This window comes from Paenibacillus sp. Soil724D2 (genome assembly GCF_001427935.1).
Taxonomy (GTDB): Bacteria; Bacillota; Bacilli; order Paenibacillales; family NBRC-103111; genus Paenibacillus_E.
On record NZ_LMRY01000027.1, the window covers coordinates 1 to 57,671 of the forward strand.

Genomic DNA, 57,671 nt, shown 5'->3' on the forward strand with positions numbered 1-57,671 from the left:
CGTTTTTCTCTCGTTTCTCCCATGCCACACCTCGACCTTATTTATATTTTTAGTATACAGGTCTTCCATTACAGTGTGTCTACTAATTAGTTTAATTCCATTAAGCCTACTCACGAGCCATTTTCGGAAAAAACATTGTATTTACTCCAATGGAATTGCTATGAACACTTCCTGTATGAAATTCCATTGGATATTATCCAACAGAATCTATCCGGACATCTATTCTTCTTATATAAAACAACCTCACAAACCCAAAACAAACGCAATATCGCCCTAATAAACTCACAAACCCAAAACAAACGCAATATCACCCTAATAAACTCATAAACCCAAAAACAAACTTCTTCTGTAGTCGACGGAATTCCTGAGTCAGCCGTAGCGCGACCTTAAACGGATTATTTAGCATTACGTCAGTGTTTAGAAGAACGTGGTGGGCTATTTGCTCCAATTGGTGGGTGTAGCACTTGAAGCAGCATACCTCATTTCATCCTTCGTTAACACTATCAGGTTCCAAAATACCCAGCAGTTCAGGTAATGTGGCTATTTCATAACTTGGGAGATTGTGAATAGGTGCCGTGCGGTTATGATGATTGATCCAAACATTCCGCATGCCAACCCCTAACGCCCCTCTAATATCCGTATCTAAATTATCGCCAACCATGATGGATTCTTCCACAGTGGTACCAAGCAGTTTCAAGGCATGCTCAAAAATAGTCGGATCAGGTTTCCCTTTGCCGAAGGTGCCGGATATAAGAATATGATCAAAGTAAGCCGCTAAACCAGGAATGCTGTCTACTTTTTCCTGCTGCAGGTCTGGAGCGCCGTTCGTCATTAGCAGTAGTTGATACTTGTGATGCAAAGCATTCAAGACCTCGAAAGTTGTCTCATAAACCAAGGGACGCTCTCTTCGCTCACGAGCAAATCGCTCGGCAAGCTTCTCACCTAATAAGAGATCATCGATACCTAATTTGAGTAAGCCCTGTGTCCACGATTCCTTCTGATAAATAGGGGCGAACTGTTCCAGTTCAAGAAAGGATGGATGCTCTTTCGAATCGAAGCGTCCCCAGAGTGCTTCCAAGTGAGTAACCTCAATCATTTTGGCAAATTCATAGCAGGCCATTGTACGAAATAGGTGCTCAGATGACTCTCGTACCGCACTTTCAAGTGCTTTAGGATCAACGTTGGCTGACTCAGAGGCTGCTTGGCAGGTTGCCTGAAAGGCTTCATTTATACTTTGTTCATCCCACAGCAACGTATTGTCTAAATCAAAAATAATCGCTTTGATAGGTCTCATTGTCCACAATCCTCCCCTATGTCCTATACATAATTTGCTTCATAAATAAAAGGAAGTCAACCGTAAAGTAAGGGAAAATCATTTAAAAAATTGTAAACAAATAACTAAACCAAAAGTATTGTGCTGGGTTTTCACTACAGTAATCTTGATTCCATTATTCCGTTAAAATGTTGCCGTAGATCCTGCCTTGCATGATCTCATATCCATTATCCTGTCTATGTCATTAGCTATGACATATAATATGTGTAAAGAGACAAATTTGAGGAGATGATGGGTTTGTCAGTCCTGGTACCAGTGCCGCAATCGAAAACGAATATCGGAAATTTCAAGCATACGATCACGATGTTGATGGGGATGTGGCTTATCATTGGTTTGTTTATTGACGGCTTTGCTCATAACCATGGTGCGGTTGAAACCTTTTTCACACCTTGGCATGCCATCTTGTATTCGGGATATCTGGCTTGCGCAGTGTGGATTTTCTATCTGACTTATCAGAACAAATCTAAGGCTAATCATGCAACTTGGGTGCAGGCGATCCCGACTGGTTACGAGCTTGGCGTAGCAGGAGTAATCATCTTTTTCTTAGGCGGCCTTGGTGATATGTATTGGCATACGGTGTTTGGAATTGAGAAGAATATCGAAGCATTGCTGAGCCCAACACATTTGATCTTATTGACAGGTGCACTTATGATCCTAACCAGTCCGTACCGTGCGATTAGTCACGCTGAAGATAAGGTCTCACCTTCCTTTCGCCAATTGCTGCCTGCTTTGACCTCGATTGCATTAACCTTTGCTGTCATGGCCTTCTTTCTCATGTATGCTTGGTCATTCCGTCAAAATCTATGGATGGCTAGGGAAGAAGATGCGGTCGCAAGAGCCGTTGTGGATTTCCTGATTACAACGATGCTGTTAGTCTTACCTGTTATGCTGGTTATAAGGAGATGGAAGCTCCCATTCGGTACCGCCACTTATTTCTTTGTTTTCCAAGCGGTGTTAATGGCGATACTGGATGGCTTTTCACAATACGGATCTATTGTGATTCTACTGATTAGCGGGATTGCTGCTGATTTGATGTTTAGGTCTATTAAACAGAGGGAAGCGAGCGATTGGCGATATAAGATTGTTTTCTTTCTTATTCCTGTTTTAATCTGGGGCTTATACTTTGCGATTTGAGCATTTATCATACATTGGATTGGGTGCCGGAGCTTTGGGGAGGAACGATGTTCATCTGTGGGCTCTGTTCACTGGGGTTAAGCATTCTCACGGCTCCAATTGTGCATAGAAAAAGCTAATGAAAACAACGTTAATTGTCCTTATGAGTATGACACTCCTTTTAACCGCATGCGGTACGCAGCCCTCAAAACATGACATGATGGGGATGCCGATTACAACTATATCTCCTACAACACATGTCCACCAAAATGACGCGATTGCTCATTTTTCCGTCGCGTCGAAGCAATATTTGCCTAATGAGGATGCATCTGTGACGATTCTCATCCAAAATAAATGGAATAAACCGATTGATCAATTCGACATCATGCATGAAAAGCTGCTGCACTTGATTGTTGTCAGCAAGGATCTCACCTATTTTGACCATCTTCATCCCGAATACGTCGGTGGAGGTCGATTTGAAATCAAGACAAAGTTCCCGGCAGGTGGCCATTATCAGCTGATCGCCGATTTTACGCCGCAAGGCATGGGGGAGACGATTCAAACCCACTGGGTAACGATTAACGGGCAGCAAAAGAAAGAAGAGAAGCTTCTACCTGATACGAATCTTATGAAAATAGTCGGCGACAAAGAAGTAAATCTTTCCTTCGACCATTTGATGGCTGGGATGGATTTAAAAATGACCTTTACCATTAGAAATGCTGCAACGAAAGAACCTGTAACTGATTTGCAGCCTTATCTAGGCAGTCTAGGTCATGTGGTGGCTATAAGTTCAGATGCCAAGGAGTTCGTCCATGTGCATCCGAATGAATCTAAAGCTTCAGGACCTGATGCAGCGTTCACTATCCACTTTCCCAAAAGTGGCATCTACAAAATCTGGGGTCAATTTCAGCAGCATAATGAAGTGTTCGTTGTTCCTTTTATCATAAAAGTATAATTTGTAATCAAAAAGAAATGTGTTATTCATCTGAGCTTAATGAAACAGGCTTATAATAAAACTCGACCCCCTTTAAAATATATTTACCTTAAGACCCACGGCCCGTTGCTGTGGGTCTCTTTTTGCGTTTAGACGTGCATAGTCTAAGAATTTTTTGTATTTGTCGGGAATCCGACATTCTAACACGTTATCATGTGGTAATATAAATATAACACATCGGAATACTCAACATTAAAATATAGCGTCAAAGGAACTTGGCAAAGGGGTTTTCACATATGGACCAATTGAATGAACTTGCTGATCTTCAGGAGAAGGACCCTACCAAGGAAATCATGATTGAGGCATTTCGTAAACATGGAGCAATCCAAACCTACAGGAAAAACGAGTTTGTATTTCAAGAGAATGATCAACCCAGCGGTGCTTATTATGTTGACTCGGGATTAATTAAGATTTCCCAATCCTCTGAAGAGGGGCAAGGGATTACCTTATTTCTACGCTATGAGGGAGAAGTATTCGGTAATGCGGAAATTTTGACGAATATTCCCAGGAAACGTTACGCCAAGTGTTTGGTAGACAGCCAAATCATTACGCTAGACAGGCGTAAATTTCTCGAATTGGCCAAGGAGAATGCCGAGTTTTCTTATTCTGTAGCCGTTCTAGGAGCTCGCCGACTTCTGCAAACACAGAAGATGGTTGAAACGCTCATTTCCCGTCCCGTAGCTTGGAGGCTAGCGTGGTTCCTCATGCAGCTGGGCAAACAAACGGACATTAAGCTTGAAGTTCAGGTGCCGCTCAGTCATGAAGAAATCTCTTATGTCATTGGCTGCAGCAGACAAACGGTCACAGAAACACTTAATAAATGGCGCGATAAAGGGCTCATCGACTACGCCAAAAAGAAGATCGTTATTTTTCACCCGAACCGTTTCTTCACAGACATATGACGGACAGAGGTCTGGAGGGTATTCAAATGATTACGATAAACAATGTGAATAAATTCTTTTCGCAGCGGAAAGGCACTACCTATACGGCGTTGGATCAAGTTTCGCTCACGATTAAGAAAGGGGAATTCGTCTCCGTGGTAGGCCCTTCAGGCTGTGGGAAGTCTACACTTTTGAACCTGATAGCAGGGTTTGAAAAAGTGAGCAGCGGCACCATTACCGTGGGTGGGCAAAAGGTTACGGCCCCGGGGGCTGATCGGATCGTTGTTTTCCAAGAGCACGGCCTATTTCCTTGGCTTACGGTTCTCGATAATGTCGCCTTTGGTTTGAAGCAAAAGGGGTTATCGAAGAAAGAACGCTATGAACTCGCTTTTGAGCAGATTAAAGCTGTTCACTTGAGCAAGTTTGTCGATCGTTATCCACACGAGCTATCCGGGGGAATGAAACAAAGAGTAGCCATTGCCAGGGCGCTCGTTATGGATCCCGACATCCTGTTGATGGATGAACCTTTTGCCGCATTAGATGAACAAACGCGATTTATTTTACTGAAGGATTTGGAAGAGATCTGGCTCAAAACAGGGAAAACAATCCTGTTTATTACACATAACATTCGCGAAGCCGTCATTTTGTCGGATCGGGTTATCGTGATGGCAACGCAGCCAGGCAGGGTCAAGAAGGAATTTGCCGTACAAGCAGCAAGGCCTCATCAAAGCGGCGATCCGCTCATTCATGCCTTGGAAAATAAAATTATGGAAGCTCTGACGGATGAGCTCGAGAAGGTAGTCAGAGAGGAGCTCGGCCATGAATACAACATTAAGAAGAACCCTATTTCTAATTCTTCTGCTGATCATATGGGAGTTGGGATTTAGGGTTTTTCAGTGGGGGTGGAAGTTTCCTTCACCGCTGCAAACCTTTCAAGCCTTCTATGATGGCTTTACGCAGGGGCATCTCCTTAACGCGATTGCAGCTAGTCTACGTCGCTTGCTCATTTCATTCGCTATTTCAATTGGGCTTGGGACGATTTTAGGCTATTTATTTGCCCGTTATCGGTATTTTGACGAAACCTTCGGCTTTGTGGTTGTTGCCCTTCAGACGGTTCCGAGTATAGCGTGGCTTCCTTTTGCGATTATTTGGTTTGGACTTAATGATACTTCCGTCATTTTCATTACAACGATTGGTGCGACTTGGACGATGTCCATGGCGAGTAGGACAGGGATTATGAACATCTCACCGATTCATCTAAGAGCTGCGCAAATGCTTGGAACAGGCAGCGGTTACCGCTTGTTCTTTCAAGTGCAGCTGCCGGCGGCATTTCCCCATTGGATCACAGGAATCCGAGTGGCTTGGGCCTTTGCTTGGCGGGCACTTGTAGCTGGGGAGCTTATTGCCAAGGGAGTGGGTCTCGGGCAAATGCTGCAGGATGGACGCGGACTTGGGGATACGGCATCCATTCTGTGCGTGGTCATTATTATCGCCGTTATAGGTACAATTTCGGATCATTTTTGTTTCAAACAGTTAGAGGATAAAATCGTGCTTCGCTTTCAGCTTAAGAAATAAATAGCGTTTCATAGAACAAATAAGGGGGAATTATTTTGAAAAAATTAGGATGGGTCATGAGTTTGGTATTAACCGGAGCACTGCTATTGTCAGCTTGCGGACAGAGTAAAGAAGCAGTTTCAAGCGCTGCGAGTACGACGGTGAAAATTGGTATTTTGAAAAATGTTACACATGCTCCTGGATTTGTTGCACTGCAAAATAACTACTTCCAACAAGGCTTTGGCCAAAATGCCAAGATTGAAGTCACGGCTTTTGACAACGGAGCGGACTTCGCAACGGCGATTGCGACCGATCAGATTGATCTTGGTTATGTTGGCCCGGGACCGGTCATTAATCAATATTTGAAAAGTAAAAATATCAAGGTGATCTCTGGCGCGAATAATGGTGGAGCGGTATTGGTGGCTCGTAAGGATGCTGGCATCCGATCGGTTAAGGATCTCGTAGGTAAAACCGTGGCTGTTGCCGCCAAAGGAGGCACGCCGGATCTGTCTCTTCGCTTGCTGCTGAAACAGGAAGGATTAAAAGTATCCACAGATACTTCCGGTGTACAAATTGTTACACGTGCTCCAGCTGATACCTTGATAGCGATAAGGCAGAAAGAAGTGGATGCTACATTAATTGCAGAACCTTGGGGGACACAAATCATTCAAGAAGGTTCCGGAACGATTTTAGTCGATTGGAATAAAATCCCGCCAAAAGACGGGAATTATCCGTTAACGATTCTCGTAGCGAGCGATAAATTTCTCAAAGAGCACCGTGATTTGGCCAAAAAAGCCGTGAAAGCCAACAAACAAGGTATCGAATTCATTCAGCAAAACCCGAGTAAAGCCTATGGTCTGATTAGCGATGAATTAAAGCAGTTAACTGGAAAAGGGATGGATCCGGCGCTCATTAAAGCGGCCATCGATCATTTGAGACTAACGGAAGATATCACCTTAGAGGACATTAACGAGCAGGCTAAAGCCTCATTTGATGCTGGATATTTAAAAGTGAAAGCGGAAGAATTGGACTTCAGCAAATTCCTCGATTTAACGCTTTTGAATGAAGTGAAAAAAGAAAAATAATCATTGTTTACTTAGGAGGTCATTCATTTGCACATACAACCACAGGAAAACCTATTGCCGGATTTTCATGAGCATATCAAAGTAGTGATACTAGGCACAGGTACACCGAGGGCCTTTTATGGGAGAGCCAAAGCAGGGGTCGCCATTCTCGCAGGGGATAAAACCTTTCTGTTTGATTGCGGCGGCGCAACCGTTGATCAACTGATTAAGGCGGGAGTCATGCCGCAGCGGATTAAGGATGTCTTTTTTACCCATCATCATAGTGATCATAATTCTGGATTTTTCGATGTATTCATTACTAGCTGGCGAACACATGTAATTGCGGATCGAGTATTTGAAGGGCGTAAAGGCCCAATGAACGTGTATGGACCAACAACGACGAAAGCGATCATAGGTAAAATGAGAGAGTCTTTTGATTTCGACGTGAATCTTCGGGTGAATGTTAATTTCTCAGCCGGGGCAGGGGCGGACATTCAATACTTTGAAAGCAATGAGGGTATTGTTTACGACCAGGGTGGTGTTAAAATTACCGCGTTCGAAGTGGATCATAAGCCTGTTTATCCAGCTATTGCTTATAAATTCGAATACAACGGCAAATCGGTTGTCATTTCGGGGGATACGATTCCTGTTGAAAATATGGTCAAACATAGTCAAGGTGTCGATTTACTTGTGCATGAATCTTACAACAAAACGTGGCTGGACGCGCTTATTGCCAAATTTCCCGAGCAGACGATTGGCTTGTCCAATCCTGCAAAGTATCATTCAACTACGCTGGAGGTCGCTGAAATTGCCCGTGCAGCTAGGGTTGCCCATCTGGTGCTCACCCACCATATCCCTGCGCCTGCGGCTAATGATGAAGCCGAGGCCGATTATACCGAAGGCATGCGGGATATCTACTCGGGTCGAATCACGATGGCTAGAGATTTAATGGCATTTGATCTTTCATAGTTATATTGGAAAGCCGCCTCGATCTAATACTCGGGGCGGCTTTTCCATATAACTATTTGTTTTGGGATTGGGGTAAAGCGACTAAGCTTAAACTTATTTAGGATAGTAGCTATGGATTTGCTAGGCTAAGTGAGATAGTGGATATGCATAATAGGTTATACACAATTTTAGCCATTTTTATAGGCTGCAGAGCTACCTAAGACTAGAATTATTGTATGTTTAAGATCTTCTATTCACTCATCCAACCTAGTTATACATTAGAAGTGGCTTATATCGGTATACATCGTCATACTTGCTCTCTTGAGGTTGCAGGATGAATGAATCTATATTCTGGGTTGAAGTAAGTTGTAGAATGTGCAACAATTGCTGCCAATTTCCCGCCATTCCCCCTTCGATGTTGCATATTGTACAACAATTGGGCCCGATAAAGGCGATTTTGCAATCAATAGGCTCGAAATGTTGTACGGACTGCAACATAAAGTTGCAAAATTGCCTTTTGGCATATGAATTGTTGTAGAAATTACAACATTGGTAGCTTCGGCACGCATAGCTCTCGCTGTAAGCGTGGTTATCGCACTTATTTGTTCGGGCGCTCCAGGTTATGCGCGGTTTTTGCACTTATTTGCTCCGCGAGAAATCTATTCCTTGCGCTTATAAAACAATCTAGAAATACCAACGCCAATGGCTCCAAGTCCAATGAATAGGATAGCGCGAACGGCCGTTGATACATCAGGTAAATCGATGAAAATAATTTTGAGTAAGGTAACGAATAAGAAGATGATACCCACAAGCCTGGCTTTAGGCTTTTGGACAATGAGTCCAAAGACAATGAGTAGAATGGCGTAAACAACCCACACTGCTGAAAGAATCAAATGCTGGTAATCGTATGTGATCGTTCGCGTCAGGGAATTGGTCAGTTGTGTGAGATAGACAAGTAAGAGAATTAACTCCATCCACAGCAGGAAGAGACTAATTTCTGTTCGAGCGCGGCCTTCTTCAAGTATGGCACGGTAGAAAACATACAAGCCGCCAATAGTTGCCACGAGTATAAGCCACGCAAAGGATTCGGATGATAATAGATCACGTATCGGATGCGTTAGGACGAATAACATCCCAATGAAATATGTGATAGCCCCGCTGATTTGCTGCAGTTTGCTTTTGAATTTAGCACCTAAACATAGCGCAATTGCACCCTCTACAAGAATGGCGGAGCCGGCTTGATCCGCGTGCAATACGTAGATGAGCCAAAGGAATATGCTGAACGTTGCAATGGATAGCTGAACGGAAAAAGCTCTCTTTTGACGATACAGCCAGTAAGAAGTACCGCTATAGAGAAGCGACCATATCGCTAGCATCCATTCATAGAAGATACGATCTTTGGAACCGCCATATAGGCCGCACGTCCACGCTGCGAGCAGGCCAAAGCTTAGGAATAATGTGATTCGCTGCCCAATCAGGCTGTCTTTGGAACGGAGAATTGAAATCGCAAAGAGGAGCAAATGCTGCAAAATAACGACGGTAAGGATCGCGGGTCGGCTGCCGATGTCACCTGCGAACAAAGTTGAAAAGAGTAATGGCAGATGAAGGACTCCAAACGCAGTAAAATAAGCGCCACGAAAGGAATAACGTAACGATAAAACGATCATGGCCATTGAAAATAACCCTTCATAGCCTGCAAATACCCAAATATTTGGTTTGGCTGAGTCGACTAGAAAAGGCACTAGATAACCGGCGAGCAGGGTAATGATCATGAGTGCTTGTGAGCGATGACGGACTGCAGTAAGTACGCTTGCAGCAATAGAAACGACATATAGAACGAACGCAAGTGTTGGCGAAATCAATGTGAATAGCATATGCGCTGCGAAAAGAGATAAAATAAGGACCCCGCTGGATCCGCCGAGCAGCACTTGCCCCAAAGCCATGCGTTTGCGGCGAATTTGGACTTCTCCTTGCCAATACATGAAGCCAGCGACGATGACGCCCAGTATGCAGCGAACTGGTTCGGTGATAATCCCCGCATTAACGGCAGCTGTAAAACCCCATAGGACACCTAACAGAAAGACGACAATGAAAATCCGCGGCAGCCAGACGCGAGCGATCAAATGCTCCCAATCCCTTGGTGGCGGCGCCGGTTGCTTGATGGGTATTGTCACCTCATGCTGACGGTGCTGCTGCGTGGATTGCGATTTTTGATCAAATGTCGGTTGCGTCGTATGTATTTGCTGATCTTGTGACTTGGTGGTTTTTTTAAGCAGGATGCTCAGTTGTTCTTCGAGTTCTTTGACCTTCATTTCCAGTGCTTCAACGCGTAAATCCAAATTCATACAAGCCCCCCCTTTTATTTATACTTTAATGCTAATCACGATGTGAAACAATTAGAAAATCCATATCTTGCTAATGATTTCTGGGAATATGGGAATAGTATCAATAAATGGAATCGCTAGGTGAGGGAATTATATGTTGAAAGACGTTAAAATATCCGTACGCCAATTTGCTGTGCTTGTGATGATTTACACGATTGGGACTACAATTTTAGTTATTCCATCGGGGCTTGCTGCTGATGCTAAACAAGATGCCTGGCTCGCAGCAATTATTGGGGTTAGCTTAAGTTTGTTAATCGTATGCTTATACAACAAGGTCGGTAGTTATTTTCCCAACATGACCTTAACTGAATATAATGAAAAACTGTTTGGAAAATGGTTAGGGAAGTTACTGTCCCTATTCTTTGTTATCTTTTCTTTTATCGGAGCTGCCACGGTCTTGTTTTATATGGGGAATTTTGTGAACACACAAGTCATGCCTGAGACACCCATTCAATACATCAATATTATTTTCGCCATGGTGGTTGTAATGGGTATACGACTTGGACTCGAAACTTTAATACGAGCGGCAGAGATTTTTTTCCCATGGATCATATTACTTTTTATTATTCTGGTCGTAACGCTATTGCCAGAGATTCAATTTGAAAAATTGCAGCCTATATTTTCAGTGGGAAGTAAACCTTTGATCAAGGCAGCCCTATCCTTTATTGGGACTTCTGCGCTTCCCTTCATCGTGCTTCTCATGGTATTTCCGGCACATGTCAATAACTTTCAAAAAGGAAAAAAAGCGTTCCTAATTGCTACATTATTAGGTGGAGCTTGTATAGTAATTATTACCTTTTTGTGTATATCGGTATTGGGAACTAAAACGACCTTAAGACAAATGTTTCCAAGCTATGCGTTAGCCAAACAGATAAGCATTGGTGATTTTTTTGAAAGAATTGAAATTCTTATCGCGGGAATATGGTTTCTAACGGTTTATTTCAAGACAACCTTCTATTTTTATGGTTTCGTTATGGGAGTAGCTCAAATTTTGAATGTAAAAGATTATCGCCCGCTTGTTCTCCCTTCAGGAATGCTTCTGGTTGTTTATTCGCTCGTTGTATATCCGAATGTTGCTTATATGGCAGAATTTGATAGTAAATCTTATATCCCCTACGCTCTAACGATTGGACTTCTGTACCCTCTCCTCATCTTAGGGGTTTCAGCAATTCGAAAGTCAATGACAAAAACGAAGATCACTTGAATAGGTTGGGATACCGTGGAGTTCATCAAGAAAATTTTTCGGAGTAACGATAACCGATCAACGGACACAAGGCTCTATCAAAGTGGCTCAACGATCTCAAAGGAATCACTTGAGGAGTCGATAGAACTTAACTTTGACAAGATCAAGAAAGATTTTGGAAATAGTAACGATATTGTTATGCAGACTATGCTTCTGAATGGAGCAGATCCGATTCATATTGGCGTCATTTACATCAATGGACTGATTAGTCCAACTTCCATTCAAACACTGCTCACCGAAAATCTAAAAGTTGATTCAAGTGAGTTCCCGCTTAATGCTTTAAGAAATGCCATGAGCACACTCGGTCAAGTTCACGAAATTCCCAATTTTGAATCCTTATATCAGTCTATTTTATCGGGGTCAACGGTTATTTTGCTGGATGGCAGTGTACAGGGGTTGGCAGCGAATACACAAGGCGGGGAGCATCGATCCGTCGAAGAACCAACCACCCAATCGGTTGTGAGGGGGCCGCGGGAAGGGTTTACCGAGCTAATAAGCACCAACACCGCACTTATCAGACGTAAAATAAAAGACCCTAACTTATGGATGGAATCCATGACAATCGGACGTGTGAGCAAGACGGAGGTCGCCATCATGTATATGAATGGCATTGTGAATGACAAGCTAGTGGAGGAAGCAAGAATTCGACTCGGACGCATCGATATTGATGCGATTTTTGAAAGCAACAATATCGAAGAGTTGATCCAGGACGAAACATACACCCCTTTTCCTACTTTGTACAATACGGAACGTCCCGATGTTATCGCCGCCGGCTTAATGGAAGGGCGTATTGCTATTCTTGTCGATGGCACTCCCTTTGTGCTTATGGCACCTGCGTTATTCACTCAATTTTATCAATCTGCAGAGGATTATTACCAACGAGCGGATTTTGCAACACTTCTTCGGTTTCTACGTTACATATGTTTTTTTATATCTTTGTTGGCTCCCTCCTTATACATAGCCATAACCACCTTTCACCAAGAACTGCTGCCATCCACTCTTCTGATCAGTTTAGCCGCTCAAAGAGAAGGGATCCCTTTCCCAGCTTTTATCGAAGCGGTCGTCATGGAAATAACGTTCGAAATTCTTCGAGAAGCGGGTGTGAGGTTACCGAAGACGGTCGGACAAGCTGTTTCAATTGTAGGAGCGCTAGTCATCGGTCAAGCGGCAGTAGAAGCTGGTTTGGTGTCTCCTGCGATGGTGATTATAGTTGCCATCACGGCCATTGCTAATTTTGTCATTCCCTCATTTAATATGGGGATTACGATTCGGATTTTAAGATTTCTTTTAATGCTTATTGCTGCTTCCTTTGGTTTGTATGGCGTTACTGTGGGGGTTATCGCAATCGTTCTTCATCTGTGCAGTTTAAGGTCCTTCGGTGTTCCATATATGTCTCCAGTGGCACCGTTTATTTCTGCGGATCAGAAAGATACGATATTTCGCTTGCCGCAATGGGCGTTATCTACTAGGCCTCGACTCATCAGTCAGAAAAATAACATTCGAGAAAACAATGCTTCTTCGAATAAGCCTGAAACCAGGCCCTAGATAAAGGAGTCATCTATAATGCGGAGATGTGTCATACCGTTTGTTGTTTTGCTCCTCATGATTGTATTACTCACGGGATGCTGGAGTCGGAGTGAACTTAATGATCTTGCCATATCGGTTGGTATGGGTTTTGACAAAAAAGATGATCAAGTGCAGGTGACGATTCAAATAGTTAACCCTGGTGCAGTCGCTTCAAAAAGGGGCGGAACGGGAGTGACTATACCTGTAAGCACCTTTAAAGCTACCTCCCAGACCATCTTTGAAGCTTTAAGAAAAATAGCCACACAAAGTCCGAGAAAGGTATATTCATCTCATCTTCGGATTCTTGTGATCAGCGAAGAATTGGCAAGGGAAGGCATTACGCCTATTCTGGATGGGATTTCTAGAAATCATGAAATGCGAACTGATTTCTATATTGTCGTAGCCAAAGGAACAACGGCTGAGCATATATTAAAAACGCTTACCCCCCTCGAGAAAATTCCCTCAAATAATTTGTTCACTACATTAGAGGTGTCAGAAAAGACTTGGGCGCCTACGGTAAAAGTAAGATTAGATAATTTAATTTCTGATCTGCAGACAGAGGGAAAAGATCCTGTGTTAACAGGCATACAAATCAAGGGTGATCCCAGAAAAGGTCATACATTAAGTCATGTGAACCGAACAGACCCTACTACTTACCTTCAATATTCAGGTGTAGCAATTTTTAAAAATGATAAGCTTGTCGGCTGGCTTAATGAACAAGAAAGTAAAGGATACAATTACATTTTAAACAACGTTAAAAGCACAATCGGACATATTACTTGCCCAAAAGGCGGTATTTTAGCAGTAGAAGCGGTGCGAACTAAGTCGAAAATGAAAGGGAAAGTGGAGAATGGCAAACCGCAAATTGATATTGATATTTCCCTTGAAGAGAATGTGGGCGAAGTCCAATGCAAAATCGATCTTATGGATCCAAAAATCATGAAGGAACTGGAGAAAATAGAGGGAAAAGAGGTGGAAAAGATTGTTGATTCCGCTATTCAAAAAGCCAAAAAATATGATGTGGATATTTTCGGCTTTGGTGAAGCGATGTATCGCGCGGATCCTAAATATTGGGACAAAAACAAAGGCAACTGGAAGGAGACATTTCTTGATTTACCCGTACATGTGAATACAAAAGTGAAGATTCGTCGTGTGGGCACCGTAAATGATTCACTGGTACAAAAAACAAAGGAATGATCTAAATGTGGAATATTGCTGCGATACTTTCGATAACTACAGTTATCGCGATACTGGAAATTCCATCGCTTCTGAAGAAAAGGAAGTATAAAGAGTTCGTAATTGTTTGTTGTTTATTATTATTAGGTACTGTACTAAGTATTGCCCAAAGTTTACATATGAAGGTGCCTAACCCCTTAGATTTCATTACTTTTGTTTTTCAACCTTTTAGCAAGTTAATACTCAGGCTTCTGCAATAAGGTTTTGTGCTACAATAGTTATAAACAACCATTAGGAGATGACATCATATGACGGAGCAATTAAATGAACAAGAGCTATTACAATTCATCGTAGATAAAACGAAGGCTGATCCTAAGCAAATTCAATTGGTATTGAAGTATGAGAAGGATTTTATTGTCAAAGCAGAAGAAAATGCCAAAGGGGAAGTTGATATTGATAGCGATGAACTGATCGATCATATTCTGGGCAGACCCGATGTGAAATTGACAGAACTAGCGGTAGATACCATTTTGGAAGCTGAAATGGACTATTTAATGAAAAAGGGATTTGCCGGATACATCGATTGATATGTGAAAAAGGAACGGGACACCTCTGAGATGAGGTGTTCTTTTTTTCGTAACTTAAAAGTTAATTGAATAACGCATATTGACAATGAGAGAGCTTGATATGATAATAATCTAAGAGTTATTCATGTTATTTAGTTAACTTTTAAATTAATTATATGGAGGCAATGATTACCGATGACGAACCAACCACGAGCTGAGTACCCTAGACCTCAATTTGTTAGAGATAGCTGGATCAATCTGAATGGCGAATGGGAATTTGAATTTGATGATGATCGTGTGGGCAGTAAAGAGAAGTGGCATTTGGGGAATAGAAAGTTATCTAAGACCATTCAAGTGCCATTCGCTTTTCAAAGTAAATTGAGCGGCATTGGGAGTAATGAGTTTCACGATGTTGTATGGTACCGCCGAGATCTAACTCTGCCCGAAGCATTCCAGAATAAACGGATTCTGCTTCACTTTGGAGCGGTGGATTACGAAGCTTCAGTTTGGGTAAATGGGGTGCTGGTTGCTAAGCACGAGGGCGGGCATACCCCTTTCCATGCGGACATCACGGATGCGCTTCAGGCTGGAACGAACAAGCTGGTTGTCAAAGCAGTTGATTATAGCAAAGATGTTACACTGCCGAGAGGGAAGCAATATTGGCATACGGATTCGGCAAGTATTTTCTATACAAGAACGACAGGTATCTGGCAAACGGTATGGATGGAAGCGGTATCTGTCGACGGCTACTTGGATAAAGTGAAAATTACCCCGGATATCGATGAGAAACAAGTGGAATTCCAATTCTTTATCCAGGGTTCTGACGCAAATGCCAAGCAACAGCTGAAAGTAGAGATTTCATTTAATGGAGAACTCGTTTCTGAAGATACGTATGGGATGAGAAGCAGCTCTGGGGCGAGAAAAATTCGTCTGAATGATTTCAACGATCATGGACTTGGTGCCTGGTGGACACCGGAGCATCCAAATTTATATGACGTCACGTTCACGCTGCTGGTTGATAATAAAGCTGTAGATGTGGTAACGAGTTATTTCGGCATGCGTAAAGTATCCATCGAAGACGGTAAATTATGCTTGAACAACCGCCCTTATTTTTTGAAAATGGTTCTGGATCAGGGTTATTTCCCAGATGGCAATTTGACGCCGCCTAGCGATGAAGCGATCAAGCAAGATGTCGAGTTAACGAAGGCAATGGGCTTTAACGGTGCGCGGAAACATCAAAAGCTGGAGGATCCTAGATTTCTCTACTGGTGCGATAAGCTCGGACTTGTCGTTTGGAGTGAGGCGGCTAATGCGTACGAATATACAGAGAAGTATGTGAGTCGATTTACGAATGAGTGGATAGCTTCTATGGATCGCGATTACAACCATCCTTCCATTATTGCTTGGGTTCCCTTGAATGAGAGCTGGGGAGTGCCTAATATTCAAATCGATAAATTGCAGCAGCAGCATGCCCTGACCATGTATCATTTGACCAAATCGCTTGATCCGATGCGTCCAGTTGTGTCGAACGATGGGTGGGAGCTAGTGAAAACGGATCTGTTTACCATTCATGACTATGAGTGGCGTGAAGATGTGTTGGAAGAGCGCTATAGTTCTAGCGGTAAAGCCGTTCATGCGATGCCGGCGAATCGCCGCTTATTTGTAGAAGGCTTCCCTTATCAAAATCAGCCGATTCTTGTTACCGAATTTGGCGGTATTGCTTACAAGAAAAGCGAATGGGAAGGTTGGGGATATTCCGGGGCGGATAATGACGAGGATTATGAGAAAAAGCTGCGCGCTGTCATACGTCCTCTGCTAAACTCCGGTGTTGTACAGGGATACTGTTACACGCAGTTAACTGACGTAGAGCAGGAAATTAATGGCCTTCTAACCTATGATAGAAAGCCGAAAATTCCTGTAGAAATCATTAAAGCTATTAATGATCGTAAGTAATCTGGGTTAAATGATTAGATACAAGGGAATCCATCGGGGGTTCCCTTGTTTGCTTGTGTGATGGTGTAGGGTTTAAAAGTGTAACTTTGTTGACAGAAGCAAAAAAAGGGAATAATATCTATTTCATATATGTCTAGTAGACATATCCGGTAGAAATAAAAAGGAGGTGTCCATCATGCAGGACAAAATCATTCTGGGTTTGCTGCTGGACGGGGATAAGTCGTCCTATGATCTTAAGAAAAGCATGGAGGCAAGCACCGGATTTTTCTATAATTCCAGCCAAGGGAGCATACAGCCAGCATTAAAGAAACTCGTTCAGAATGGGCATGTTCATCTTACGGAGGTGCGTCAGGGGGGGAGGAACAAGAAGGTTTACTCGATCACAGAAGAAGGAGGAAAGGAATTCCTAAGTTGGGCTGGTGAGCCGATTGCCTTAGACAAACCAAGGGATCCGGCACTTGTCAAAATGTTCTTCTTCAACTACGTCGAAGATTCCAGAAAACTAGAACTCATCGAAGCGTACTTGAAAGAGATCGAAACGGTTCGGTCCACATTGAATATGTTTCAGCAAATGAATCGGGAACAACTCGGCAAAAACCAAGAGCTTCTCAACAACCCGAAGGTGAAAAGCAGGCTGGATACTTTGGAGTTCGGAAGTGATTATTATGAATTCTTGAAGGCGTGGTACGAGAGGTATGCGCAGAAAATAAAAGAGGAGCTGGGATCTTGAAAATGAAGGATAACAGGACGCTGAGGAACGTGATTATTTTCTCGCTTGTTGCGTTATGCTGCGGCTGGATCGGCCGACTGGTTGATTTGCAGGCTGGAACGGATGCGAATGGGAGTCTGGGGCAATTGATTTGGATTGTGTCTCCCCTCCTGATAATGGTCGTTTTGCGCAGTTGGATGGGAGATGGGTGGAAAGATTTCGGCATCAAACCTCGAGTCAAAGGAAACGTATTTCTCTATGTATTCAGCCTGTTATTCTTTCCTTTAATGACGATGGTGATTGTCGGAATCAGTTCAAGCTTGGGGTGGACGGATGTGTCCCCGATGTCTTCTCACTATTTGACGGCAGTCGGTGTAGCTCTTATACCAAGTCTCATCAAAAACATTTTTGAGGAATTAGCATGGAGGGGCTATTTGGCTCCAAAGCTATATACGCTTGGTTATCATCGTTTTATCGTTCATATTGCCGTGGGGTTAATTTGGGGCGTATGGCATTTTCCTTATTTATTTCTATTCGTGGATACCACGGAAAGCATGATCACCTATATCCCTCGCATGATGCTTGGCGTAATCGTCATGGCGGTTCTATACGGTGAGATTCTGTTGATGACTCGAAGCGTTTGGCCTGCTGTCTTCATGCACATGGCTGGAAATGCCTTCATTGATACGTTGATTCTGAAAAAGTTCGTACTCGTGCAAGCAGAATTTAGTTATTTGGCTATGCCTAGTCCGGAAGGAATTATCGCCATTGTCTTAACGGCACTTGCCGGTCTATGGATGTATAAAAGAAGAAAAAGAACAACGCTTCGGCAAGGACCTCATGGCTTCCCAACACAGCCGGAGCTACCGGTCTAGAATAAAAGTAATCGCCGTCACCTCATTTAAGAGGCGAACGGCGTTTTGTTTTTACCCTTTGACAGCGCCAATCATGACGCCTTTGACGAAATACTTTTGCACGAAGGGATACAAGATTAGAATAGGCACCGAGGCTATCATGATAGTTGCATATTTGATCGTTTCCCCTATTTGAAATTGCTCGGCTGCATTAGCCCCTGATGACATGGAATCGGTATTATTCGCTATTAATATTTCTCGCAAAGTGAGCTGAAGCGGGTAGAGGTCACGATCCTTCAAGAAGATAGAGGCATAGAACCACCCGTTCCACTTCTCAACGGCATAGTACAAGATCATCACGGCAATGACAGGCATGGAGAGTGGGATGATGATACGAAAAAGAATCACGAAATGATTGGCCCCATCCATTTTAGCAGATTCCTCCAAGCTTTCTGGGACCGCCATGAAGGCTGTACGCATGATGATCAGATTAAATGTGTTGACGGCAAAGGGCAAAATGGTCGCCCAAAGCGAGTCAATTAAACCAACACCTTTTACAACCAGATAGAGCGGTATAAGTCCACCGCTGAAAAACATCGTTAATACGACAACGAAGATGAAGACACGATTCCACATCACATTTTTACGAGAGAGCACATAAGCGCCTAATGCAGTAACAATAAGGTTCGTAATGACGCCGAAGAAAAGGATAAACAACGTATTTTGGTAGCCTTTTAGAATAGCAGGGTTATGAAAAACACTTTTGTAAGCTTCTAAACTGAAGCCTAGAGGCTTAATCAGGAACCCTTTATGCGTGATCAATTGGCCAGCGTCGCTAAACGAAGCAAAGGTGACATAAAGAAGAGGATACAGGGTAACAACAACAAGCATAAGCAACAAGATGTGGATTAACGTGACGAATAATCTGTCCGAATAGCTCGTTTTCATCTCAACACCACCTCCATCACCATAAGCTGTTTTCACTTATCTTTTTACTTATTTTGTTTGCTGCAATGAGTAAGGCTAGATTAATCAAAGAATTGAACAAACCAACCGCTGAGCTGTAGCTCCAACCAAATTCTACGAGCCCTTTACGATAAACGAAAGAAGAGATGACGTCCGCCGTATCGTAGGTGCTGGGGTTATAGAGCAAAATGATTTTCTCGAAACCAACGTTCAATAAATTCCCCATGCGTAGAATGAACATGATCGCAATAGTTGGTAGAATGCCCGGTAAGGTAATATGCCAAATTTGCTTGATTCTGTTGGCTCCGTCCATTTTCGCCGCTTCGTACTGCTCCTGGTCAATGCCCATGAGTGCGGCTAGATAAATAATGGATTCCCATCCGATTTTTTGCCATATTTCAGATAAAATATAGATCGTTCGGAACAATTCCGGTTTCTGCAGCATTGCCGTATCATTGAAGCCAAAGTAAGTCAGAAAGTTATTAATTAAACCGCCGTTATTCGTAAAGTCTTTGATCATCCCGACAATAACGATGAGTGAAATAAAATACGGCATGTAGGTGACCGTCTGAACGAAGCGTTGAAACTTTTTATTCGTAAGCTCATTAATAAGAATCGCCAAAATAATCGGCGCCGGGAATTCAAAACATAGCGAGTAAAGGGAAATAATGACGGTATTCTTGAGAATTCGCCAGAAATAATAGCTGCTGAAGAAATCATTAAAGTGCTGGAAGCCAACCCAGCTACTACCCAGAATGCCTTTATTAGGGGTATACTCTTTAAACGCAATCAAGGCTCCATACATCGGCGCATAATGGAAGATAATATAGTAAGCCAGAACGGGAACCATCATCAGGTATAAATATTTATTCAGCAGAAAATCGCGCTTGAAGCGTATTTGGAAGGTTGCTTCCCCTGCTTTACGCATGATATCTCTCCTTTCGCCGTGAGATTCTAGTAAAGTGGGGAGAGCCGCTGCCCTCCCCCTGGCCTGTCATCTACCTTTTGTTGTAACGATCTAAGGATGCCTTTTTAATTTCGAGAGCACGGCTTAGCTTAACAGATTTGAATTTTTCCATGTATTTATCAAAGCTATCCACTGGTTCTGTTCCTAAAATAATTTTGAGCGTCATTTCATCGACTAGTGTATTGAGATCAGTCATGATTTTGGCAAGCTCTGTGCTTTCTTCCGGTGTAGCTGTAATAGGAGGCAATTTGTGTTTATCAACATCCGTTTTTTGCCAAGTGGTAACAGCATCGCGTTGTGTTTGCAAAGCCAGATATTGCTCGATATAGCGTTTATCCTGAACGAAAGGACCATTATAGTTACCACGGATGTACAGTGACAGAGCTTGTGCCGGAGCCAATTTATCCGGATTTTTCATGAGAAGGTCCGTATATTTCGGGTAGCCGTTTTCCATTTTATACGAAACGCCTTCGGTTCCAAAGTTGAAATAATTATGGCCATCTTCAGAGTAACCATAGTCAAGAAGCTTTGCTGCGGTCTCAATATTCTTGGAAGAAGCTGTAATAGCAACCATACCTCCAGGCGAATTCGCTGGATCCTTCTGACCATACATCGCGATGTCGCCTTTTTTGAGAACCGGATATGGAGCCCCGATGAGAACGCCTTTAGCATCTTTAGCTGTAATTAGCGGCTGCCATTTACCAATACCGCCACCCGCATTTTGTACGGTAACACCTGTTGCGCCGGAGGCCATGTTTGCATCTAAGGCTTTGCCATCCGCCGTTGCGAAGTTTTTATCGATAAGTCCTTCTTCATACCATTTGTGGAAGGTAGCCAGGAAGTCTTTGTAGCCTTTCTCAGCTGGACCAAATTTAATTGTTCCATTATCGATGTAGAAATCACGTGTCACACCGAAGGCACCGGCGAAAGCGCCGTTTCCTAGCTCGTTAAAAGGTCTGGGAACACTTACGACAGAGAAAGCGGCTGTAGCGCCTTTTTTCTCCTTGAAGGCTTTAAGTGTTGTGTACCATTCATCAATGGTTTGAGGGACAGGCAGACCTAGATCATCAAGCCAATCTTTCCGAATGATAGGACCTTGGTACACACGCAGATAATCATCGCCGCGGATAAAAGGGAAGGAATAATAGCTACCATTATCGGTTTTTACTTGTTTATCAACATCCGGATGCTCTTTGAGGAATTTTTTTAAATTTGGAGCAAATTTATCAATCGTATCGTTTAGTTTCAAAATGTAACCGTCTTTGATCGCTTTTTCAGGTCCGCCAGGGAATGCTCCCTGCCAATCAAACTCAATCATATCGGGCAGATCACCTGATGCTAACATAACATTAAGAGCCTGAGCGCCCTGGTTCGTAGGCGGAGCTAGGAATTTCAATGGAACGCCCGTTTTCTTCTGCCAATCTTGGAAGAAGGGAACATCTGCATGCGCTGCTTTTACACCTGTTAGGTTACCGGGAAGCTCGCCCCAGTAGGTCAATGTTTTGTCCACTTTTAGCGGATAAGTGACAGGGCCAGCACTGGGAGCGGTCGTTCCACCGGCAGTTGCTTTGGGACTAGCGCTGTTGACTGTACTCGGGGTGTTGGATGAGCATGCGACGACTAAGCTCCCCATCAATGATGTTGTAACCAGCATGGTGAACATTTTTTTTCTGTTCTTTTTCATAGGTTGACCTCCTAAGCGTTTTTCGCCAGAAAAACTGGCCGTGTAAGCATTGCCGAATTTAGAAAACTGGTATCGAAGCAATACGGAGTTTCCCTGGAAAACTGTTATTAAGATTGTGTGAGGTGAAGAGCTGTATGTCTAACCTAACTATATGATAGCGTTTCCAATATAACTATCTGCAAAATATCCAATTGGTTCTCGAATTCTGTGCGTAGACTCTTCAAAATATCCAATTGCTTCATCAATTTAGCCAATATTACTTGTTAGACAGCAGAAAGTTGGAAAAGTCTAACGTTGTATTCGGGGAAGCCCGGTGATTGTACCGGATGGATGAATCCTACTCTCTCGAACTACAACATTTGCAGTTTTGTAAAAACAAACCAGCGAAATTGGTTGTAAGCTGTACAACTTTCACTATGTTAAAGAAGGGACAGCCCCGCGGCTATCCCAATCAAATGTGTGCTTTATTGGCTTATCTCTTTTATTTTTCAATCAGCTCTTTGTATTTCCCCGGAGTGATGCCCTCAACCTTTTTGAAAACACGAATAAAAGCATTAATATCATTGAAGCCCACCCCGTATGCCGCATCACCGACCGACTGTTCTTGCTGCCCCAGCAGCTGCTTGGATTTCTCAATTCTGACCTTATTAATGCGATCAAGCAGCCCCTCTCCCACATAATCCTTGAATAGCTTCGAGAGGTAGGTGGCTTTGCGGTTAAAATGACTGCCAATCATCGTGACATTCAGATTGGCATCTGTGTAATTATGTTCGATGTAGGTCGTCACTTCATTTACCAATTGCTCCAGTGCTTTCTGTCGTGTAAGTGAAATCGTATGCTGCCGTTTGGCTGATGTGTAGGCACATACTTGCTCGAGCATATCACTGAGCTGGACCTGCATGTCTTGAACGGTTTTGCTGCATAGAAGGCGGTCGAGCAGTTTGGGGTTGCGTATAAAGAAGCTTTCCTGGATATCTCCGGTTTCGCTAAGGCTTTTCATCATGGTGGTTACCAGGTTGAGCATGAGGCACTTCATTAAGGAGACTGAAATGCCAGGATTATCAAAGTTTTTATTCATAATCTCGGTAAGAATCATCTGTGCTTCTTCAAGCTCCCCCAGCTTAACGGCATACATGAATTGCTGCTCAATCTGCGTTGGATAATAATAGCCGGTATTAGAGTCGCAAGTGGTATTTGATTGCAAATCGTCATACGATAGAATCTCTGGTCCACCCATAACAAGCTTGAAGGCCATGGAATCTAGAGCTTCTAAGAAAGCTTGCGGTACATTAGTGATACGATCATGGATACTGCTTATTGAAATTGTTAAGTTAATGTCGTAGGTGGAAGAGAGGAAAGTTTGCGCTTTGTCTGCAATTCTAAGTAACTCCAGCTTGGAGCTATTGCCATCTTCCGTAGTTAAATTGACTAAACAGGCGAGGGTATCATCAATCTCAGATGCATATCCGCGGTGCCGTTCCGATATTAGTTCCTCCACGACATTCATAATAATAAATTGAAGAAGCTTCCATTTATCCCCTTCAGGCGTATGGTTAATCCGCTCAAAGAAGGGTGTACTCTTATCGACAACAAATAGCATAACGGCAAAATCCTGCCGGTCCAGCTTCATTTCAAAGGTCGTTAAGGCCTCATCAATCGGAAGCTGGCTGTCCAGTTTTCCTTTAAACAGCTTTTCGATAAAGTGAGAGCGGACAATGTGCCGCTGCTGCTCCATTTTACTTTTGAAATTGGCAATTTCGATCAACGTACTGTCCACGGCTTCTTGGAGGAAATGAAATTCATTGTACCGTTTACTAGATTGTAAGGTTTGTTTTTTGGAAAACGCATGAACCAAGCGACGTACTGGGTTGTAATTTCTTCTTAGAAATACGTAGGTTAGAATACCCCCGCCAAGCAAACTGATTGCCATGCTTGTATAAGTCAGGTTACGGATGTGAGCCGCTTTTTTCCAATACATGGTGCTGGGCATCATAGACACATATTTTAGTTTGGAACGTGGTGACTGAATGTTGAAAACTTCATATTTCTCGCCACTAGAGTCGGAGTAATAGAAATTGGACGAGCTCTCTAATTGATCAAAAGGAAAATCAGTTGGAAGTGAATCTGTGGAGTTGGATGCCAGAATTTGATTTTCATTATTAAGGATGAGTACGTGACCTTTGTTGAAAATTTCCATATTTTGAATGGCGCCAATAATACGAGATTGATCGACCATAATGACATTGGTAGCTAGCGGTTTATTATGCTCTTCGGGGTATGTGCTGATGTAGGCTACCGTTTTTCGCAGCTTATTGTCGTCGCCAATTCGGTACATGGGAATAAAGCCTTTGAAATTGCTTCGAGTCACGATAGCTTGCCAAGCAGAGAACGAGAATTCATCGCTCATATGTAAAGTTTCATAGGCAAAGCTATTTGTTCTAACGGTGGTAGGAAGAATAGTAGATTGATCTTTATTCAAATAAATATAGAAAGAATCAATCAGCGGGTAGGAGGTTTTGTACATGGAAAGAATACGTGAGATTTGATAAGCATCATATCGATATTCTTTGGGAAATGCCTCATACTTATTCGAATAAAGCAGCTCCTGGACGCTTACATTCCACGTAATCTCGAAGTTCAGCTGCTCCATGGTTTTAAACTGATTGTCCATAATTTCCCGAACTTGTTTTAAAAGAGAATCATTAGCTTGCTGAATTTCTTCCTTCAGTGTTTTGCTGGATTCCATATACAATAATAAGCCGATTGCCACGGGTAAAAGTAGAATGACGATATAGGAAATCATCCAGGTTAAGACAATACTTTGTCCATTAAAGAAGATTTTATTCCGCATAAGCAAATTCATCCCCTCACAATCGATCATCGATAAGGAGCACTAGGATATTGAAATGAATGCGCTCTCATGTATTGTATTTCCTTTCCATCGTTCAAGTCAACGATAGAAAGAACCCATTTTTTACCAAATGGGAATTTATAAGTTTCCAATTTAAATCGGAGAACGAAATTCTTATTGGCGAATAAACGTAATATAGGGATCTTTGGTCGTAGATCAAAGTCTCTCCTAATATAGGGATCTTTGGTCGTAGATCAAAGTCTCTCCTCGCTAAGCGCGGTCGCTCATCTTCGAAAGACCTTGATAGAGGTTTATCTCATGCAGATTCCTCAACGGGTTTAAACCGATTTTTTCCGAAAAAGAAGTAGAATAAATAGGAGATTACTGTATAGACTACAGCTGTGATGCAGAAAGCATACGCGTAGCCGTAGTAAGAGCCATAGCGGAAAACAAGGCCCGTACTTACTGGTGAAGCAAGGAACCAACCTAGATGAAAAACGGCTTCCCCTGAACTGGATGCTAACCCCCGAAGCGATCGGTTGACGTAACTCATTTTGATCGAATTATAAAAAGGATTAGCAGCGTTCATTAAGGCTTGCCGGAACAAGTACCCACCCGATGATAAGTAAAAGTTAGCAGAAAAAGCGGTCAGGAGGAGAAATGGGATTGAACATAACTGCAGGTAGACGACAGATTTAACTTCTCCGAATCTCTTTACAATCATGGGTCCAATGAGAAAAGCAACCGCCGTTGCGGCTTGACCTAAAGCTACAACGATACCAATTGCGGATTTCGAAGCGTCAAAGCGATCTTCAAAATACACATTTAAATAGGGGACAATCATGCCCCCGCCCATGGATGATAACAAGCCTAATAAACAAAAAATACCAATAACCTGTAAGGATGGTTTATGTACACTCCACACTTGTTTCCAATTTAATGATTCGCCACGCGGCTGTATTTCTTGCTCACTTTTCTCAAATAAAGCCATAGGTATAAAACCGAGTGCTGCGATACCAACTCCAATTAATAAAGTAAATCTTAAGCTTCGAATTTCGTCTAAGCCTATAATGAATTGAAAAAAGTCACAAAGAACGCCCCCCAGTGCAATACCAACTACATTCGCTAGCATGACAAGAGCCATATTAAAGCTAAATAGGTGAACGCGCTGCTGTGGGGTAGAGTTGTTGGCCATAAACGGTAGAATGGTTGCAGAAACAACAGCAAGAGCCATACCGCCCAAGAATGACGAGATGAGCATCCCCTCCTTGACTTCAATAAGAGAGCGAGCCGTCAAAGTTACGATGGTAAAAATGAGACCAAATGTAATGACTCGCTTAGGTCCGAAACGATCATTCATTAGGCCCGCGGGAATGAGAATGATGGCCGCTGCCAGTGATGCCATTCCAACCATGCTGCCTACAGTCGTTTGGTCATAGCCGAGACTTCTGACATAAAGGTTATAGACGAGACCAAACATACCTAAACCTAAGTTCCATACAAAATTAAACCAAAAGAAGAGCATAATATTTCGGCTGTACCCCTGAAATTGTGACTTCCATTCACGTAGTAAGTTTGTCATTTATATTCCTGCCTTTGTATTCTGTGTCTAAATTGTAACCGCCTTATCCATTCTACCACTGGTAAATAATTTTGAACACGGGAAAGACTTGATATTCGATCTGATCTGTATAATAATAAGTAGTCTAATCTACGAAGCAGGGAGCACATAACTGAATGTCTACACCAACGAGTACCGTGACCGAAGATCAAAAGCCAGAAGTCGAACAGATAGAAATTTGGAAATGTAAAGAGACAGATTGTAAAGCATGGGTTCGCAAAGAATTCGTTACGGAAGCTTTACCAACTTGTCCATTATGTAAAAATCCGATGGTTCGCAGTTATAAGCATGTGCCTGTGACAGCTAAAAAAGGAAATAAAAAGTTTTTAGTTGGGAAAAAACGATTCTAGTAAAATTCAAAAGACCAGTAGCATCTTCGCCCTAGCGTGAAGAGAGATGCTCTTGGTCTTTTTTTTTTGGAAAGAATGGCAGTGTCCAAGCATAAGATGGTAGAGAGGGGGAGTGTGCCTAATGCAATGGCCTGAACTTAATCTAAGTGACGATGCGACCAAGATACTTTACAAACTTCGGGATAGGAAGCAGGAATGGGACAAACTCAAAGATACGCAACCTTTATTCGCCATTCTGACAGGTGGCCTGATTCTCTATTTCATTATCTCTTTCTATCGAAAGATCATATTGGTTTCAGGCGGCAATGCATTAGCCATCCTCGATTTGCTTATTTCTAATAAGCTTCTATCTGGTTCGCTTCTGGCTTGTATATCATTGTTCCTATTTACACAGAATCGTGTGTCTAGGATTGAAAAAGCAAAGACAAAATACGAGAATTTAAGAATAGAAGTCATCGAGAAGTTTGACGCTTCCTGGTTAAAGGACGTGAAGTCAGAATCTCGGGATCAAATTTCTAGCTTTCTAGATAGCGAATATGATATTAATATTGTGTATAAAAGTAAGTAGGGAGCGAGGATGACAGAACGGATGAGATATGAATGTCGCTATGTAGATGCAGAAAACGGAAAATTGAAGTGGGAAGATATTGAGGTTGAGACCCCTTATTTAAGGGAAGTTGTAACGGGAGAGAAGCCGCGGCTTAAGACTCGCTTTCGCGCATGTTGGACAGCTGATGCATTGCACATACGATTCGAATGTGAGGATGATCACGTCGTGGCAACGATGGAGCGGCGAGATGATCCTATTTATTTGGAAGATGTGGTTGAGGTGTTTATTGATAAAAGCGGAACCGGAGCGGTATATTACGAGTTCGAAGTGAGTCCGCGAAACGTCGTATTCGATGCTTTGATCCATTATAACGGTGGAGATAAAGAGATTGATGTTGCATGGGATGCGAAGGGAATGCATACTCAAGTTTTGGATGGGGCCGATGGGTGGAGGACTTACGATCTGCGGATTCCTTTTGCAGATTTGGATTGGGAGCGGGGGGAAAACTTTACACCTCATCATGGTGCTGAGTGGCGTTGGAATTTATATAGAATTGATGATGATCTTGAAGGGAATCGACATTATTGGGCTTGGTCCCCAACAGGGAAAGTCGATTTCCATATGCCTCACCGATTTGGGACACTTGTTTTTGTGAAAGAATAGAAAGAGTAGAATAGTAGGGGGGCTGTAACGTTGTTTTACATCGCTAATGTGGGGAAGACGTGCGAAAGTGGCTCTGTAGTGATGAAAAACATTCTTAGAGTAGATAGAAAAGAGCGAATCCCCCTTAAAGCAAAAGCAAAGCCCTCCAGCTTTATTAAAAGCTAGAGGGCTTATTACATTTGAGCGCTAAGCTTCATTTAACACGTCATTTACCTGCTGCCAAGCCCAATCGAGCTCTTCTTTCGTAATCGTAAGAGGCGGAGCCAAACGAATAATGTGCTCATGTGTCTCCTTGCATAGCAGACCCTTCGCTTTCAGCTCTTCACAGAATGGACGCGCTGAAACCTTAAGGTCAATGCCAATGAACAGCCCCCGACCGCGAATCTCCGTAATCTGCGGAGATTGAATTTCCTGAAGTCGCTTCAGGAAATAAGCGCCAAGCTCATCCGAGCGCTCTGCGAGCCGCTCGTTAAGGGTGACCTCAAGCGCCGCGATCGCGACGGCGCAGCCGAGCGGATTACCCCCGAATGTCGAGCCGTGGGAGCCCGGCTCGAAAACATCAAGAACCTCCCGATCACCGGCGACCGCCGAGATCGGGAACACGCCGCCGCCGAGGGCTTTGCCCATGATGTACAGGTTCGGCGTTACGCCTTCCCAGTCGCAGGCGAAGCGGCGACCCGTACGGCCGAATCCCGTCTGGATTTCGTCCGCGACGAACAACACCTTATTCGCCTGACATAGCTCATAGCATTCCCGCAGGTAACCGGCCTGCGGAATCACAATGCCAGCTTCGCCTTGAATAGGCTCAAACAGGAACCCCGCCGTGTTCGGCCCGATGGCCTCACGCAGTGCCGCCGCATCCCCGTAGGGAATAATGCGGAACCCTGGCGTAAAAGGCCCGAAGCCGCGTTGATATTCCGGCGAAGATGAGAAGGAAGTGATTGTCACCGTCCGACCGTGGAAATTTCCTTCACAAACGATAATTTCCGCTTGATCGGCGGGGATTCCTTTCACTTCGTAGCCCCAACGACGAATAGCCTTTAGAGCGGTTTCGACCGCTTCGGCCCCAGTATTCATCGGTAAAATCATCGGCTTACCAGTGTAATTCGCTAATTTTTCATAAAACGAACCTAACGTTTCGCTATGGAAAGCCCTAGATGTCAGTGTAACCTTCTCGGCTTGCTCATGAAGCGCTCTCAGAATGTGCGGATGACGATGTCCTTGATTTAAGGCGGAGTAAGCACTAAGCATATCCATGTAGCGGTTGCCTTCTGGATCCTCGACCCATACGCCTTCCGCTTTCGATATCACGATAGGCAGCGGATGGTAATTGCGTGCCCCGTATTTTTCCGTTTTATTAATAATCATCGCACTCTTCGTATCCATAAGTATTCCTCCCTGACGTGCAGCTTGTAAGCCAAACTCGCCGGTATTCACTGTATCCTTCTAATTGTCTCACATAGCGAGCTTGTTTAATCCATTGTATTCGTCAACTCATGAACGTTGCAATATAAATCCTAGGAGGTAAATCCCCTATGCTTTTGTGCTTCTCCTAGCATATATAAATACATAGCTGTAGACAGTGATACAAGTCTTCACGAAATTGGCCAAGTTCAATCATTATGTGCAAATCCTATTGTATGTTTGAGATTAGGAGAAGACTTGAATTGTTAAAATAGGAAATATTATTAGAAGTGGGCAAATTGATCAGTGGTCAAAAATTTATTACAGAACGTGTCAGATATTGCAGGATTCTTGAAAGCGGTCGCGAATTCTTCAGATGAGCGCTTATGAATGCCATGCATGGCGTTCAATTGTTCTAGCGGCAGAGAGTTAGAAGGAATTTCGGAACACCTACTTCGCAACGTCGAGCAATATACTTTGTAGAAAAAAGGAATGGTGTCTACGATGACTCATCGCATTGAAAAAGACTTTATTGGTGAAAAACAAGTTCCATCCCAAGCTTATTACGGCATTCAAACGATGCGTGCATTAGAGAATTTCCCGATTACGGGTGTTAAAATTCATGCAGAGCTCATTACAGCCTTAGCAGAAGTAAAAAGAGCAGCTGCAATAGCGAATATGGAAACACATATGCTCCCTAAAAAAATCGGCGAACAATTAGTCAAAGCAGCCGAAGAAGTGCGACAAGGTCAGCTCCTTGAGGAGTTTATTGTTGATTCTATTCAAGGCGGAGCGGGAACCTCCATTAATATGAACATGAACGAAGTGCTTGCTAACCGGACGTTGGAGCTGCTAGGCGAGGAAAAGGGCAATTATTTCCATTGTAATCCGAACAACCATGTCAATATGTCGCAATCCACAAACGACGTTATCCCTACCGCCATCAAAATTGCCGCTTACCGTTTATCTGAGCAGTTGACAGAGACTATGACTTCACTCCAGCGTGCTTTTGCCCGTAAGGAAACGGAATTTGATGATGTCATCAAAATGGGGCGAACGCATCTCCAGGATGCAGTTCCTATTCGTATGGGCCAAGAATTCGGCGCTTATGCACGTGTCATCCAGCGCGATATCAACCGTATTCGCCATGCTTCTAAGGGGCTTTTGACCGTTAATATGGGGGCTACTGCTGTAGGAACAGGGCTTAATGCAAAGCCTGAGTATGTGGAACGCGTTATGTTTCATCTAAAGGGACAGGTGGGAATCCCCATTGAACTAGCCGAGCATTTGGTTGATGGTACCCAAAATATGGATGCTTACACGGAGCTATCCGCTTCCTTGAAAGTATGCGCCGTTAACCTTTCGAAAATATGCAATGATATCCGATTAATGGCTTCAGGTCCTCGCGTAGGCTTAGGGGAGCTGAAACTGCCGCCTAGACAACCGGGGTCTTCCATAATGCCAGGTAAAGTAAACCCTGTTATGCCAGAAGTTGTGAATCAGGTGGCGTTTCAAGTCATTGGCAACGATCACACCATCTGCTTGGCCTGCGAAGCAGGTCAATTCGAACTTAACGTAATGGGCCCCGTACTTGCGTTTAACCTTCTACAATCGCTGAAAATACTGCGGAACGCGGCCGACGTGTTCGAGCGTTTTGCGATTGAGGGCTTGGAAGCCGACCGCGAGCGCTGCAAGACATACGTTGAGCAAAGCTTTGGCATTGTCACAGCTTTGAACCCGCATCTCGGCTACGAAGTCGCCGCGCAATTAGTGAAAGAAGCTGTGCGCACTGGCATGACGCTCAAAGAGCTCATCCTAGAGCGTGGGCTGCTTACAACTGAGGAGATTGAAGAAATCCTCAATCCAATTCAGATGACTACGCCGGGCATCGCTGGTGAAAGATTGCTGCAGCCTGCCGACTAAAGCTGGGTGAGTGAAGCTATGAAGTCTACGACTGTTGACTAATGCCTGCTCATAAAACGAACGCCCCCGACCCATCGGTTGATGAGTTGGGGGCGTTATTTTTGGATTTACAAGAATCGACTAGGCAACGCCTGCGAGGCCAGATGTACCAAGAGGAATGACGATGCCTTATTTATTTTAAATTGCATCTTTTTGAACATTAAAGGGAAGCTGGATACGTTATTTAGCCATTTTTGGACTAAATTGGACTCTTAAAGTGGAATAAGGCATTGACGTTCCGCCGCGCTAGCTTTTATAGCTAATTTCAAGCAAATAAGGCATCGACGTTCCCTTTCGAAAGTAAAAGACCCGAGATTTGACCATTCCACAGGATTAACTGTGTTATAGAAGTGAGGAATCAAACATTTAACGATTCATAAAAGGTCAGCTTATTCCCGAACGGATCCGTGATGCAGACTTCTTTGGTCTGCCAGGGGCTCATTTCTATGCCGGGGCGAGAATAGGTATATTTTTTATTTGTCAAGCTAGTATGAAAGGCTACGATGTCCACGATTTCTATCCGAACCGCTGCACCCGGGCTGCAATCCCCATAATGCTCAGATAAGTGCAATTTACATTCGCCTAAACTGACCTCCATGTAAAGCGGCATATCACTCTCAAAGCGATGCTCCCACTCTAACGAAAAACCCAAATAATCTATGTAGAATTTCTTTGCCTTCTTCTCGTCGAACATTCTAAAAATGGGCGTGACACCTTTAATGGTTGTTATAGCAATCATCTCCTTGTTTTTTCGTTTGTGTAAGGACTTGAATGTTTTGAGCCGCCTATAGCATTTACGAGTACATAAAAGGTTACGTAAACCGTCATGATAACAAATCCGACTAATAAGCAGAAAACGAAGGCTTCTTGATGCAAAGTTTCTCGCAGGATTTCAAGTATTCTGTTCGTGTGTAAAGCGTCCCAGCTGTTTAAGCGATATTCTCTTCCCAAAAGTATGCCGTACCCGCATAGAAATGCGGTCAATGCGATGATCAGCCAAGAAACAAAGTGATTGAATCGCTCTTTCCATATCTTTTGAATGATGTACATGGAGCTGCATCCTAGCAATAGACCGTTCCATGCAAATAAGAAGATGATGAAAAAGTCATACCAATAGGCAAAGGAGAGCGTCCCCTTTTGTACATAAGAGTCTTTCAAAATCGTTAAATGAATGAAATCTGTAAGGACATATGGAGAGTTGGGCAGGAATAAAAACCAGGCTAAACCTACTATGATTAAAATGAACTTTTGCAAGATCGTAGATTTTCGAGTGTGTATAAAATAGGCTGCGGCAGCAAGGATATACGGAATCCAAGCAAGGAATAAGTTCCAAATTAGAAATTCAAAGTAGGTTTGGTTTTTGAACAAAAAGTAGACCCCAATTGTGGAAAGCGAGAGCAAGATCAGAAAGAGATGCAGGTACCAGTGATTCAAGGTTTTCATTGTAGCTCCACGCTTGGTCTATGTATTTGGCAGTGAGTGATGCCGCCTTACCCAAGATTATGTCTATATCTTACATTTATTTCCTACCTGTAACAAGCAAATAACCCGTTATCCTCGCAGCTTGGCGGAGAGTAACGGGTTTTGTACATTCGATATGTGGTGAGCCTCGCGAAAATGACTATTAATGGTTTCAACCTATAGAATCTGCTTGCCCAATAAAGAGCTGATTAAGCCGACGGCTAATTGGGATGTTTTGTTATTGTCGTCGAGAAGAGGATTCACCTCAACGAATTCGGCTGATGTCACAATCCCTGCTTCATGCAGCATCTCAACAGCTAAGTGAGCTTCGCGGTAATGAAGTCCACCTTTTACAATCGTGCCTGTTCCAGGTGCTTCAATCGGATCCAGAGAATCGACGTCAAAACTAACATGCACGCCGTCTGTTTTACTGCTTATATAGTCAATGGCATCTTGCATAATGTAAGCCATTCCTTTGCGATCTATATCGTACATGGTATAGCATTTGATTCCCAAAGAGCGAATGAGTTTCTTCTCGCCCTCATCGAGAGATCTTGCTGCAATAAGGACGATATTCTCCGCTTTCACCTTATCATGGCTGCCCATAATGTTGGTTAATAAAGGATGACCCATCCCTAGACTGACGGCCAATGACATCCCATGAATATTACCGGATGGACTTGTATCCGCTGAATTTAGGTCGGAATGAGCATCGATCCAAATGACGCCCAAGTTTTGATAATGGCCGGATAATCCAGCTAAAGTCCCGATAGCTATGCTATGATCGCCGCCAATGACGAGAGGAAAACGTCCTTGTTCCACGACCTGAGAGACTTGTTTAGCCAGAAGTGTGTTTACTAGGGTAACCTCCGCCAAATACTTGAGGTTCGTTTGATCAATTTCAGCTGCCAAGGGAGTCGCCTTATCGTCCGGCAGACGGATATCAGCAATATGATCGACTGTGATATCCATTTGCTGTAGACCTCGAATTAAACCTGCTTGCAAAATGGCTTTCGGTCCTTTGCTGGCTCCGCGTCGACCTGCTCCAAGATCAAATGGCACAGTAATCGCAGCAATTGTCGGCTTGTTACTCATGCGATCAGCTCCTCTTGTTCGGGCTTCAGATAAAGCTTCGTTTGTAATTAGATTATCATAACCCAGCTCATAATTGGAGATTTTTAATTTGGTTCCTGTGGCAATTGCTGCCGTAAACAACAGGTTAACTCATTTACCAACATCGTTATATGTTAGGCAATATAACACAATGTGAATAATAAATATAAAATGCAAGTTCAAACAGTCTTTATTTATCATTATAAACAAAATGAAAGTGATATATTGTTCTGAATCCTAAAAGATAGTGTTTTATGTGTTATGTATATTGACATGATATCTCATTTTCATTACGATCATGGTGAATTAAACAATTCATCATGGGATTGGAGAACAGGTCCTTATGTTACAGGCAAATGAATTAGACATGTATACCGCGATTAAGGATGCCATTATCGAACAAAAGCTTCGTCCCAATATGCAGTTAGTCGAAGAGGTGCTGGCAGAGTCTTTTGGAGTGAGCCGCACTCCTGTGCGCAATGTACTCCGCCGACTGGCGAGTGAGAAGTTGGTAACTGTCATTCCTTACAAAGGAACTTTTGTTGCTTGCCCATCCACACACGAGGCTAAAGAAGTGTTTGAAATGCGCAGAGTGATTGAAGCGGCGGCGATCCGCAAAGTGTGCGATACGTTGACAGACGATCAGTTTCAACAATTGAAAATAATGCTGGATGATGAGCATGAAGCGCATCAGCAGGGTGATCTACTAGGAGCCCTACGAATTACGGGTGATTTCCATCTCCGCATTGCTGAGTTAGCGAGCAATTATTACTACTATCGTTATTTAGAAGAATTGATTGCTCTCACTTACGTGATTATCGCCTTTTATGGGATGAAGAAAAATAGGTATTGTCATGATCATGAGCAAATTTTAGCAGCTATTAAGCTTGGGGATGCGGATTTAGCTGAGCGATTGATGGTTGAACATTTAAGCGAGATTGAAGCATCTTTGGATTTCGAAGAACATAGTACGAAGCCGCATTCACTTACAGATATTTTCAAGTCCAGTAGTTATGCAGTTGTTAAAAGATAAATGAGTGGAGTCCATTTTTTTACGGTAGATTGTATACAATCTTGTGTGTGATGTGGAGTGCTAATTGCATACAACATGTGAAAGCTTCGAACAAAGTTGAGAACTACGGAAGGGGCGAGGGAATGAAATTAACGGCAAAGCAAGTGGGGAAGAGCTTTGGAGATCGAGTCGTGCTTAAACAAGTTGACTTGACGGTGTATTCTCATGAATTTATTTGCATCTTAGGGCATAGCGGCTGCGGTAAATCAACACTTTTGAATATGGTGGCCGGATATTTACTCCCTGATGAAGGTGAAATAAAGGTCGATGGCGAGATGATTAAAGGCCCATCGAAATCGAGGGGAATGGTCTTTCAGGATCATGCTTTGTTCCCTTGGTACAATGTTCTCGAAAATATTTCATTTGGGCCTGAAGTACAAGGCGCGTCCAAGGCAAAAGCCAAAGAAATCGGCAAGGAATTCCTGAGTCTGGTTGGACTTGAGGCTTATGCGAATCATTATCCAGCTGAATTGTCTGGGGGTATGAAGCAGAGAGTGGGAATTGCTAGAGCACTTGCGAGCTCACCGGAAATATTGTTGATGGATGAGCCGTTCGGTGCTCTCGATATTTTGACCAGGGATATGATGCGTAGAGAACTTAGGCGCATATGTGCGAAGCTAAGGCCGACTATCCTATTCGTTACACACAGTATTAGCGAAGCGGTCTATTTAGCTGATCGGGTTGTTGTGATGAAGGATGGCGAAATAGCAGAAACGTTTTCCATCCAAATTGAGCATCCCAGAACGTTTGAATCCCCTGGATTTAGTGAAGCGATGAGCAGCATTGAGCGAATTCTGATGGAAGATGAAACAGAGGAGGCAATCTGATGAGTAAAACATCGGTAACGGTCATTGCTGACAGTGATTTGCTTCCAACTGAGACTAAGTATGTCGAGCAGCCGAAGAAGCGCAAAAGGTTCAAAGAAAGTGTTATGCAGAGATGGAACATCATGCCGTTCGTTACCTTCTTCGTCATCTGGGAACTATTTGCTCAACTGAATGAGAGATTTGCTTGGTTTAATCCAATATTCCTGCCTCCACCATCCCTGATTGTGTCGGATGCCTGGGTATTGGCTAAGACGGGGATTGTGTTAGAAAGTTTAGTTTCCAGTTCTATTCGTATAGCTTTAGGATTCGTCATTGGCTGCTTATTCGCCGTATTGTTCGGAGTGTTAATGAGTAAATTTCGAACGTTTGAACGTTGGATGTCGCCAATCCTCAATCTCGTAAGCCCGATTCCAGCCTTGGCTTTGCTGCCGCTATTCATTATCTGGTTCGGTATCGGAGAGTTTCCCAAGGTACTCCTCATAGCTTGGACAACATTCGTTCCTGTACTTGTTTATACAGTTGACGGTTTTAAATCCGTGCCGTCTACACTCATTCGATCAGCCCTTAGTTTAGGCGCTTCAGAGAGGCAAATCTTTACCCGGGTTATGATTCCGTCTGCGATTCCGAATTTTATAGTAGGTGCGCGGGTCAGTCTGGGTCTGTCTTTCTCGGCTTTAATTGTCTCGGAAATGATGGGTGCGAAATCAGGGCTTGGTTATATCATCGTGGATGCCAGAAATTATTTCAAAATTTCCAACATGTTTGTCGCCATTATTTTAATTGGCTTGTCATACAGTTTGTTTTCAGGTTTAGTGAAAATTTTGGAGAGGAGGGTCTTGGCGTGGCGTAAGGGAGGCATGAGAGATGCTGTTGAGAAATAGAAGCAAATGATGACCAAAAAAAGAGAAGAAAAGTGGAGGGAAACACATGAAAAACAAAAGAATATGGGCTCAATCTTTCCTGGTATTCGTAACGGCAGCTATGGTAGTGACAGCATGTAGTTCCAAACAAACGACGACAAGTACAACGGCACCTGTGGCAACAACATCAGTTGCGGCAACGACAGCACCAGCAGCTGCAACTGCGGCTGCTACGGCGTCCGCTACAGTTCCGGAAGTGAAAGATATTACATTAGTCGGCGTACGCGATGCACAGATTTCCTCACAACAAATTATTGCAGATAAGCTTGGCTATTTCAAAGAAACGGGACTGAATGTGACCAGTCAATTGATTGAAAGCGGCCCGGATATCGGACCGATGGTTGCCGGCGGCAGCGCGCCACTATCGATTCAAACGAATTTTATGGACATTATTCTAAAATCATCGAATGTTCCTGTGAAAATTGTTACACCTCTGGCGCAAATTGCGGGTACGCAAGCTGTAGTCGGTTCCAAGAAATTAGAACTGAAGTCATCCAAAGACTTAGAAGGAAAGACAATTGGGATTCCTAACGGAGCAGATGTGAAGATCGCCATTGATAATATGGGCAAAGAACTTGGTGTAGATGTGAGCAAAATAAAATACGTCAACATAGCACCAAGCGATGCGGTAGTTGCTTTGCAAAAAGGGGATATCGATGCCCTAGCTTGTTGGGAACCGTTCATTACCAAGGCGATTCAAGGTGGAGGCAAATTCTTGTTTAGCGGTACGAAGAGTGAGCTGCCTGACAAAAAAGGCGATGTGAAATGGATGAGTGTACATACAACCATGCAGGTTTCTGACGATTTTATTAAGAAAAATCCGAATACGATTAAAGCCGTGCTCGCAGGCCTCAAAAAAGCAACAGATTATATTAACAAGAACCGCGATGAAGCGATCAAGATTCTTGCTCCTGAGCTTCACTTAAGCGTTGAAGAACTGACGCAAATTATGAGCCGAAATGTATATTCGATGGAAGTAGATGATACTTACGTGAATGGCAGCAACGGAGCGGCAGTAGGTGAATATCTAAAAGCTGTTGGTAATATTAAAATCATTCCGAAACCAGATACTTACCATGATTTGAGCTTGTTGAAAGCCGTAGATTCTACACTAGTTAAAGTTGAATTTAAATAAGTGAGTTCATTTTCAGGGCCGAGACAGCAGTACTTGTTTCGGTCCTGATGATTATGAATGTGAGTACAATTGAGGTGAACAGGGTGAGCGAACGATTAGATATGATCATTCGAAACGGATCCGTTGTTTTGCGAGATGAAGTCCGTTTATTGGATATAGGTATTAAGAATGGCAAGATTTCGCAATTGGATGAGCGGATAACGCTGGAAGCAGAGCAAGTTGTTGATGCTTCTGGCATGGTTATCATGGCTGGTATGGTAGATGTCCATGTCCATTTGAATGAACCGGGATTGGGAGAATGGGAAGGATTCGCCACGGGTTCTGCCGCATTAGCAGCGGGAGGATGTACCACATACATCGACATGCCGCTTAACGGCGTTCCGCCAACCGTTACCGTCTCCGCGATGGAGATGAAACTGGAAGCCGCCCGCGAACAATCATCGGTTGATTACGCCATATGGGGTGGACTGGTGCCAGGGCATCTGGATGATTTGGAGCCCATGAGCGAAGCTGGTGTCATTGGCTTCAAAGCTTTCATGTCTTCGCCGGGTGACCCGGACGAGGATGCATTTCGCGAGGTGGATGACCTCACCTTGTGGGAAGGGATGAAGCGAATTGCGCGAATGAACCGGGTGCTGGCGCTTCATGCTGAAAGCGAGTCGCTTGTTTCGCGCTTAGGGCGGGTGAAGCAAGCAGAAGGCAAAGTCACGGCCAAAGACTATACGTCCACACGCCCGATTCTTGCTGAGCTCGAAGCGGTGAATCGAGCACTGTTTTATGCAGAACAGACAGGGTGTCCGCTGCATTTCGTTCATATCAGCAGCGAGGCCGCAGTGATGATCATTATGGAGGCGAAAAGGCGCGGCGTTAACGTGACATTGGAGACTTGCCCGCACTATCTGATCCTAACGGAAGATGACTTAGAACGTATAGGGCCTACGGCCAAATGTGCGCCTCCGCTGCGTAGTGAAGCGGAGAAGGAGCGGTTGTGGGAAGTTTTGCGACTTGGTTATATTGATATGATTTCATCGGATCATTCCCCTTGTCCAAGCGTATTGAAGGAATCCCGCAATTACTTTGAAACCTGGGGCGGCATATCGGGAGCCCAAAGCTCGCTAGAGCTTATGATTGATGAAGGACACTTGAAGCGGGGAATCGGGCTTAGTCAGTTAAGTCATATGCTGTCCTACGCGCCGGCTGAGCGATTCGGTCTTCTTCCTAACAAAGGAGAGATCCGTCTAGGCGCTGATGCCGATCTAGTCATGATTTCACTGAATACCCCATATGTGCTGCAAATGGAGCATTTATTATATCGACATAAGCATAGTCCTTATGTAGGGAAAGAATTGGGGTGCAAAGTGCGGGCTACCTGGAGCAGAGGGAATCTTGTATATGAAGAAGCGAAGGGGATCGGTGATGTGAAGGCTGGGAAATGGTGTCAAAGGAAGATATAGTAGGTACATCAAATAAGCAGGCGCCGCGGCGACCTGCTTTATTCATTTAGGTATTATATCATTGGCTTAATCCGAGAACGCAATTGCATTGAAACTTTCCATTCCAATTCGGGTGGCTTCTATTGTACAGAATAGAAACAAGGTATATACGAGTTCATTTGTTGGAGGGTATTGCGGCCGATCCCGAAAAAATCATATTTTAGTAAACTTGACATTCCATGAAGTTGATGTAAAAATGAATTAACGTATTGTTCTTAATTAATTTAAATTCATTGACGAGTACGAGTAAGCTAATCGCCTTGATTTCCAGAGAGTTGGCCTAGAGCTGAAAGCCAACATTCGAGACTTAGCCGAAAATCCACTCTGAGAAGGAAAGCTGAAGGTATTCTAGTAAGCTGACCCGGGATCCCGCCGTTACAAGGGCCGCGTATGATAGTACGTAGTACGAGAGCTATGATGATCATATGTTTATGATCATTATGGAACTAGGGTGGTATCGCGAGATGTAATCTCGTCCCTTGCGGGACGGGATTTTTTTGTTTTTCATTAACAACGTTTCCGGATTTACCCCCATCATTTTAATAGAGGAGTGTGTGGTACACATGAGAAAAATTGATGTGAAAGAAAAAGCGAGAACCCGCGAACTGCGCGTTTTAGAGCAATGGAGATTGAATGGTACATTCCGCAAGTCGATCGAAAACCGCAAAGGTAAAGCGAACTTCGTCTTTTACGAAGGACCGCCGACGGCAAACGGATCACCCCATATCGGACACGTGCTTGGTCGTGTTGTGAAAGATTTCATCTGCCGCTATAAAACTATGTCAGGGTACCAAGTCATCCGCAAAGCGGGTTGGGACACGCATGGCTTGCCCGTCGAGCTTGGTGTTCAGAAGCAGCTTGGTATCTCGGGGAAACAAGAAATTGAAAAATACGGAGTAGCCGAATTTGTTGAGAAATGCAAAAGCAGCGTATTTGAATATGAAAAGCAGTGGCGTGAACTAACCGAAGCAATCGCTTACTGGACGGATATGGATAACCCTTATGTTACGTTGGATAACGACTATATCGAGAGCGTTTGGCATATTTTATCCGAAATCCATAACAAAGGACTGTTATACAAGGGGCACCGTGTGAGCCCTTATTGTCCGGACTGCCAAACAACGCTCAGTTCTCACGAAGTGGCGCAAGGCTATGAAGATGTGAAAGATTTAAGTGCCACTGTGAAATTCAGGAGTAAAAACGGACCGGAAATCTTTCTGGCTTGGACGACGACCCCGTGGACACTACCTGCGAACATAGCGTTAGCCGTAAATAAAGACATGGATTATGTCAAAGTGAAACAAAATAGCGAAGTGTACATCGTTGCAAAAAATCTTGTAGAAAAAGTATTCAAACAAGACTACGAAATCTTATCTGTGCATAAAGGCTTGGAATTCGTCGGCACTGCCTACGAGCCGCCTTTCGGCTATATTAGTCCAACCAAAGGACATATCGTCGTAGATGCTGACTATGTCATGGATACGAGTGGTACGGGTATCGTCCATATTGCTCCGGCGCATGGTGAAGATGATTACCGAACAGCCCGTCGACACGAGCTAGATTTTGTGAATGTAGTGAACTTGGCAGGTCGTTACAATGAACAGATCACTGACTTCGCCGGACGCTTCGTCAAAGATTGCGACGTCGATATCGTGAAAAACTTGTCTGAACGCAGCTTGTTATTTTCCAAAGAGCGCTATGAACATAGTTACCCTTTCTGCTGGCGCTGTAAATCCCCGCTGCTCTATTATGCGATGGAGAGCTGGTTTATCAAAACAACCGCAATTAAAGAGCAATTGATCGAAAACAACAGTAAAATCGACTGGTATCCTTCCCACATCCGCGAAGGGCGTTTCGGCAAGTTCCTTGAAGAGCTTGTCGATTGGAACATCAGCCGTAATCGTTATTGGGGTACCCCGCTTAATGTTTGGTTATGTGGGGATTGCGGAGCGGAATATGCACCGGGAAGCCACAAAGATTTGCGGGAGAAATCAGTAGAGCCAATTGACGAAAGCTTGGAGCTACATAAGCCCTACATCGATGAGGTGAAACTGCGCTGCACTTGTGGAGGCACTATGGAAAGAACCCCTGAGGTGATCGACGTCTGGTTCGATAGCGGTTCTATGCCTTTTGCACAGTATCATCATCCATTCGGAGATGAGACGTTGTTTAATGAGCAGTACCCAGCAGATATGATCTGCGAAGGGATTGACCAAACAAGGGGCTGGTTCTTCAGTCTGCTTGCTGTTTCAACGTTGTATAATGGCAAATCGCCTTACAAGGCCGTTCTTTCTACCGGACATGTACTCGACGAGAACGGACAGAAAATGTCGAAAAGCAAAGGTAACGGCATCGATCCATGGGAAATCATAGATGAATTTGGAACGGATGCGTTTCGATGGGCCCTGCTGTCAGACAGCGCACCTTGGAACAGCAAACGGTTCTCTAAGCAAATTGTTGCCGAAGCGAAATCCAAATTGGTTGATACGATCAATAACACACATGCTTTTTATGCGTTATATGCAACGATTGACCAATATAAGCACGAAGACCATCCGGCTCAAAAGCACACGAACGAATTGGATCGCTGGATACTATCAAGACTGAACAGCACATTGCAAAATGTATGTAAGGGCTTGGAAATTAACGACTTCCTAAACCCCGCGAAGCAAATCGAGATGTTTGTCGACGAGCTGAGCAACTGGTACATCCGTCGCTCTCGCGATCGTTTCTGGGGAAGTGAAATGACCGTTGATAAAGTGTCAGCGTATCAAACACTGCGTGAAGTGCTGCTGACGCTCTCGCGGATGATAGCACCATATGCGCCGCTCATTGCCGAGGACATTTACGGAAACCTTGGAGGAGAAGGCAGCGTTCATCTGGCTGATTATCCAAAAGTGATCCATTCAGCCATCGACATAACGCTCGAGAATGACATGGAAACCGCACGGCAGATCGTTGAGTTGGCTCGAACTATTCGGAATGATACAGGTATCAAGACACGTCAGCCTCTCTCCGAGTTGATCGTTTCGCTCGATAGCCATTTCGATCTAAGTCGTTTTGAGGCAATTATTAAAGATGAAATAAACATTAAAGGAATCCGAGTAGAACAAAGTGACAGCGGCTTTGTTGACTTCAACTTGAAGCTGAATCTTAAGGTGGCTGGGAAAAAATATGGCAAATTCGTTAGCCCTCTGCAAAACCACTTGAAGCAATTGTCTACTTCAGAAACCAAACAAGCGGTCGATAACGGTTTTCTTGAAGTAACGATCGATGGAGAGGAATTCCATATCCTACTTGATGAGATGCTTGTGGAAAAACAAGCCAAAGAAGGATTTGCTTCAGCTTCCAGTAACCAGATCACGGTAGCCTTAAACACATTAATAACGGAAGAATTGGAGCAAGAAGGTCTTGTACGGGAAATCATACGTGCCGTTCAGGATTATCGTAAAAAGCTGGAACTGCCTATTGATAAACGAGTTGATCTTGTTCTCGATGTCAATTTGACATTAAAAGACGCGTTGGAGCGTTTTGATCATGTTCTGCAAGAGAATGTACTGCTTTCCAGTGTAAGGTATGCTAAGGAAGAAAAAATGGAATCCATTTTGATTGGGGACAACAATTTCCGCTTGCTTATAGAGTAACTGAAAAAAGGGTAGCACCTAGAGACATGGTTATCATGACTCTCGGTACTACCCTTTTTTAATTTCTAGAATGCCCAATTCCCCTTACGGAAAATGGGTTCAATCGTGCCGTCTGCGTGTTCGCCATCAATATCCATCTCGGCAGAGCCGATCATGAAGTCAACGTGAATCAGACTGTTATTAAGGCCAGCTTTCTCTTGCTCTTCCTTGGACATCGAAGTACCGCCTTCGATGCATGTAGGAAAGGCTCTGCCAAGGGCCAAATGATTAGACGCGTTCTCATCATACAACGTATTAAAGAAGATCAAGTTGGAGTTCGAAATTGGCGATACATGCGGCACGAGTGCGATTTCACCCAGATAATGTGCTCCTTCATCCATTTCGATCATCGCTTGAAGCGACTCGAGTCCTTGTTCAGCTGTGTAGTCGACAACACGTCCGTTATCGAAGGTGATCGTGAAATTGTTGATCAAATTTCCTTGATAGCTTAATGGTTTCGTGCTGCGCACTGTACCCTGGGTACCCATTCGATGAGGAGAAATAAAGACTTCCTCCGTCGGGATATTCGGGTTGAAATCGAAGCCTCCCGTTCCGTTGGTGGCGGAACCGCCTCGCCATATATGATTAGCAGGCAGCTCAACCGTTAGTTCTGTGCCTGGTGCGCGGTAATGGATCTTACGAAATTGCTTCTCGTTCAGCTGCTCTCTTTTGCTCCGAAGCGTCGCGTTGTGATCGATCCAAGTCTGGATTGGATTTTCTTGATCTACGCGTGTGGCTTGGAAAATGGCATCCCATAGCGCGCTGATCGCTGCTTTCTCTTCCAATTGAGGAAACACTTTCTTCGCCCAAGCAGTAGAAGGCGCGGCGATGATCGACCATGTCATCTGATAGGAGGACATGCTTTCTCTCCATTTAACTAATTTAGCGCCTGCGGCTTTGGAATTCGCAGAGATGCGACCTGGATCGATATCCTTCAGCAATTCGGGATCATCGGCATCGATCCATAAATACGCGCCGTTATTATCGGCTAACTCTTCCAGTGCTTGCGCTCTCCATGATGGATATTCATGAAACGCTTCAACAGGTGCGTAGGTATATTTGATTTGTGTGCAGATTTCATCTTGCCATTCAATATGTACGTGTTTGGCTCCAGCTTGATAAGCTTTACGGGCAATGAGTCGAACGAATTCGGGATGATGAATAGGGGCGTTAATCCAAAGCGTTTGGCCGGATTGAATGTTCAGAGCGACGCGGACGGTTAGCTCCGCATATTTATCAAGATTACTTTCGAAAGACATAGGAATCCTCCTCTTTTTTCTAATCTTGCTTGCAGTTTATCCTGCCAAGAGTCAACTGTCAAATAAATTTTACCGTCGTTCTTTCATGAATGTACTTGGGTTCATGCCATACCATTTGCGGAACTGATTCGTGAAGTGATTATAGTTTTGAAAACCCACATCATAACAAACCTCCGAAGCGCTCCGCCCGGTATGTTCTAGCATTAGTACGGCTTGTTGTATCCGCATCCGATTGAGCGTATCGATAATGGAATACCCTGTGCTGGCTTTGAAAAGATGGGACAATCTCGAGGGGGAGAGCCCGACGGTCTGAGCCAAATCCTCAATCCGAATAGGATGACGCATCTGTTGGGACAGCAGGTGAAGAACCTCCTCGATTCGCGCATCGATTTTTTTGCTAGTTTTCTGAGCCATGATAAGGAGGATTTCCCGTAAAGAGCTGCTGCACAGTTCGAACCAATATTCACCGCGCTCACGGGAATCCTCCATGATGCGAATAAAAGCTTGATAAATGCGCTTGCGAATCGACTCACTTTCGATAGTAAGGATGAGCTGCTCTGTATCCGGCAATAAATTGGTTTCTGTGAAAAGCGAAGGGAAATGTACCCAGACAAACTGCCAGGTTTGATCTTTCCTTGTACCGTAGTGATGCGGTGTTCCTGGCTTCAGCAGGGTGAGATCACCAGGCTTGCAGCTTTGTTCATTTCCTGAGTTGTTAAAGAAACCTTCACCTTCAAGTGTGAAAGTAAGGAGCCAATCGTCGCGTCCCTGCGGACGCTTGGTTACATACGTATCTTGCTCTATAAAATGTCCGGCTAAGAAGGTAAAGTCATCGAATATCATGGCCCTGTGGTTCCTTTCATCTTCTGCAGCAATTTACTACAAGTATATCAGGAAATAGCAGGATTGTATGAGTAATTAGCATCATTCTTACTTCAATGTCTGTGGAGCTTTCGATATGATTATGTCATAAGGAATACAATCCTAACTTACTCGTGGAGGGGACCAACATGTCACGGACAATGCTTAAGCTTTCAAATGAACAAAAACAGCAATTCGAATCGGAAGGTTATTTAATCGTAAAAGGATTATTTTCTGAGCAAAATTTGGCCGAAATCGATCATACTTTTGAGGAGATTAGTCACCATACGGTACCCGGCTTATTTGAACCGGATTTACAAGCGGATGGATCTGATCCGTTAAAAAGATTTCCGCGAGTCATGCATCCACATCGCTTTAATGAGACAGCAAAGAAATATATGCTGCACCAGCCGGTTATGGATGTATTAGCAGATTTGTATGATGAAGAGGCGCTAGCCGCGCAAAGTATGTTTTATTACAAGCCGCCGGGCTCCCGCGGCCAGGCGCTTCATCAGGATAATTTCTATCTGCAGGTCGAACCGGGTAATTGCATAGCGGCGTGGACGGCCATTGATGCTGCAGATGAAGAGAATGGCGGCTTACTCGTTGTACCCAAAACGAATGCATTAAAAATCACTTGTCCGGATATCGCGGATGCCAAAGAATCATTTACGACTCACTACGTGAAGCCGCCGAAAGATGAAAAAGCCATGCCAGTCATCATGCAGCGTGGCGACGTTCTTTTTTTTAACGGGAATCTCATTCATGGCTCTTATCGAAATAAAACGAAGGACCGATTCCGTCGAGCGTTCATTTGTCATTATGCGAACCAATCGGCAACCCATATCAGCGATCATTATCGCCCTTTGTATCGGCAGAATGGAGAGAATGTTGATTTAGAGGTTAACCCTAAAGGTGGGCCTTGCGGCGAAGAATTCCAAGTGGTTTATCCTCACTAATCTAATATGTAGCGATAAGGGATCGGTCTGACATCTGTGGATGTTGGCTGGTCCCATTTTACATAGTATGGAATCATTTCAATTGTTTACACTAGAGGAGGGGGTGATAGCATTCATGAGCTATAATTGGATACTGGGTTTGTTGCTTCTTGCGCAGCAGAATGAAGTGCCATTTCGAATAACGAATGACAATATGGGTCATAGCTTAGCGAATGTACAGAGGGAATCGTATACAATCAATCTTCTGGATATGCCAATCATTGATGATGGACGATTAGATCAGCTTACGAACGAACTTGATAAGAACATGTATCGTAAACCGATCAATGCAACCATTAATGCTGAGGGGACAATCGTGAAGGAGATTGCAGGTTCAAGGTTGAACCGTCAAGCTTTTGTTGAGCAATTTTATGAGCATTATTATCGTGAGGGTCCGATGCAATTTGAAGTGCCTCAGTTATCTGTATATCCCAAAGTAGACAGTGAGCTGCTAGCGAATATTCGTGTGCGACCTATTGGTTATTATGTAACCTATTTTAACTCGAATAATAAATATCGTTATACGAACATCAAGCTTGCAGCTCAAGCGATTAATAATTATGTTGTTCAACCAAATGAAACGTTCTCTTTCAACCGTGTTGTTGGCGTTCGGACGCGAGGAAAGGGGTATATGCCGGCGAAGATCATTGTAAGGGGAGAATTCTCTGAAGGGATTGGCGGAGGCATTTGCCAAATTTCTTCTACGCTGTATAACGCAGTGGATCGCGCGGGTCTCAAAATCGTAGAAAGATATTCGCACAGCAGGTCTGTCCCCTATGTACCGCCGGGCAGGGATGCTACTGTAAATTGGGGAGGTCCTGACTTCACCTTTAAGAACAACTACAATCAACCTATCTTGATAAGGGCTCAGGCATTACCTGGTCGGGTTTTCGTTACTATTTCGTCCTCCGATGTCATTAACTATAAGCCGCGGCATGTTCCGAGTGCATCTGATAATCTGCCTGAGGAAATACAAGCGGGGACAAATGTAGGTCAGCCTGTTCCCTAAATGATAAGCTCCGTTCCAACGTGATTGTTGGTGTATGGGGCTTTTTGTTTGTTTGAGACTGAGATATGGCTGATATGAGGTCAATATATGCATATTTTACAAAATGAAAGCAAAAAATCACAAGATTTTCAGGTCACCTTTCGCTAGAATAGAGGGCAGATCATTCAGCTTGAGAAGGGTGGAATTTAGCTTTATGAAAACATTTTTAGATGAGAATTTTATGCTTACCAACGATACCGCGGTTCATCTATTCCACGAATTTGCCAAAGATCTGCCGATCATTGATTATCACTGCCATCTAAGTCCTAAGGAAATTTATGAAAATAAACAATTCAATAACATAACGGAAGCTTGGCTGTACGGCGACCATTATAAATGGAGAATGATGCGTGCCAACGGTGTGGAGGAAGCAAAAATCACTGGTGAAGCTAGCGATTACGATCGTTTCTTGGCATGGGCTGGAACAGTTCCAATGGCCATAGGCAACCCGCTGTACCACTGGTCTCATATGGAGCTTCGAACCTATTTCGGTGTTTATGACATTATTAACGAGCAGAACGCGCCTGCCATCTGGGAGAAAGCGAATGCGAAGCTGGCAGAGGGCGGTTCACGCGCCAGAGATCTCATTACGAATTCCAAAGTAACCGTTATTTGTACAACGGACGATCCGGTCGATTCACTGGAATATCACATTAAAATTAAAGAGATCAAAGATTTTAATACGCAAGTCCTGCCTTCGTATCGTCCTGACAAAGCGCTTGAAATCAATCGCGCCACTTTCCTTCCATGGATCGGTCAATTGGAGCAATCCGCTGGCATCACGATCAGCTCGTACGATGACCTGCTGGCAGGTTTAGAGAGCAGAGCACAGTTTTTTGATTCGGTTGGTTGTAAGGTGTCTGACCATGCTTTGGATTATGTCCCATATGCGGCTGCAACAAAAGAAGAAGTGGATCAGATTTTTAAAACGGCTTTGGCTGGCAACACGGTTAGTTTGGAAGACGAGAAGAAATATAAAGCGTACACCTTGCTGTTCTTAGGAGCCGTGTACAAGAAGCTGGATTGGGCGATGCAGTACCATATTAATGCTTCCCGCAACAACAACGGACGAGCTTTCGCGAAGCTGGGCCCGGACACCGGATTCGACTCTGTTAATGATAGCCCGGTAGCAAGCGCCTTAACAGGTTTGTTATCCTCACTTGCTGTTGCTGATTCGCTGCCTAGAACGATTCTGTATTCCTTAAATGCACGCGACAATGAAATTCTCGCTTCCCTCATGGGCAGCTTCCAAGGCGATGGTATTCCCGGCAAAATTCAATTAGGATCCGCTTGGTGGTTCAATGATACCAAAGATGGTATGGTTTCGCAGATGAAGTCGCTAGCGAATTTTGGACTGCTTGGTCGATTCGTAGGGATGTTGACTGATTCCAGAAGCTTCTTGTCCTACACAAGACATGACTACTTCCGCAGAATCCTCTGTAACATGTTAGGCGAATGGGTCGAAGCGGGAGAATTCCCGAACGACGAACAGCTGCTGAAACAGCTGGTTCAAGGGATTTCCTATAATAATGCTAAGCAATATTTCGGCTTTTAAAATAGAAACCTTCGTGCGGGTTGTTGCCTGCTCGAAGGTTTTTTAATATGTAAAGCTTACGGCAGTGGTGAGTAGCGGTGGAAGGTATCTCCGCACTTTTTACATACTATGTCGCATCAATTTGCGGCATTCCAGTGGCGTCTGTTTGGTCACTTGTTTGAACACGCGGCCAAAATGAGCCACACTATCGAAGCCGGATTGCTCGGCGATGTGGATGACTTTCAACTTCGTTTCCCGCAGCAGCCGCTGAGCCTCGCGGATGCGAACGTTGTTCAAGTATTCGATGAACGAAAAGCCAGTCGTTTCTTTGAAAGAACGGCAAAAGTAGCTTGGACTGATATAAAAGCTTTCGGAAATCGAAGCTAACGTCAAACGGTTTCTATACTGTTCGTTAATATAAGCGACGATCTCGAATATTTTAGGATTGTGTGCTTGCTGGTGTTCCTGGGTGGAGCTTATCTTATCTGTAAGACGCGAGCAGAAGATGAGTAGCTGCGTGAGTAGGGCTTTGCTGTTCAGTTGCCAGCCGCCAAGGGCCTGTTGCTGTTCGCGCAATAAGCTGAATAGAAGGTTCTCAACAAAAGTGCGATTCGCACCTGTTAGGGAAAAGATATGCTGTTTCTGCCCAAAAGGAACGAGTAAATGTGCCGATGCATCCTCATCGATAGAACGTATCCAACTATCATCAAAGCTAAGTAGAATCCGCTCGTGATGAAGGACATCCGCATTTCGTGTTTTATGAAGCTCATTTTTATCGATAAAGACGAGGTCGCCTTCTTGAATTAAATAGGAACGGTCCTGTATAAAATAATAGCGTTTCCCGCTGAGTAAATAATAGATTTCATAGTGATCATGAAAATGATTCACTGTCATAGAGTAGGGGCGATCTCTGCGCAGTCTTTCAATTTCGTAGAGTACCAAAAGTGGACACCTCTTCGTTCGGTCTTTTATGACTATTATATAGCAAGATATGCAAGGAATGAAAGTCATTAAGCAAGATTTGATTAGAAACACAACAAATATTGTATTAATCTTGAGGTAGGACATTGAACTTGAAGACATATCCATACTCGAGAGGGGTTCACTTTTATGAAAAAGCGTTATGCACTAGTCGGTACCGGAGGAAGGGCAGAATTTTTCTATGGCGCTATCGTGAAGGATTTTCAAGAAACGTCAGAACTAGTTGCGATTTGCGATATAAATCAAACGAGAATGAATTTTACGAATGGCTTACTCGTCAATAAATATGAATATAACGCTGTCCCCACTTATAAAGCGGATCAGTTCGAGGAAATGATTCGTAAAGAAAAGCCCGATTATGTCATTGTCACCTCTGTTGATCGTACACATCATACTTACATAATTAAAGCAATGGAGCTTGGTTGCGATGTCATTTCGGAGAAACCGATGACTGTGGATGAAGAGAAATGTCAAGAAATTCTCGATACCATTAAACGCACAGGGCGGCAGCTTCGTGTGACATTCAATTACCGTTATGCACCGCATAATACGAAAATTCGTGAGTTAATCATGGATGGGACGATAGGTGATGTTCATTCTGTCCATTTCGAGTGGCTGCTGAATACCGAGCATGGGGCAGATTATTTCCGCAGATGGCATCGCGATAAACGCAATGGCGGAGGTTTGCTTGTACATAAATCAACGCATCATTTTGATCTCGTGAACTTCTGGTTAGGAACACGTCCGGAGACAGTATTTGCGATGGGCGGCTTGATGTTCTATGGCAGAGAAAATGCCGAAAAGCGCGGCGTGACCAACTTTTATCAACGTGCTACAGGGAATGAGAACGCGAAGGGCGATCCTTTTGCGCTTCATTTAGATAAAAATAAAAACCTCAAGGGTCTATATTTAGATGCGGAACACGAAGATGGCTACCAACGCGATCAGAGCGTATTCGGCGATGGAATTAGTATTGAAGATACAATGGGCGTTATGGTTCGATATAAAAACAAAGCCATTCTCACCTACTCGCTTAATGCTTATATGCCTTGGGAAGGCTTTAGTGTACAAATCAATGGCAGCAAGGGTCGTATTGAAATGAAAGTTGTTGAGAAATCCTACGTAAATTCCGGTGGTCTTAAAGAGGATGAAGGTGCATTGAAGGAAAAGACGATCAGGGTATTTCCGATGTTCGCGGCTCCTTATAAAGTAGAAATTGAAGAAGGTGTCGGCGGCCATGGCGGCGGTGATCCTGTGCTCTTGAAAGATATTTTTGATAAGCCATCCGATGATCGCTTCGAGCGAGCTGCTTCACATGTTGACGGGGCGATGTCGATTTTGACGGGGATTGCCGGGAATATTTCCATGCGTACGGGGCAACCGGTTGCGGTGGATAAATTGGTTACTTTTTAAAAAAGGTAGACGGAGGTGGGGCTGCTTGTGGAATCCAGATTCAATCATGGAAAATCTCTATCACTCCTACGAGAATAAACGTCTGTTGCAAAAGCAAGCCGAGAATGCGGAACATACCAGGGTTAGGTTGAAGCAGGGCCTAATCAAATCTCTAAGTCCAGGTATAGAAGAACAAGATGAGCTTCGTCCTGTTCTCATAGAGCGCACTGAGCTCGAAGATCATTTTCGAGAGCGTATCGAATTCGGTACGGTCTGGGGATTTCGAGTTCCGGCCTATGTGTTGTTACCTAAAGTGTTGACCGAACGAACAGCAGCTGTGCTGGCTCTGCACGGACATGGTTACGGTAGTCGGCAGATTGTTGGACTCCATCCGGATGGAACTGCAAACACAGGTAAGCCGGATCTTCACGGCAATTATGCCTTGGAATTAGTGAGACGCGGCTTCATCGTAGTCGTACCTGAGATCGTCGGATTCGGAGATCGGAGATTGGCTGCGGATCAGAAGGATGGGCAAGTTGGAAATTCATCGTGTCAGACACTTGCATCACATCTGCTTTTATATGGCATCTCGCTGGCAGGATTGCGTGTGCAAGAGGCGAGGCGGGCGCTCGATTATGTGTTATCACGCGAGGATGTGGATCCTGCAAGAGTGGGATGCTTCGGTTTCTCGGGAGGAGGACTTATCGCTGCATATACCGCGGCGATAGATGAACGAATCAAAGCCACGGTACTGTGCGCCTTTGTGAATACATTCAAAGGAAGCATTATGCAGATCCGTCACTGCATCGACAATTATTTGCCAGGTGTCTTGGAGTATTCGGAGCTCCCCGAATTACTCGGGTTACTTGCTCCTCGTCCGCTATTCATTGAATCTGGCCAGCAGGATCCGATTTTCCCGATAGAAACAGTGGAAGTGGCGATTCAGTATTTGCGGCAGGTGTACGCTGAAGCGGATGCGGATGAAAAACTGGGGGTTCATCTCTTTGAAGGTGTTCATGAAGTGAATGGGAGTCAGGCCTACCCTTGGCTGGTTGAGGCTTTAGAAACTTAATCGTATAGAAAAAGAAGAGCTGCGGCTCTTCTTTTTGTTGTATTTGTCTAACAATGCGCGATGGTTTAATTTCGTATTCCGTCCCGTTCATTCTCAAAGTATCATATTTACAGATCTCTTCACGCCAAGGGAGAAATCCGCTCTCCATGGCCTTACCTTTATATCGAGGCATAACTATGTTAACCTGATAGGTAGAGTCAACAAGGTGGTGTACCTTTTTTGAAACGAGTCTTAATAACGGGTTATAAAGCATCTGAACTTGGCATTTTTTCATTAAAGCACCCAGGCATTCCGATTATCAAAAAAGCGATCAAAAAGAGACTCATCGCACTTATGGATGAAGGCTTAGAATGGGTCGTTGTGAGTGGACAATGGGGAGTTGAATTGTGGGCGGCAGAGGCTGTGATTGAGCTTCGAGGAGGCGCCTACCCAGAGCTGAAATTAGCTGTCGTCACCCCTTTTCTTGAGCAAGAAGAAAAATGGAGCGACGATAAGAAAAATAGCTATAATAACGTCATGGAACGCGCGAATTACGTGAACAGCGTGACAAAAACCAAATATGAAGGACCTTGGCAGTTCAAGGAACGAGACAAGTTTCTGCTCCGTAATTCGGACGGCATCATTCTTGTTTATGATGAAGATACTGAGGGGTCACCCAAGTTTATGAAACAGCAGGCTGCGCAGATTGCTGCGAATCATACCTACCCGATAATCACGATTAATGCCTATGATTTGCAGAATATCGCCGAAGATGAACAGGGTGACCAGTCGGGAGATCTGGCTGGAGACTTCGATTTCGCCGATGTCGGCAGCAATACGGATTTTGATGAGATATAAACAATAAATAGCCGTCTCAAAAGGTTATAGACCTTGAGAGACGGCTATTTTTTCATAATGGCATATAGCTTACTTTTTAAAAGAAGTCAGCAGCAGTTCGATATTCTTCCTGGCGTAGCCGACATGCTTGTTGTCTCGAGTCAAGCGGCTTGCCATGATGCCGCCTTCAATGGATGAGAAGAGGAAGGAAGCGACAGATTCAGTGTCAATGTCTGATCGGAATTCACCGTCTTCGGCTCCCTTTTGCAAAATCCCCTGGATGAAGGCCATCATTTGCTCGTAAGCGCCCAACGCACGATCTCGCAGAATGGGATAGGAATGATCGCTTTCTACCGCTGTATTAAGAAAAGGGCATCCACCTTTAATAGGGGGATTATGCACGGTATCGCTGTACACGTCACACATCGCTAGGACTTTATCCGTTGCTGTAGACGCACCTTCAATCGCCTCAGCGAAATGTTCCCAGAGCACTTGTCCGGCGTAGGCGAAAGCTTCAAGCGCAATCTCATCCTTATTCGCGAAGCTGCGATAAATCCCGCCTTTGGTTAGGCCGGTTACCGTCATAATATCCTGTATGGTTGAACCCGCGTAGCCCTTTTCGTTGAATAGTTCAGCGGATTTCATAATAATATGCAATCTTGTTTTTTCACCTTTACGCATGTGCAAAATCCTTTCACAGAGACAATGTCATTCTCGTAATATTGTAACATTTTATTAGTGAATCATAGCATAGAACGTTGTATAATTTTAAAAAAAGACCGTACGGTTCGGTCTCAAAACATCTAATCAGCAAACATATTAACGAAAAGGATGAGGTTTCTATGTCTAAAATGGCAAAACGGACTAAGAGCTACGCGTATCCGCTACTCCTGGCAGCAATAATTATTTACATGGTATACATTTTGTTGACTAATTTATTTTTTGATCCGCAAGCAACGGCTTTTCTGACTCATAAAATGAATCTCAAACGTCCTATGAATCTCCCAATTTGGTTAAACGTTATGCATATTCATGTAGGTGCTGCTTGTTTGGCTATGCTGACAGGGGCGCTTAATTTCTCAAGCACGATCTTACGCAAAGCTCGCATATTCCATAGAGTCAATGGTTATCTCTACGTTATCTTTGTCTTTGTCGTTGTTCTGACCTCGGGTTACATGGCTCCGTATTCAACAGGCGGAAAAATCAATAGCATGGCTTTCAATCTGGTGAGTATCGTCTGGCTCGCCATGACTATTACAGCGATTGTCCAAATTAAACGCAAGCAAGTCAGCAAACATCGGAAGTGGATGGTTCGCAGTTATGCTTTCTGTTTCACAAATATGTTCATTCATCTTATTAGTTTTATTCTCCATGAAGGAGTTGGTTTGAGGTATGAGTCGAGTTATACGTTTGGTATTTATGGAGCAATCCTGCTTAATTTCATACTAGCAGAACTTGTAATTCGTTATGTGTACGTCAAAGCTCCGAATGTAACAGTTAAATAAATAATGAAGGAAATATTAATTATGTAGGATAAAAGAGGTGGGGTGTTTGTACATTTATCATGTACAAAGCAACCCCACCCTTTTTTCTGCAACGAAAACGATGATCTTTAACTCAGCCATTCTCATGATGTAATTTCTAATCTTCAGATAATGATGATAAAATATACATATCTAAGCAAGGTTGTCGGGAGAACTTTAGATTTGTTCGTTCAGTCATCAAGCATCAGGGGGTAAACACATGGAATTTTCCTGGAAACGTAATCTCATCACTTTATGGATCGGTGTATTTTTCTGCGGCATGGCGTATACGATTTCGGTTCCTTTCTTACCTATCTTTCTGCACACGGAGCTCGGTATTGATAAAGGACTGGAAGCATGGTCAGGTATTACGTTTGGCATCACCTTTTTGGCTAGCGCTTTAATCGCACCTTATTGGGGCTCTTTGGCGGACAAGTATGGCCGCAAACCGATGCTGATTCGCTCAGGCTTCAGCCTAAGCGTTCTTTATTTTGCGACCTTTTTTGTCCATGATCCTTACGTATTTCTTGTCGTTCGGATTCTTCAGGGGTTGCTTGCCGGTTTTGTTCCTGCTTCCATTGCCTTAGTGGCCACGAACACGCCTGAAAAAGAAGTGGGTTATGCGCTGGGGGTGATGTCAACGGCAGGAGCCGCCGGAAGTGTCATCGGTCCGCTGGTTGGCGGATTCGTCAGCCACTGGGTGGGAAACCGAGAATCGTTCCTAGTCTCGGGGTGTGTTGTCTTAGTCGCAGCCTTTATCGGGCTGTTTGGGGCTAAGGAAACGAACTTTAACCGCTCGGCTGCGAGATCGGGTGTTATGGATGATTTGAAGTCGGCTGCTCATAATCGCCCTTTCATGATGATTCTAGGTGTCACCATGTTGGTAGCAACCTCAGTCATGATTGTCGAGCCGCTCCTTACCATCTATGTGCTGCAAATGGGCGGCAGCCAAAGCTCGGCTTCGCTGAGTTCAGGCATTATTTTCTCTGCGGTAGGCATTGCAACCGTCATTGCAGCACCGAGATGGGGGAAACTCGGACAGAAAATCACCTACTCCAAAACATTATTCATCGGCTTAATTGGCGGTGGAATAGGGAATCTGCTTCAGTTGGGCACTCACCACCTGCTGGCCTTTGGCATTCTGAGGTTTAGCTATGGGTTGTTTTTTGCTGCCGTCTATCCGGCGTTAAACGCGCTCATCGTTAAATTTACGGATTCCAGCTTTAGAGGCCGAGCATTTAGCTTAAATCAATCCGCTACGCAGCTTGGAACCATGAGCGGTCCGATTATCGGTGGCTTTTTGGGCGGCTGGATCGGTATTCCGCTCGTTTTTGCCATCAACGGCTTGGCGCTAATCTGTGTGGCCTTCTTCTTCAAATATCGCGGTCCCAAAGTGGCCGCTGTTTCATTATCTTCATCAGAGTAATGGCTGGCTAGATATACTCAGTCATTCCTTTTTCCTTCAGCAGGTCGACGATATCTTTAACAGATTGTGCTTTATCTTTGGGACATATTAGAAGTGCATCCCCAGTATCTGCAATGATGAAGCCGTCTACGCCAATTGTCGTGATTAGTCTGCCATTTCCATAAATGATCGAATTTCGTGTATCTATGCCCATATGATTTGCTTTAATAATGTTTCCCAATGGATCTGGAGGGAAGATCGCGCCGAGTGCATCCCAGCTGCCAATATCGTTCCAGCCAAATTGACCAGACAGTACAACGACTTCATCGGAGCGCTCAAGAATCCCGTAATCAATCGAAATGTTTTGAAGCGTTGGATAAATGTTATTAATGATTTCCTCTGCCTGATCCGTGCCCAGATAATCGCTGATTGGAAGCATGGTCTTATACAACCGAGGCAGGTAACGCTTGAAATTATCAATGATGACGGAAGTTTTCCAAATGAAAATGCCGCTATTCCATAAATAATTACCGGACGACAGATAGCCTTGTGCTTTCTGGAAGTTCGGCTTTTCTACAAATTCAGCTACTTCGTATACAGCTACAGGATTTGAAGAGATAGGTTCCTTGTCAAAGGCGATGTAACCGTACCCGGTAGAAGGAAACGTCGGTTTAATTCCGATGGTAACGATTTTGTCCGTCTTCATCGCGACCGTACAGGCTTCGTCTAACGTAAGCCGAAATTGTGCTTCATCCGTTATATAATGATCGGAAGGCAATACAACCATTAAGGAATCACCATGTGATTTTTCTATAGATAACGCCGCGAAAAGGATGCTTGCAGCTGTGTTTCTGGCGACGGGCTCGATCAAAATGTTGCTTTTTGAAACACTGCTATGCATGATGCTCTCCAGCAGAACCGCTTGAGAGCGATTCGTTACAATAACGGTATTTTCTTGAGGGATAATGCCTTTGAATCGTTCGATCGTATCGTTTAGCATAATATCATTTCCGCTAATATTTAGAAGCTGCTTTGGAATCTCTTGTCTAGACAGCGGCCAGAAGCGGGTTCCGCCCCCGCCTGCAAGGATGGTAGCAAATTTATTCATGATGCATCACCAAATGGGCAATAGAGAAGGAAATGATACTTTCGGAGCCTTGGTTAAGGTTCAATCCAGTGGCATGGATGCCATCATAACAAGCTCCTGTTTGAGGATCAATGAGAGAGATTTTTAATGAATTATGGCCTAAATACCATTCATAGCATAAGGCTGCTATCTTCAGATATGCTGGGTCTTGGAGTACGACCGCGGCTTCTTTACAAGCGAGAAGCATTTCACAAGCCTCAATCGGCTGTTCGTCGTAAAGAGCGGCCTTTTGGTCTCGCAGCTGCCAGCCATGGCTGCCAATCGGCTTATAATATCCTTCTTTAGCAAAGGTTTTGGATACTAGAAAATCCAAGCTTTCCTTAGCTGTTTCCTTCAAACTAATATTTTCCGCGATATGTGATGCTTTTAAAAGTGCCCATGGCAGCATGGAGTTTCCGTAGGTAAGGCTGTCTTCAAACCATTTCCAATCGTTACCCTTATTGCGAACATATTGATTGTGTAGCCTGACCGCTATTTTTTCGATCAAATTGATGATGAATGCTCTTGGTAGAAAAGCCTTTTCTTCTGCGGTGCTTGGCGTGTGGGGATAGGGGAAGGAGTAAGTTAGAGCATCA

At 43.9% G+C, this 57,671-nt stretch carries 49 protein-coding genes and 1 other annotated feature (1 of these 50 running past the window's edge); of the genes, 32 read left to right on the plus strand and 17 right to left on the minus strand.

What is annotated here, in order from left to right:
* Positions 1–484: 484 nt before the first annotated feature.
* Positions 485–1,294: an HAD family hydrolase gene (locus tag ASG85_RS21665; RefSeq protein ID WP_060647735.1), complete on the minus strand. Its 810-nt coding sequence runs from the start codon at positions 1,292–1,294 to the stop codon at positions 485–487.
* Positions 1,295–1,570: 276 nt separating this feature from the next.
* Here ASG85_RS21665 and ASG85_RS21670 point away from each other — a divergent pair, with 276 nt between their 5' ends.
* From ASG85_RS21670 to ASG85_RS21700, 7 genes are all read left to right on the plus strand, one after another.
* Complete coding sequence (locus tag ASG85_RS21670; protein WP_060647736.1) at positions 1,571–2,467, plus strand: hypothetical protein; 897 nt, start codon at positions 1,571–1,573, stop codon at positions 2,465–2,467.
* Between the two features lie 118 nt (positions 2,468–2,585).
* Positions 2,586–3,401: a hypothetical protein gene (locus ASG85_RS21675; RefSeq protein ID WP_060647737.1), complete on the plus strand. Its 816-nt coding sequence runs from the start codon at positions 2,586–2,588 to the stop codon at positions 3,399–3,401.
* Between the two features lie 275 nt (positions 3,402–3,676).
* Positions 3,677–4,342 (plus strand): Crp/Fnr family transcriptional regulator, encoded by a 666-nt coding sequence (locus ASG85_RS21680; protein WP_057307353.1) that lies wholly within the window; start codon positions 3,677–3,679, stop codon positions 4,340–4,342.
* A gap of 26 nt (positions 4,343–4,368) precedes the next feature.
* Entirely contained in the window at positions 4,369–5,208 is an 840-nt protein-coding gene (locus ASG85_RS21685; protein ID WP_060647738.1) for an ABC transporter ATP-binding protein, read from the plus strand.
* Positions 5,141–5,896, plus strand: coding sequence for an ABC transporter permease (locus ASG85_RS21690; RefSeq protein WP_235550193.1), 756 nt, complete (start codon positions 5,141–5,143; stop codon positions 5,894–5,896). Before ASG85_RS21685 ends, ASG85_RS21690 begins: the two co-directional genes overlap by 68 nt.
* A gap of 35 nt (positions 5,897–5,931) precedes the next feature.
* Positions 5,932–6,960 carry an ABC transporter substrate-binding protein gene (locus ASG85_RS21695; protein WP_060647739.1) on the plus strand — a complete coding sequence of 343 codons (1,029 nt, stop codon included), beginning with the start codon at positions 5,932–5,934 and terminating at the stop codon, positions 6,958–6,960.
* A 27-nt stretch (positions 6,961–6,987) separates the two neighbouring features.
* Entirely contained in the window at positions 6,988–7,908 is a 921-nt protein-coding gene (locus ASG85_RS21700) for an MBL fold metallo-hydrolase (protein ID WP_235550194.1), read from the plus strand.
* Positions 7,909–8,546: 638 nt separating this feature from the next.
* On the opposite strand, the gene ASG85_RS21705 is transcribed toward ASG85_RS21700, so the two are convergent.
* Positions 8,547–10,232 carry a DUF2339 domain-containing protein gene (locus ASG85_RS21705; RefSeq protein ID WP_060647741.1) on the minus strand — a complete coding sequence of 562 codons (1,686 nt, stop codon included), beginning with the start codon at positions 10,230–10,232 and terminating at the stop codon, positions 8,547–8,549.
* A gap of 133 nt (positions 10,233–10,365) precedes the next feature.
* Here ASG85_RS21705 and ASG85_RS21710 point away from each other — a divergent pair, with 133 nt between their 5' ends.
* The 7 genes from ASG85_RS21710 (at position 10,366) to ASG85_RS21745 (ending at position 18,359) form a co-directional block, all read left to right on the plus strand.
* Complete coding sequence (locus ASG85_RS21710) at positions 10,366–11,475, plus strand: GerAB/ArcD/ProY family transporter (RefSeq protein ID WP_060647742.1); 1,110 nt, start codon at positions 10,366–10,368, stop codon at positions 11,473–11,475.
* A 15-nt stretch (positions 11,476–11,490) separates the two neighbouring features.
* Complete coding sequence (locus ASG85_RS21715) at positions 11,491–13,059, plus strand: spore germination protein (RefSeq protein ID WP_156396720.1); 1,569 nt, start codon at positions 11,491–11,493, stop codon at positions 13,057–13,059.
* Positions 13,060–13,077: 18 nt separating this feature from the next.
* Positions 13,078–14,277, plus strand: a complete 1,200-nt coding sequence (locus ASG85_RS21720) for a Ger(x)C family spore germination protein (protein ID WP_057307359.1) — start codon at positions 13,078–13,080, stop codon at positions 14,275–14,277.
* 287 nt (positions 14,278–14,564) lie between these two features.
* The gene (locus ASG85_RS21730) at positions 14,565–14,843 is read left to right on the plus strand and encodes a hypothetical protein (protein WP_057307361.1); all 279 of its coding nucleotides are present in this window, start codon (positions 14,565–14,567) and stop codon (positions 14,841–14,843) included.
* A gap of 174 nt (positions 14,844–15,017) precedes the next feature.
* The gene (locus tag ASG85_RS21735) at positions 15,018–16,775 is read left to right on the plus strand and encodes a glycoside hydrolase family 2 protein (protein ID WP_060647743.1); all 1,758 of its coding nucleotides are present in this window, start codon (positions 15,018–15,020) and stop codon (positions 16,773–16,775) included.
* 175 nt (positions 16,776–16,950) lie between these two features.
* Entirely contained in the window at positions 16,951–17,505 is a 555-nt protein-coding gene (locus ASG85_RS21740; protein ID WP_060647744.1) for a helix-turn-helix transcriptional regulator, read from the plus strand.
* Positions 17,506–17,507: 2 nt separating this feature from the next.
* On the plus strand, positions 17,508–18,359 hold the full coding sequence (locus tag ASG85_RS21745) for a CPBP family intramembrane glutamic endopeptidase (RefSeq protein ID WP_235549487.1): 852 nt from the start codon (positions 17,508–17,510) through the stop codon (positions 18,357–18,359).
* A gap of 51 nt (positions 18,360–18,410) precedes the next feature.
* Here ASG85_RS21745 and ASG85_RS21750 read toward each other — a convergent pair whose 3' ends face one another.
* The 5 genes from ASG85_RS21750 to ASG85_RS21770 all read right to left on the minus strand — a co-directional run bounded on the left by ASG85_RS21750 (position 18,411) and on the right by ASG85_RS21770 (position 26,388).
* On the minus strand, positions 18,411–19,286 hold the full coding sequence (locus ASG85_RS21750; protein WP_057307365.1) for a carbohydrate ABC transporter permease: 876 nt from the start codon (positions 19,284–19,286) through the stop codon (positions 18,411–18,413).
* Positions 19,287–19,302: 16 nt separating this feature from the next.
* A complete protein-coding gene (locus ASG85_RS21755) occupies positions 19,303–20,232 on the minus strand; it encodes an ABC transporter permease (RefSeq protein WP_057307366.1) in 930 nt (309 codons plus the stop codon).
* Between the two features lie 70 nt (positions 20,233–20,302).
* Positions 20,303–21,955, minus strand: a complete 1,653-nt coding sequence (locus ASG85_RS21760; protein WP_060647745.1) for an extracellular solute-binding protein — start codon at positions 21,953–21,955, stop codon at positions 20,303–20,305.
* Positions 21,956–22,436: 481 nt separating this feature from the next.
* Positions 22,437–24,806 (minus strand): AraC family transcriptional regulator, encoded by a 2,370-nt coding sequence (locus ASG85_RS21765; RefSeq protein ID WP_060647746.1) that lies wholly within the window; start codon positions 24,804–24,806, stop codon positions 22,437–22,439.
* Between the two features lie 316 nt (positions 24,807–25,122).
* Complete coding sequence (locus ASG85_RS21770; RefSeq protein ID WP_057307369.1) at positions 25,123–26,388, minus strand: MFS transporter; 1,266 nt, start codon at positions 26,386–26,388, stop codon at positions 25,123–25,125.
* A 155-nt stretch (positions 26,389–26,543) separates the two neighbouring features.
* Between ASG85_RS21770 and ASG85_RS21775 the strand changes: the two genes are divergently transcribed.
* From ASG85_RS21775 to ASG85_RS21785, 3 genes are all read left to right on the plus strand, one after another.
* Positions 26,544–26,777, plus strand: a complete 234-nt coding sequence (locus ASG85_RS21775; RefSeq protein WP_052229221.1) for a cold-inducible protein YdjO-related protein — start codon at positions 26,544–26,546, stop codon at positions 26,775–26,777.
* A 121-nt stretch (positions 26,778–26,898) separates the two neighbouring features.
* On the plus strand, positions 26,899–27,345 hold the full coding sequence (locus tag ASG85_RS21780; protein WP_060647747.1) for a DUF2663 family protein: 447 nt from the start codon (positions 26,899–26,901) through the stop codon (positions 27,343–27,345).
* 21 nt (positions 27,346–27,366) lie between these two features.
* Positions 27,367–27,990, plus strand: a complete 624-nt coding sequence (locus ASG85_RS21785) for a carbohydrate-binding family 9-like protein (protein WP_060647748.1) — start codon at positions 27,367–27,369, stop codon at positions 27,988–27,990.
* 186 nt (positions 27,991–28,176) lie between these two features.
* Here ASG85_RS21785 and ASG85_RS21790 read toward each other — a convergent pair whose 3' ends face one another.
* Positions 28,177–29,376: an ornithine--oxo-acid transaminase gene (locus tag ASG85_RS21790; RefSeq protein ID WP_057307372.1), complete on the minus strand. Its 1,200-nt coding sequence runs from the start codon at positions 29,374–29,376 to the stop codon at positions 28,177–28,179.
* 522 nt (positions 29,377–29,898) lie between these two features.
* Between ASG85_RS21790 and ASG85_RS21795 the strand changes: the two genes are divergently transcribed.
* Positions 29,899–31,317, plus strand: a complete 1,419-nt coding sequence (locus tag ASG85_RS21795) for an aspartate ammonia-lyase (RefSeq protein WP_082588180.1) — start codon at positions 29,899–29,901, stop codon at positions 31,315–31,317.
* Between the two features lie 397 nt (positions 31,318–31,714).
* Here ASG85_RS21795 and ASG85_RS21800 read toward each other — a convergent pair whose 3' ends face one another.
* The 3 genes from ASG85_RS21800 to rocF form a co-directional block, all read right to left on the minus strand.
* A complete protein-coding gene (locus ASG85_RS21800) occupies positions 31,715–32,095 on the minus strand; it encodes a glyoxalase superfamily protein (protein WP_060647749.1) in 381 nt (126 codons plus the stop codon).
* Positions 32,092–32,799 carry a DUF1361 domain-containing protein gene (locus tag ASG85_RS21805; RefSeq protein WP_060647750.1) on the minus strand — a complete coding sequence of 236 codons (708 nt, stop codon included), beginning with the start codon at positions 32,797–32,799 and terminating at the stop codon, positions 32,092–32,094. Before ASG85_RS21805 ends, ASG85_RS21800 begins: the two co-directional genes overlap by 4 nt.
* Positions 32,800–32,994: 195 nt before the next feature.
* Entirely contained in the window at positions 32,995–33,912 is a 918-nt protein-coding gene (gene rocF / locus ASG85_RS21810) for an arginase (RefSeq protein ID WP_057307471.1), read from the minus strand.
* A 361-nt stretch (positions 33,913–34,273) separates the two neighbouring features.
* Between rocF and ASG85_RS21815 the strand changes: the two genes are divergently transcribed.
* The 6 genes from ASG85_RS21815 to ileS all read left to right on the plus strand — a co-directional run bounded on the left by ASG85_RS21815 (position 34,274) and on the right by ileS (position 43,021).
* Entirely contained in the window at positions 34,274–34,963 is a 690-nt protein-coding gene (locus tag ASG85_RS21815; protein ID WP_057307376.1) for a GntR family transcriptional regulator, read from the plus strand.
* A gap of 122 nt (positions 34,964–35,085) precedes the next feature.
* Positions 35,086–35,829, plus strand: coding sequence for an ABC transporter ATP-binding protein (locus ASG85_RS21820; protein ID WP_057307377.1), 744 nt, complete (start codon positions 35,086–35,088; stop codon positions 35,827–35,829).
* On the plus strand, positions 35,829–36,710 hold the full coding sequence (locus ASG85_RS21825) for an ABC transporter permease (RefSeq protein ID WP_057307378.1): 882 nt from the start codon (positions 35,829–35,831) through the stop codon (positions 36,708–36,710). The genes ASG85_RS21820 and ASG85_RS21825 overlap by 1 nt, the downstream gene beginning before the upstream one ends.
* Positions 36,711–36,756: 46 nt before the next feature.
* Entirely contained in the window at positions 36,757–37,884 is a 1,128-nt protein-coding gene (locus tag ASG85_RS21830; protein WP_235549477.1) for an ABC transporter substrate-binding protein, read from the plus strand.
* A gap of 83 nt (positions 37,885–37,967) precedes the next feature.
* A complete protein-coding gene (locus ASG85_RS21835; RefSeq protein ID WP_057307379.1) occupies positions 37,968–39,338 on the plus strand; it encodes an allantoinase in 1,371 nt (456 codons plus the stop codon).
* Between the two features lie 263 nt (positions 39,339–39,601).
* Positions 39,602–39,860 (plus strand) — a binding site (T-box leader).
* Positions 39,861–39,940: 80 nt separating this feature from the next.
* On the plus strand, positions 39,941–43,021 hold the full coding sequence (ileS, locus tag ASG85_RS21840; RefSeq protein ID WP_057307380.1) for an isoleucine--tRNA ligase: 3,081 nt from the start codon (positions 39,941–39,943) through the stop codon (positions 43,019–43,021).
* A 65-nt stretch (positions 43,022–43,086) separates the two neighbouring features.
* On the opposite strand, the gene ASG85_RS21845 is transcribed toward ileS, so the two are convergent.
* Positions 43,087–44,319: an aminopeptidase gene (locus tag ASG85_RS21845; protein WP_060647751.1), complete on the minus strand. Its 1,233-nt coding sequence runs from the start codon at positions 44,317–44,319 to the stop codon at positions 43,087–43,089.
* Between the two features lie 69 nt (positions 44,320–44,388).
* On the minus strand, positions 44,389–45,162 hold the full coding sequence (locus ASG85_RS21850) for a helix-turn-helix domain-containing protein (RefSeq protein WP_060647752.1): 774 nt from the start codon (positions 45,160–45,162) through the stop codon (positions 44,389–44,391).
* A 167-nt stretch (positions 45,163–45,329) separates the two neighbouring features.
* Between ASG85_RS21850 and ASG85_RS21855 the strand changes: the two genes are divergently transcribed.
* The 3 genes from ASG85_RS21855 (at position 45,330) to uxaC (ending at position 48,781) form a co-directional block, all read left to right on the plus strand.
* Positions 45,330–46,139, plus strand: coding sequence for a phytanoyl-CoA dioxygenase family protein (locus ASG85_RS21855; protein ID WP_060647753.1), 810 nt, complete (start codon positions 45,330–45,332; stop codon positions 46,137–46,139).
* Positions 46,140–46,254: 115 nt separating this feature from the next.
* Positions 46,255–47,187 carry a VanW family protein gene (locus ASG85_RS21860; RefSeq protein WP_060647754.1) on the plus strand — a complete coding sequence of 311 codons (933 nt, stop codon included), beginning with the start codon at positions 46,255–46,257 and terminating at the stop codon, positions 47,185–47,187.
* A gap of 193 nt (positions 47,188–47,380) precedes the next feature.
* On the plus strand, positions 47,381–48,781 hold the full coding sequence (uxaC, locus tag ASG85_RS21865) for a glucuronate isomerase (protein WP_060647755.1): 1,401 nt from the start codon (positions 47,381–47,383) through the stop codon (positions 48,779–48,781).
* Positions 48,782–48,880: 99 nt separating this feature from the next.
* On the opposite strand, the gene ASG85_RS21870 is transcribed toward uxaC, so the two are convergent.
* Positions 48,881–49,702 (minus strand): helix-turn-helix transcriptional regulator, encoded by an 822-nt coding sequence (locus tag ASG85_RS21870; protein WP_235550195.1) that lies wholly within the window; start codon positions 49,700–49,702, stop codon positions 48,881–48,883.
* A gap of 168 nt (positions 49,703–49,870) precedes the next feature.
* Here ASG85_RS21870 and ASG85_RS21875 point away from each other — a divergent pair, with 168 nt between their 5' ends.
* The 3 genes from ASG85_RS21875 (at position 49,871) to ASG85_RS21885 (ending at position 53,042) form a co-directional block, all read left to right on the plus strand.
* Positions 49,871–51,154 carry a Gfo/Idh/MocA family protein gene (locus ASG85_RS21875; protein ID WP_057307386.1) on the plus strand — a complete coding sequence of 428 codons (1,284 nt, stop codon included), beginning with the start codon at positions 49,871–49,873 and terminating at the stop codon, positions 51,152–51,154.
* Positions 51,155–51,179: 25 nt separating this feature from the next.
* Positions 51,180–52,205, plus strand: a complete 1,026-nt coding sequence (locus tag ASG85_RS21880) for a dienelactone hydrolase family protein (RefSeq protein ID WP_060647756.1) — start codon at positions 51,180–51,182, stop codon at positions 52,203–52,205.
* A gap of 219 nt (positions 52,206–52,424) precedes the next feature.
* Positions 52,425–53,042: an SLOG family protein gene (locus ASG85_RS21885; protein WP_063860345.1), complete on the plus strand. Its 618-nt coding sequence runs from the start codon at positions 52,425–52,427 to the stop codon at positions 53,040–53,042.
* A 69-nt stretch (positions 53,043–53,111) separates the two neighbouring features.
* Here ASG85_RS21885 and ASG85_RS21890 read toward each other — a convergent pair whose 3' ends face one another.
* The gene (locus ASG85_RS21890) at positions 53,112–53,702 is read right to left on the minus strand and encodes a TetR/AcrR family transcriptional regulator (RefSeq protein WP_060647757.1); all 591 of its coding nucleotides are present in this window, start codon (positions 53,700–53,702) and stop codon (positions 53,112–53,114) included.
* Between the two features lie 161 nt (positions 53,703–53,863).
* On the opposite strand from ASG85_RS21890, the gene ASG85_RS21895 reads away from it, so the two are divergent.
* Both ASG85_RS21895 and ASG85_RS21900 read left to right on the plus strand, forming a co-directional pair.
* A complete protein-coding gene (locus ASG85_RS21895) occupies positions 53,864–54,526 on the plus strand; it encodes a DUF2306 domain-containing protein (protein ID WP_082562614.1) in 663 nt (220 codons plus the stop codon).
* Between the two features lie 238 nt (positions 54,527–54,764).
* Positions 54,765–55,970, plus strand: coding sequence for an MFS transporter (locus ASG85_RS21900; protein ID WP_057307389.1), 1,206 nt, complete (start codon positions 54,765–54,767; stop codon positions 55,968–55,970).
* Between the two features lie 7 nt (positions 55,971–55,977).
* On the opposite strand, the gene ASG85_RS21905 is transcribed toward ASG85_RS21900, so the two are convergent.
* Positions 55,978–57,057 carry a mannose-1-phosphate guanylyltransferase gene (locus ASG85_RS21905; RefSeq protein WP_060647758.1) on the minus strand — a complete coding sequence of 360 codons (1,080 nt, stop codon included), beginning with the start codon at positions 57,055–57,057 and terminating at the stop codon, positions 55,978–55,980.
* Positions 57,050–57,671, minus strand: partial view of a hypothetical protein gene (locus ASG85_RS21910; RefSeq protein ID WP_057307391.1) — the 3' portion only. The gene runs 485 nt beyond the window's last position; the window shows 622 of its 1,107 coding nt (coding positions 486–1,107); its start codon lies off the right edge, out of view; it ends in the stop codon at positions 57,050–57,052. The genes ASG85_RS21905 and ASG85_RS21910 overlap by 8 nt, the downstream gene beginning before the upstream one ends.

Coding starts and splice junctions, on each gene's coding strand:
- ASG85_RS21685 (WP_060647738.1), top strand. CDS start 4,369: ATGATTACGATAAACAATGTGAATAAATTCTTTTCGCAGCGGAAAGGC.
- ASG85_RS21750 (WP_057307365.1), bottom strand. CDS start 19,286: ATGAAAACGAGCTATTCGGACAGATTATTCGTCACGTTAATCCACATC.
- ASG85_RS21800 (WP_060647749.1), bottom strand. CDS start 32,095: ATGATTGCTATAACAACCATTAAAGGTGTCACGCCCATTTTTAGAATG.
- ASG85_RS21745 (WP_235549487.1), top strand. CDS start 17,508: ATGAAGGATAACAGGACGCTGAGGAACGTGATTATTTTCTCGCTTGTT.
- ASG85_RS21830 (WP_235549477.1), top strand. CDS start 36,757: ATGAAAAACAAAAGAATATGGGCTCAATCTTTCCTGGTATTCGTAACG.
- ASG85_RS21690 (WP_235550193.1), top strand. CDS start 5,141: ATGAATACAACATTAAGAAGAACCCTATTTCTAATTCTTCTGCTGATC.
- ASG85_RS21730 (WP_057307361.1), top strand. CDS start 14,565: ATGACGGAGCAATTAAATGAACAAGAGCTATTACAATTCATCGTAGAT.
- ASG85_RS21675 (WP_060647737.1), top strand. CDS start 2,586: ATGAAAACAACGTTAATTGTCCTTATGAGTATGACACTCCTTTTAACC.
- ASG85_RS21770 (WP_057307369.1), bottom strand. CDS start 26,388: ATGACAAACTTACTACGTGAATGGAAGTCACAATTTCAGGGGTACAGC.
- ASG85_RS21845 (WP_060647751.1), bottom strand. CDS start 44,319: ATGTCTTTCGAAAGTAATCTTGATAAATATGCGGAGCTAACCGTCCGC.
- ASG85_RS21765 (WP_060647746.1), bottom strand. CDS start 24,806: ATGCGGAATAAAATCTTCTTTAATGGACAAAGTATTGTCTTAACCTGG.
- ASG85_RS21875 (WP_057307386.1), top strand. CDS start 49,871: ATGAAAAAGCGTTATGCACTAGTCGGTACCGGAGGAAGGGCAGAATTT.
- ASG85_RS21720 (WP_057307359.1), top strand. CDS start 13,078: ATGCGGAGATGTGTCATACCGTTTGTTGTTTTGCTCCTCATGATTGTA.
- uxaC (WP_060647755.1), top strand. CDS start 47,381: ATGAAAACATTTTTAGATGAGAATTTTATGCTTACCAACGATACCGCG.
- ASG85_RS21755 (WP_057307366.1), bottom strand. CDS start 20,232: ATGCGTAAAGCAGGGGAAGCAACCTTCCAAATACGCTTCAAGCGCGAT.
- ASG85_RS21795 (WP_082588180.1), top strand. CDS start 29,899: ATGACTCATCGCATTGAAAAAGACTTTATTGGTGAAAAACAAGTTCCA.
- ASG85_RS21860 (WP_060647754.1), top strand. CDS start 46,255: ATGAGCTATAATTGGATACTGGGTTTGTTGCTTCTTGCGCAGCAGAAT.
- ASG85_RS21680 (WP_057307353.1), top strand. CDS start 3,677: ATGGACCAATTGAATGAACTTGCTGATCTTCAGGAGAAGGACCCTACC.
- ASG85_RS21850 (WP_060647752.1), bottom strand. CDS start 45,162: ATGATATTCGATGACTTTACCTTCTTAGCCGGACATTTTATAGAGCAA.
- ileS (WP_057307380.1), top strand. CDS start 39,941: ATGAGAAAAATTGATGTGAAAGAAAAAGCGAGAACCCGCGAACTGCGC.
- ASG85_RS21740 (WP_060647744.1), top strand. CDS start 16,951: ATGCAGGACAAAATCATTCTGGGTTTGCTGCTGGACGGGGATAAGTCG.
- ASG85_RS21780 (WP_060647747.1), top strand. CDS start 26,899: ATGCAATGGCCTGAACTTAATCTAAGTGACGATGCGACCAAGATACTT.
- ASG85_RS21775 (WP_052229221.1), top strand. CDS start 26,544: ATGTCTACACCAACGAGTACCGTGACCGAAGATCAAAAGCCAGAAGTC.
- ASG85_RS21905 (WP_060647758.1), bottom strand. CDS start 57,057: ATGAATAAATTTGCTACCATCCTTGCAGGCGGGGGCGGAACCCGCTTC.
- ASG85_RS21760 (WP_060647745.1), bottom strand. CDS start 21,955: ATGAAAAAGAACAGAAAAAAAATGTTCACCATGCTGGTTACAACATCA.
- ASG85_RS21855 (WP_060647753.1), top strand. CDS start 45,330: ATGTCACGGACAATGCTTAAGCTTTCAAATGAACAAAAACAGCAATTC.
- ASG85_RS21735 (WP_060647743.1), top strand. CDS start 15,018: ATGACGAACCAACCACGAGCTGAGTACCCTAGACCTCAATTTGTTAGA.
- ASG85_RS21895 (WP_082562614.1), top strand. CDS start 53,864: ATGTCTAAAATGGCAAAACGGACTAAGAGCTACGCGTATCCGCTACTC.
- ASG85_RS21815 (WP_057307376.1), top strand. CDS start 34,274: ATGTTACAGGCAAATGAATTAGACATGTATACCGCGATTAAGGATGCC.
- ASG85_RS21805 (WP_060647750.1), bottom strand. CDS start 32,799: ATGAAAACCTTGAATCACTGGTACCTGCATCTCTTTCTGATCTTGCTC.
- ASG85_RS21890 (WP_060647757.1), bottom strand. CDS start 53,702: ATGCGTAAAGGTGAAAAAACAAGATTGCATATTATTATGAAATCCGCT.
- ASG85_RS21900 (WP_057307389.1), top strand. CDS start 54,765: ATGGAATTTTCCTGGAAACGTAATCTCATCACTTTATGGATCGGTGTA.
- ASG85_RS21710 (WP_060647742.1), top strand. CDS start 10,366: ATGTTGAAAGACGTTAAAATATCCGTACGCCAATTTGCTGTGCTTGTG.
- ASG85_RS21790 (WP_057307372.1), bottom strand. CDS start 29,376: ATGGATACGAAGAGTGCGATGATTATTAATAAAACGGAAAAATACGGG.
- ASG85_RS21820 (WP_057307377.1), top strand. CDS start 35,086: ATGAAATTAACGGCAAAGCAAGTGGGGAAGAGCTTTGGAGATCGAGTC.
- rocF (WP_057307471.1), bottom strand. CDS start 33,912: ATGAGTAACAAGCCGACAATTGCTGCGATTACTGTGCCATTTGATCTT.
- ASG85_RS21785 (WP_060647748.1), top strand. CDS start 27,367: ATGAGATATGAATGTCGCTATGTAGATGCAGAAAACGGAAAATTGAAG.
- ASG85_RS21825 (WP_057307378.1), top strand. CDS start 35,829: ATGAGTAAAACATCGGTAACGGTCATTGCTGACAGTGATTTGCTTCCA.
- ASG85_RS21665 (WP_060647735.1), bottom strand. CDS start 1,294: ATGAGACCTATCAAAGCGATTATTTTTGATTTAGACAATACGTTGCTG.
- ASG85_RS21705 (WP_060647741.1), bottom strand. CDS start 10,232: ATGAATTTGGATTTACGCGTTGAAGCACTGGAAATGAAGGTCAAAGAA.